Here is a 57,671-nt window from a genome sequence, read left to right on the forward strand (position 1 = left end):
GTGCATCGCGACAAGCAAGTCGCTTAACCGAACAGCCCTAGATAAAAAAGAGTCCGAACTATTGACTTAGGAGCAGTCATTATGAAGTTGGTAACTAGTATTAAAAAATAATATGTAAGTTGCGAATATAACATACTACGCAGTTAGTACTTGGTAACAAATAATAAGGTGGTAATTTAATGAATGAATTTGAAATAACTATACCAAATGATAGATCACTGATTATTGATGTGACAGATAAGGCCCTTTATAGTTATGATTTTGATAGTTACTCATTAGCGCCATTGCAAAAAGCAGCAAGTATAACAATTGGAAAAAATATCAAACAATATTTACTTGAAAATGTTTCTAAAGCCGAGTTACTTCAAAAATCAGTATCAAAAAATAATATAGAATATGTTGCTAATTTTACTAGCGAAGCTAGAGAAAAATTAAAAACTGGAGAATGGGCATTAGGTGTTAAAAAGAAAACAGGTGATCTGTTTGGTATTATTAAGGATAATAAAACTGGTAAAAATAAAAGCATTGTAACTTTAGATTCTAAAATTGTTGATAAGTTAGGAAATTTACCTGAACTTTCCGCAATACAGGGACAGCTAGCTGAAATAACTGAGCAAATTGAAGGGTTGAATCGATTAATTGAACGGATTGAACAAGGACAATATAATGATCGCTTTGCAGGTTTTTTCAGTGCGCGACAGTTAGTTGTTGAAGCATTGGCCAGTAATAATAAGGATCTTAAAAAAGATTTATTAATATCAGCCGTTAAATCGAATAATGATACAATTGCAAAGTTAATGTTTGCTATACGAGAAGATGCAGATGCCTTTACTGATATGAAAACAAAAGCCAAAGATGCAAAGCGTATTGATAATTTTCTTCAAAATTCCATTGGTTATTTGAATGCTTCAGTACAATTAAATTTGGTTGCCTATACTGCGATGGGTGAAAAAATGCCAGTAATAGCAACATTGGTGAATTACCAATCTTTTATTGAACAAATACTGTTAAAGCAAATTGGTGATTCAGACAAATCAGTTTCATGGAAAATTGATAATATACGTCAAGGTACAGAGGGAAAGTTCAATGAAATTTCTCAGAATATATCTAATAAAATTACTAGTTTGGTAAATAGCATGGAAAATCTTAAAATTGGAGCATCAACTAATGACGATATCGCATGAAAAAGTATGTAAAGTTCCCGGATGTAGCAAGGAGGTATATAGCAAAACATCATTTTTTTGTGGTGAGCATAAAAGAAGTATAAAAGAAAATAGCAAGAAGGCATTCCAAACAACTGTTGCATTAGCTGCGGCTGCTGGCGTAGTTTCAGTGAACATTAAAAAGTTTCTAAAAAAATAGAAAGGTCAGTTCACAGTGTTACCGGACTCCTTTAAAATTTGTGTAAAGAATAGATTTTAAAATATAGCTGAGTGTCTTCAAAAAACTGTAAATATTTTATGATATCAATTCATTAATGTTCTATCATCTAATCCCTACTTGATGCACATACTGGAAAAACCATCCAATAGTTATTTAAATAAAAAAGCACCCATAGGCACTTCAATCTTGATCACCAAACAACAATGAGATATCCTGTCGAGTAGACAAGATATTCAAGACAAAAACTGTTTTTGAAAATTTATCTAAATAGACAAACGCAAGATAGTTTTTTTATGGCGCTTGATATTGTAAAATAGCATAACGTTTGTCGATAGTTAACAAATGATTTTTAAGCCATGGTGCACTTTCAGCACTATACGTCAACTTTGATAACCCTGTTAGAAGTTTAGTCTGCACATTCTTTGCATTGAGTGGGCTATGCAAATGATCACGTATGTAACTGTCAATTTTTGTTAAGTCGGATTGTGCGCTATCTAACATCACCACTTGATAATCAGTCAAGACGATACTCTGCAACTTGTGCTAGTGGTTTTGCTTGATCACGATGATGTTCTAGGTCATACAGCCCACGATCGAGTTCTGTTTGCAAAAAAGCTAACTGCTTGTCATAAGTTTCCGGCACAGTTGTATCAAAAGGCAATTTATTCTGAGCAACAAGTTGCTTAGATGCCATGACCACAAAGGTATTAAAGTTCAAGCCAAGCGCCTCTAGTTTGGCTTGAACTTGTTGTTTTAAATCGTCATCCATGCGGATACTGGTTGCTGATGTAGTCATAATGATACCTCCTGTAGTTTTATATCTATATTTTAACATAAAAATAATGAAGTGCCAATAAAGGCCTAACGAAATGTTATTCGTTAGGCCTTTAATTTTACCCATGATAACGCCCATACCAAGCTTTAATTTCAGGGACAAGTTCTAATAAATACAACCCCTTATACGTAAAATGATAGGCGATTTATGGTGATTAGTCGGTAAGTGGTCTCTTGTGATGATACAGTTTTTTGCTTATAATTCAACTAGGTTGTAAAATATAACGTAACAATTATAAAAATTTTTAGAGGAACTGATGTAATTATTTGCGTATCATTGAATTTAATTAATTTTCATGCACAGGGGGCTATATGGAAAGCAATAAACAACGTGTCAATATTATTAAGGCATTACAGCTGATCGACCAGATAGGGGAGTCGTTATTACCTAAAAATATTGATTTTAATCAAACATCGCCATTGGATCTTACTGCAATTGAAGTTGTAAACTCATCATTCTTTGAGACATTGTTTCCTAATGAAATTGCTAAAATAGTAACAAAAAATAAAAAAGAAAATAAACATGAAAAAACTGAAGATTTGATTTTTCCAGTCTTCTTTGGGATATATCAAGGGCAAAAACTTCGAGATGCTATCAAGTCAGATGATTTATCCGAGGTAGTGGAAGTAGATAAAAATAAGAATTTTGCGGCAATGATGATATTTAATAAAGATTTTGAAATTGTATCAGGTGCAACTTTTGTGCCTGTTAATACGATTTTATTGAGTGACATTAATGACGTATCTGAAAAAACGAAAAATTTTGAACAAAAGCTTGAAACGGTATACCAAGATTTTATTGATGATGATTTAAGTTTTGCTGAGAAATTGCAGAAAATCAATCAGTTCATCCGTTTCAATTTTGCAGTGGCATCTGATGAAATTGATTACGTCATGCCAGTTCATAAAAACAAAGTGACGAATTTACATTCTTTTTTTACCAATGATATTGAGTCGATTTTAGCAGGTGGTAGTGAACATTATGGCAATGTTAAGCGGTATATTGATGGTTTTGATGCACAAAAACGAGTTGATCTGGAAGGTGAAGACAAATCAATTTATAGTGATATCTTGAATCCCGCTAAATTTCCTGATAGTCGATGGCCTTCTAATCCAAGCCATGCCTTATCACTTATGCAACAAGTTGCAGTGAACTTGGCAATTAATGATAAAAATAATATTAGATCTGTGAATGGGCCACCAGGAACAGGGAAGACAACGCTATTAAAAGACATTTTTGCAGATATGATGGTCAAGCAATCTGAGCAATTGGCCAATTTAACTGACCCTAAAAGTGCAATCGTTAAAGGTGAGCACTTTGCATGGGATCAAGAAAACCCGAAATTTCATATTGATTATCATTTAGCACCTGAATTGATGGGTTATGGCATTGTTGTTGCTAGTTCGAATAATGCAGCCGTAGAAAACATTTCAAAAGAATTACCTCAATTACCCGATTTAGACACTAATGAATATGCCATCGATTATTTCAAAGAAGCTTATTCAAAACAATATGATAAACCAACACCTGACAAAACATGGGGATTTTTTTCAGCGCCTGGTGGGAACACAAAAAATCGAGATAATTTAATGTCTGGATTACAAGCTATTATTACTTCTGCGGCTGAAGCGGAAGCTATTGGCGATTGGCAGAGCACACGCGAACAATTTTTAGCCACGTTGCAAGAGGTACGAGATATTAAACAGCGTACTGCAGAATACTTTATGGACATTCAAGCATATGAGAAAGCCAGAGATTCAATGGTTACTGATAGTGATGCGAGTGAATTAACTGCTTTAGAAAAAGAATTAGTTTTGTCTCGGAAAGATGTCATTCAGGGTGAGCAAGAATCAGAAGCGTTTGACAATAAAATTAACACATTAAATGGTCAAATTAAGAACGAAATTGCAGCAAAACCTACGGGATTTTTAATGTCTAAGAAACGACGAGGGCAGGCTAAAGAAATTAAGGCATATATTAGTAAGTTGAATGATAGTATTCGTGATTTAATTGTTAAGCAAGATCTAGCGGATGAAAAAAAGAAGCAGGCAAGTAGGTATGCTAACCAAATTGAACAGAAAATAAAATTATTAGCAGAGAAAGTAGCACACAGCAAAGCGACATTATTAAAACTAAAAATAGCATATGACAAAGCAATGGCATATTTTAAAAATCTAAAAAACGTTAAGGTTTTGGATAGTGAATTTTGGTATAACGAAACAAATGAACAAATTCAACTGTCAACTTTATGGTTTGATGACAGGTTTCGTGAATTACAAGCTCGCACATTCGTAGAAGCAATGAAAGTTCGCAAATTGGCAATTATTCACATTGTTCAAGATAAGAAGAACAATCCTTTTGTGCATGTATTGAATCAAACATGGCCTAAAAAAAATTTAATTGCGGCGCAAAATCCTAAGGTAATTAATCATTCCTGGGGTGTTATACAATTTCTAGTACCCGTTATCAGTTCGACGTTTGCCTCGTTTGGTTCGTTTTTTGGATCTATGGGTGAAGGCAGTATCGATAATTTGTTTATTGATGAAGCAGGACAAGCTCTGCCTGTCCAAGCGCTTGGCGCTTTTTGGCGGTCAAAGCGTGTCATGGCTGTCGGTGATCCATCGCAAATTGCACCTGTGCAATTGACTGAAGAATCTATGTTAAACCAAATTAAGAATTACTATGGTATTAAAACGAATATTTTTACAAATCCAGAGGCTTCAATTCAAGTTCTTGCTGATCGTGCAAGCCAGTTTGGTGGTAATTTAGAAAGTGGCTGGGTTGGTATACCATTATGGGTGCACCGCCGTTGTTTAGATCCGATGTTTTCAATTGCGAACCGCATTTCCTATCATAATAAAATGGTTCAAGGCAGTGACCATGAGGTTGGATCAGCGTATTGGTTTGATGTTCAAGGAAATGCGACAAACCAACAATTTGTTCCAGATCATAAGAAATGGCTGGAAGCAGCAATTCAACAAAGACTGGCGATTTCGCAAGAAGGTGACCTTGAAAACAACGAAGCTGTTAAAAAAGCAACGTCAATAACGCTTGCTGATATTTATGTTATTTCGCCATTTCAGATTGTTGCAGAAAAAATGTCAGAGATAAACAAACCAATTGGCATAACGGAAAAAGACTTTAAGCTGTGGAGAAAAAATAATGTCGGGACTACGCACAAGTTTCAAGGTAAAGAAGCTAAAGTTGTATTTTTCATACTTGGTGCGGACGAAAACAGTGCAGGATCGATAACGTGGGCAACTCGCGAACCTAATTTGTTAAACGTAGCTATTACAAGAGCCCAAAAAGAATTTTATCTCATTGGCGATAAGACAGCTTTTGGTACGTTTAAAAATTTAGATGTTACGGCAGAATGTATGTCACGTAAAGCAAGTCCTGTATGGCAAATGATTCAATCAAGGATGGCGAATACTAAATTATCAAACTCTGAGATTACCAATTCCTATTTTAGTGAAAAATAAGCGTGTTGATGGCAATAAAGGCCTAACGAATAAAATTTCGTTAGGCCTTTAATCTGTTCTAAAATAATTCAATCATTACTCATGATAACGCCCATACCAATTCTTAATTTCAGGGACAAGTTCTAATAAATACAGCCCCTTATCCGTAAAATGATAGGCAATTTGTGGTGGATTAGTAGGTAAATTCTCGCGCGTAATGATACCAGTTGCTTCGAGATCTTTTATTCGAGTCGATAGAATTCTAGGATTGATGCTGGGAATATGACTTTTCATCATGCCATAGTGATTATGTCCGTCGTGGATAGCCTGTAAAATGTCAACGGTGAACTTTCCTTTGACAACGTCGATTGTAGATTGGACAGGGCAATTAGCTGTTGGCATAGTATACTTTTTTTCCCTTCTTGTGAAAAATTAGTAATCGTTTATTATATTAAATATATCACAAGGGAGGCAATAAGCCAATGTCAAAAAGCAATATCATTAAAGTACAGCAGTTATCCAAGCACTATGAGAATCATAAGATTTTAGAAAATATTGATTTAGATATTTTCGAGTCGGATTTTACTGTCATTATGGGACCTTCAGGCGCTGGGAAATCAACGCTACTACAAAATATATCAACGATGGATAAACCTACTAGTGGCAAAGTTATATTTAACCAACAAGATCTCACACAATTCACGGATAAAAAATTATCACAGTTTAGAAAAAAAGATATTGGTTTTATTTTCCAGTCATTTAATCTCATTGAACACTTGAGTGTTTTGGAAAATGTTTGTTTGCCGGGCTTATTACTAAAATCAGAGTCTAAACAACAGGTGATCCAACGCGCTAAGCAACTGCTTACCGGATTAGGACTGGATGGTCATATGGACCAAGCTATTACACACTTATCCGGTGGTCAAAAACAACGTGTGGCCATTGCTAGAAGTCTGATTAATCAACCTAAAATTTTGTTCGCTGATGAACCAACAGGCGCCCTAGATTCGACTGCTGGTATTGAGGTGCTTGATAGTCTCACGTTGAATAATCAAAATGGTCAAACAATTGTTATGGTGACACATGATTTAAAAGCTGCCCTTCGTGCTGATCGTATTTTGTTTATTAAAGACGGTAAAATTTTTGGGGACAGAAACTTTACGCCTTATGATGCTAGTCAAATTAAAGCAAGACGAACAGAAATTGAATCTTGGTTACAAGAAATGGGGTGGTAATATGCGAAAAATTATTAAATCACTCATTATGGGGCAAAAAACCTTTATGGTAACTATCGCCTTATTAACTTTTGTATCGGCACTGACAAGTATGACAATTTTAACTGCTTATCGCGCTAACATTTCCCAATATCGATCAGCTTATCGTACGGATCAACTACCCGATGTACTTGTTAAAATGGACAATGATAACGATATAACAACTGGTATAAAATCGCTTAAAAACGTTAAAAATGTCACTTCTAAAGTAGGTATTGTGTCACAAGTCATGGCCAAAAATGACGAAAATGTTGCGTTATTTATTTCAAATGATGTCTCAAATCTTAATTTAAAAGTACCAGATAATCATAAGATTATATTATCTTCTTATCTTAAATCAAGTGATAATTTTAAAGTTGGTGACACTTTTAAAATTGGGCAACAACAATTAACAGTTCAAGGATTTTATGATGATCACTTACTTGGCAGCCCATTGTTTAAATATAAGCAAGGCATTGTCTCTAAAGAAACAATGCAAATCTTACAGTCACAAAAGGGACAACAAAAAAGTCAATTAGCGTTTGTTAATGCTGTGAAAAAAGCTGAAAACAGCAGTAACTTATTATCAGATTATCCAGACAGATTACAAGCGGATTTGATTTATGACAAAGGCTACATTCAAAAAGCCTATACAATGTTACCAACAATTGTGGCACTTGTCATTATTCTAGCTGCGGTATTTTTATTTGGTATTTGTTTATTTGTCATGCGTTTTGCGCTTTTGTCTGGTATTGATAAAGATCGCCAGAAGATTGCAACCTTTAAGACGCTAGGAATGACTAATCGACAAGTTAATTTGGCATATGTGATGTCTTATTTAGGCAGTAATCTGGTTGGGTTATTTGGCGCCGTGGTGGCTAGTTTTTGGACAAGTAACCTAGCTTTCAAATTTTTCTGGCAGTTAAATGGTTTGACAAGTGCGCAACACGTGCCGATTAATATAATCATTGTGTCAATCATTACACTGATTATGGTCGGTTTTTCTACAATCATTATTTTATTATCACTTAGGCCAGTTGGATCAATTTCACCAGCAGCAGCTTTTCAAGGTAGTCAGAGTAAAGTCATCTCAAGTAGCGGGCATTTAAAATTAACCAAAAGCAAGATGCCACTTCAAATTGCCTTAGCATTTAAAGATTATAGGCAAAAGATTGGTCATTATATGACTTTCACTTTAGTGATTAGCTTGTTTGTATTTTTGAGTTTAATGATTATGACTCTAAATCAGGGCTTTAAAGGAAAAATTAATGGTTTGTTTGGTTTACCAAGCGTTGACCTGATCATGCAAACACCAAATGATACACTGCGTCATGAATCATTACAAAAAATCAATACGATAACACCAATTAAATCGAGTGGTTATAACCAAGAGACGAAAATTCTTCTAAGTAAAGACGTGATACCAGTACATCGATATAGTCAAATACCGCATGAAATAAAGGTATTATCAGGACATCAACCGAAACAGTCAAAAGACCTCTTGCTATCAAGTAATCTCATGAAAACGTTGCATCTGAGTGTCGGCCAAACGGTTCGCGTCAAAACAGTAACAAATGACAGTTGTTGGTACGTATCAAACAATTAACAATTTGGGAAAAGAAGCCTATAGTCTTATTGATACAAAGTTACCCATGACAACGATCTATATTAATTTAAAAAAGACAACTAACAAGAATAACTTGTTAACGCGCCTTTCACACGAGAATGTACAATTAATCGATACAAGTGCCAGCTCCAAAAATTTAACTATGAGTATTCAACGTGCGGTTAAGGCGTTAGCTAATATCATTTTACTGTTAACACTTATTATTTCTGGTTTGTTTGTTTATCTTGTCAGTTATCTGACGATTGAAACAGAAAAGAGGCAAATAGCGTTGAAAAAAATGTTAGGTTTTACCAATCAAGCATTAAGAATTCAGTATTTACTCCGAGCAGGATTTGCATTGATATTAGGTATTGTCATCAGTTTGATACTTAACAAATTCATTGGATCTGTTTTAATCAATAGTTTAGTGAGCTTGGGTGGATTAACCAAGCTGAGTGTGGCATTACCATTATCATATGATGTGTTCATCATCGCGTTACTGGTTTGTGAAAGTAGTTTGATTGTTTTAGTTGCAAGTCAACGAATAACAAAAATTAAAATTGGAGACTTTTTATGAAATTTGTGCATAGTATTTTTTTGAAAATTGCGCTTAGTATGGGAATCGTGATGTACATGGCCTATGCTATTCCAACGCGTCAATATACTAACCTTTATTTAATTGGTATTAGCGTATTTACAGCGTTATTTTTACCCATATTTACAATCGTTAGCACTTACTTGGAACAACAAACATTCAGATTAACGGCTTCGATGTTTGCTAGTAAGTTTGCTAAATTTGTGTGGCAGAGTCTTTATAACCTTTTTGCGCTAGGGCTACTCGTCAAAGGGCATGTAATCGATACGACTAATCTTCGAATGGTCGGTGGATTGGTAGGCGCAATTTGTTTAACTTCTTTGGCTTCACAAGGATTACAGTACCTTGCCATTATGCTGAGTAACCATGGGAAAGGCAATCGATTTGCTAATGTTTTTTTAGCCTTGAGTTTTAATGTGATTATTAGTGCTTTGGCTGCAATAGGTTATAAAAAAATCCAAGTGATTTTCATCATATTGGGCTTAGTGCTTGGAATTATTGGTATATTTATAAGTTTAGTAACAGATATTTGGGGTATAGTACCTTCTAAAGGTGGGGTTGGGTTGTTTCTTGGCACTTTTAATCCCGTGCATAAATCACATATTGCTATATTAAAAAAGTTTATTGATGAACGTCATTTGGACAAAGTATACATTCATCCAACAATTATTCCAAAAATGCATCAGTATCTTTTAGATAAAGGGATGATTGAAATCGTCAAAGAAGATGCGGGTAAGCGATATTATGAAAAATCTGCTTTAGCAGATCCGCTTGTCAACTCTTTTCCTACTGGTAAAGTATTTTACGAAGCTGAAAATCGTTTATTTATGTTAAAAACCGCAATCAAAGAAGCTGGTTTGGAGAACAAAGTAGAGATTTTATTTGATACAAAACGTTATCAAGAAGATGGTTTTTATGCTATTATCAAAGCTATTCGAAAGAAACATCCTCATACACAATTGCATGGGCTTTTAGGGACAGACGAAGGCGGTATGTTGCTTCATGATATTTACGATGAAACACGTGTTAAACCGTATGTTGTCTTACGGCGAGACAATATATCAGGTACTGCGATACGAAGAGGAGAAAAAGGCATGACAACGCCTAAAGTAACTGAAGTATTAAACTTTTTGTCTGATGTCAAAGAGGGTCAAAGTGGCATGTTGTTTGGTAAAACAGCACACGTTGTTAATAATCGTTTGGAGGTTATTGATGAGTGAGTCGAATACTAAATTTTTGATCACAACATAAAAAGCCGCAACCGAAGTTGCGACTTGATATAGCTCGTGAGAGAATCGAACTCTCGATTCCGCCGTGAAAGGGCAGCGTCTTAGCCGCTTGACCAACGAGCCATGGTCAGTGATGTCTAATATTTATCAGACAACTATAATATCATAACAAGTTTTTTATCACGCGTCAACATGTTCGACGTTTTTTTAAGTCACTATCAGCGTTTATCATCAATTTTTTACGCACTTATGTTACTTAGTGATGATTTCTCATAAAACGTTTTAAAGTTATGTAACGTATTCATACATAACCTTGTTATCTTGGCATATCAATGCTAAAATATTCTATGTAAATTTAGCTGATATAGTATCGAATAATGGTCGATTGTTTCTAGCCAGCACCTATGCTGGAACTATCATAAACGTTTGATTAAATTGATAGCCGTTTGTGCGTCAATTTTTTATTTGCCATAATATTCATCTAATAAGCTGTAACATGACATAGGAGAATGAGATGGAAAAATTATTTCAATTAAAAGAAAATAAAACAACAGTTCGTCGTGAAATTGTTGCGGGAATTACGACCTTTGTATCAATGGCGTATATTTTCTTTTTAAATCCTCAAATACTGGGGCAGACAGGTATACCAACGCAAGCTGTTTTTTTAGCCGCTATTTTAGTGGCGGTTTTTGGTACCTTATTTATGGGACTTTTTGCTAACGTGCCATTTGCCTTAGCGCCAGGTATTGGTATGCAAGCTTACTTTACGTATACCATCGTGTTTGGTTTTGGATTTACTTGGCAACAAGCATTAGCCATTGTCTTTTTGGTTGGTGTCGTTGATATTGTTATTACCTTGACGCATGGTCGTCGAGCCATTGTAAAGGGTATTCCAGCTGAATTAAAAGCTGCTATTGGTGGCGGAATTGGTCTATTCGTCACATATATCGGCTTAAAAAATGCTGGTTTCATCAACTTTATTGTTGATCCAGGAAACATTATCACACTAAATGGTAAACCTTTTACTGGTACAGTACACGGTGCAGTGAATAGTATTTTGGCCGGTGGTGGGGTCACACCAGAATTAACTAAGTTCAATACAGCAAGTCCGCTGTTGGCGTTGATTGGTTTTATTATTTTGGTGGTGCTTGTTTTACGCCGCGTACCAGGTGCCTTCCTTATTTCATTGATCGTGACAACATTAATTGGTATTCCAATGGGTGTTACGAATACACATATCGGCGCTGGCACTTCTGTTGGTCATGCATTTGGTGAATTAGGTCAGGTCTTTGGGCAGTCATTAGGCGCTCAAGGTATTGGGAGCTTGTTTAGTGATTGGCACCATGCCTCATTAGCATTAGTGACTATTTTTGCGATGGGATTGAGTGGTCTGTTTGATGCGATTGGGACACTGGTTGGTATTGGTAACCAAACAGGTATCTTTTCAAAGCAAGACCAACAGTCATTTAACGATAGCACTGGTTTTAATTCAAAAATGGACCGCGCTTTAATTGTTGATACCTTTACAACTGCTTTTGCAGGAATTGTTGGTACGTCAAATACGACAACCTTTATTGAATCAGCGTCAGGTGTTGCTGCCGGTGCTCGTACTGGATTAGCAAATATTGTCACAGCCGCTGGGTTTGCGTTGATGATTTTATTTGCACCATTTGTTGGCGTTGTGCCCACAGCAGCGACCTCCCCATTGCTTATTTTAGTCGGAATCATGATGATGGGCGAATTTAAAAAGATTTCATGGGAGTCATTGGAATTTGCGTTACCAGCCTTCTTTACTTCGGTATTTATGGCGCTGAGTTATTCAATTTCTTATGGTATCGCTGCTGGGTTTATTTTCTTCATTATTGTCAAGTTTACGTTGGGTAAATTCAAAGAAGTTTCACCAGTATTATTGATTGTATCAGCATTCTTCTTGATTAATTTTATAGCACTTGCTTTCATTTAATTCAAATAATACTATTTTATCAGACATAATCAACCGCTTATCACAAAAGCGGTTTTTTTAGTGCCTAAAATTGCTAAGATAACAGCATGAACGAGAGATAGGAGGGATGACACATGTTAAAGTGATTTATGATCAGGTTGTTACATTTGATAGCACAATCATAGTTATGGGAGCAGAAATATGGAAATAAAAATCACAGTTGACGAGTCAATTGATGGTGTTGAAGTTGCCATAACAGGCAATGATATTGAGCAAATGACCGCTATTGCTAAGCAATTACAAAATAAAAAAGTTGAAACAAATAAGTTAGTGGTTAAAACAGGTGACGGTATTCAGGTGGTGACACAATCAGATATTTTGTTTGTTGAAAGTTTTGGCAACGAGCTATCATTAACCTGCAATAATAAACAAACATTAGTGACGAGAAAAACATTAAAACAGTTTTTAGCTGGCGACACGGCGCAATTATTTGTTCAAATATCCAAATCAATGGCAATTAATATGAATGCTTTAACACGTATGGAATCAGCCTTTTCTGGTAATTACTACGCTTTTTTGACGGACCAAACACGAGTCACCGTGTCAAGACGGTTTATTAAAGATATTTTAACGCGGTTAGAAGGGAGTACGGCAGATGAAGTATTTTAAAGCAGGCATAATCCATGTATTTGCTGGTATTGGTATCGGCTCTTTTATTTCGTTACTATCATTTACATTGCATCAAGGGACACCTTCGATCAAACAATTTCTGTTATTAATGACTATGAGTGCGATAATGGGGTTACTGTCTTTGATATTTGAGTTTGAGAACATCACATTCGTCACGCAGTTGATTGCTAATTTTATTTTAGAAATGCTGACATATGGTTTCTTCATATGGTTAACTTTTGGCGGTGCTGTTATTGCATTGACAAATATACCAACATTTCTTATCAGTTATGTGATTGTTTTCATTATTTTTAGAAAACAAGGACAAGCTAATGCACGTCGTATTAATGCTAAATTAGCTGATAAGAAACGAGAATAGTTGATAATAAAAAGCGATGCAATAGGGTTATACCCTATTGCATCGCTTATTAGTAATTATCGCGTTAAAATGCTTAATTGGTCCTTTTATGATCTTTAACCATGTAAAATAGACCAAGCATAATAAACGCAACCGGAAACATAAAAAAGTTAGGAATCGCTGAATTTAAAAACCCATATAGCAATAAACCGATACCTACTAATGTGACAACATAGCCACGATAGGGTTTAATTGCAAGTGCAAATTTTGAGTTGCGGTAAACGGATGTTGAAAAAAGTGCGATAAAAATTAGTACAATGATGAGTGTTGTTGGCATGAGATATCCTTTTATTAATAGTTATATTAACAAGTATACATGAGTCAACAGCAACGTACAACTTACCCGAACATGCCCGTAATCTGTTAAAATTAAGAGAGATAATTCAAGAAAGATATGACAACATAACTTATGCCTAACTACCTTATTTTAACTGAAAAGCCATCAGCGGCAGCCAATTTTGTCAAAGCATTAGGCGGCAAAACAGGCACATTTAACAATTTCACCTACAAAATTACCAATCTTCGCGGACACGTGATGACACTCAAAGATCCCGAAGAAATGGTTGCAGAAGACTTGAAAAAACAATATAAATCTTGGTTAGTCAAGCATTTACCATGGGATTTAAATGATTTCTCTTGGGAACGAACGTATATTCGTCAGCGTAACATGCGTACTGGTAAAACTGAATCAACTAAAAAATTAATTGATGAGCTTAAAAAAGAAGCCAAGACAGGTTATGATGCCATTGTGATTGCGACTGACACGGATCCATCAGGTGAAGGCGAATTATTGGCATGGGAGGCATTAGACGCGATTAAATGGCGTTGTCAAGTGCTACGAGTCAATTTCATGGATGAGTCCGCAACAGGCATTAAAACAGCCATGATGAATTTGCGTGACGTCTCAGACAAGCAGCAAGACGGCGAGTATATTAAAGGCGAGAGTCGTAACCGTTGGGATTTTGCATCAATGCAACTCACGCGAATTGCGACAACTGCTGCCAAAAAACAGGGGTTTAAAGTTGTTGCGCGTGAAGGTCGTTTAAAGTCAGTCATTGTTTGGCAAATATATGCCCAACTACTAGCTATTAAAAATTATGTGAAGAAACCTTACTTTGAAGTCAAATTTAAGGACCCAGCTGGGCATACTTTTGGTCGCGTGACACCAGATGGTGATGTCATACCTTGGCGTTTTTCAACAAAAGCTGATGCGCAAAAGGATATGGCGCAATATCATGAGAGTGCAGTTGCTAATGAAAAACACCAAACACGTACGCAGGCGCCGGGAAAATTGCTTGATTTGGCAGGCCTAGCTTCTATTTTAGCGCCACGTGGCTTTTCATCAAAGGAAGTTTTGGGCACTTATCAAAAAATGTACGAGGCACAGGTTGTGTCATATCCACGTACAGAAGATAAAACTGTGACGCCAGAACAATTTAACGACTTACTACCTAAAATTGACCAGATTGCACAGCTCGTTCATGTTGATACCAGTTTGTTAACGCACCGCCAACCACGTCCAACACACGTTAAAAAGCAAGGTGCTCACGGTGCTAACCGACCTGGCGAAAACCTACCAACTAGCTTAGCAAGTTTAACCAAATTTGGACCGAGTGCACAAGCAATTTATGATATTTTAGCTAAAAACTATCTAGCAATGCTCGCTGAAGACTATGTTTATGATCATGTGACAGCCGATTTGGAAGATTATCCACTGTTCAAAACAGCTTTTAATATACCAATTGAAATGAATTTCAAAGCGGTTTACGATTCTCAGCGGGCGATTAAGGTTGAAGAAGACAGCGAAGATGATAATACTGGGCAGTTAGGACCAATTGCGCAACCTTATTTGTATGAAGGGGCGAACAAAAAGCCACAAACACCGACCACTAAATGGATTATGGCATTCCTAGAAAAGCACCATGTCGGGACTGGTGCCACACGAGTATCAACGTTATCTGACATGAGTCGCGGCACAAAATCGATGATCAAAGAAACACGTGGCAAGTTAACGTTAACTGAAACAGGGAATGTGTCGGCAGTAATGGTTAAAGATACATGGATTGCGTCACCCAAAATTACCAAGCGTTTATTTGAAATGATGGACCAGGTCGGCCAATTTGAAATCACGATGCCCAAATTACTCGATTCGATCACACAGGTTGTTGAACATGATATGCCAATTATGTTGTCAAATGCTGATGACCTCGAATCCTTATTAGGCAAGCCAAAACCTGCGCCAAAAAGACAAGTTACCGAAAAAACGACGGGTATATTTAAAGGTGAAGAAATTAGCTTTGCCAAATCCTGGAGTGGGCATATTTTTACAGCTGATGAACTGGTCAAGCTATTAAATGGGGATGATATCAGTTTTGATGCAAAATCAAAACACGGTAAGGCCTATACTGCGAGTGGTAAAATGTCAAAGCAAACATTTAAAGGCAGTGTGTTTTATGGGTTTAAGTTGAATCCAAAGTGATGAACTGTTATGGTATTTATAAGGGGGGAAGTAAGACATGGCATTTTTTAAAAAGCAACAGGATCTACTATCATATTTAGAAGCAATTCATTTAGACACTAGTGTAGAGCAAGTGTTGGTTGACCGTGCAATTGTACAATTAAAAAAGAAGACCTATGAGCGTAGAGTGATTGTTGATCTTGCATCTGGGTTCCGGCAGTTAGCGTTAGAACAAAAAATTTCTAAAGCAGGTTTGGCGTTATATACTAAGTTGCAAAAGCCAAATATTGGCGATGGTGTTGGTTTAACTGCGGGATTGTGGTTTTAAAACATAAATAATTTGAGAGCGTGGGCTTTATCTTAACTTAGAAAGGTTAGATAAAGGACATTGCCTTTATATTCAAAAAGAGATATAGTTTCTATATGGAAACTATATCTCTTTTTGAAAGGATTTATTAATGACTGAACAATTACAAGTAACACTCTCACAGTTACAATGCGAATTAGTTGCGGAACGTAACCTCGTTAATCCTGATGGCATTTCTTGGTTACAATATGATATTTTAAGTCTGTTAAAGTCAGAAGCTAAATTGCCGAAACAATTAAGTCAACATCTTGGTATTACCAAAACAAAACTATCAAAAAATTTAACCAAATTGCATGAATTAAACTATATTATTCAAATACCAGCTCAGATAGATCGTAGAGAAATGGTGACAGACTTAACCATAAAGGGCCGACAATTTTTATCTCAAACAGATAATAAGCATCAAGAATTATCAAATGAAGCACAAACTTGCTTTACTCATGATGAACAAGAACAGTTTATAAAACTCAGTCAAAAACTAGTTATGACATTACGAGAAAGCAGGTTATCGAGTGAGCAATAGTGATATTATCATAAAAGGTGCCAGAACTAACAATCTAAAAAATATTAATGTGCAAATTCCTAAACATAAAATAACAGTTTTAACTGGTGTATCTGGGGCAGGAAAATCATCATTAGCTTTTTCAACGCTTGCATCGGAAAGTCAGAGAGAAATCAATAAAAATTATAGTGCTTATGTGCAACAACTTTTGCCTAATTATTCAAAACCTGAAGTTGATAGCATCAAAAACTTACCTTTTTCGGTCGTTGTAACACAAAAAAAGTTAAGCGGTAATGCGCGGTCCACAGTAGGAACATATACTGATATTTATACAACATTACGCTTATTGTTTTCACGAAAAGCGGTACCATTTATTGGTTATTCAATGGTTTATTCTTTTAATAACCCTGCGGGTATGTGCCTAAGGTGTGAGGGCTTAGGGTATATTCAAGACATTAGCAGTGAACAAATTTTAGATAAAAATCTGTCGTTAAATCAGGGGGCGATAAAGTTACCAACGTTTCAACCTGGGGGTTGGCGATTAACAAGATATACCGATTCAGGTTTTTTTGATAATGATTTACCATTGTTAAATTGGGACAATGAAACCTTAAATTTATTTTTATACGGTGCAGAACAAGTACCGAAAAACCCATTGCCCAAGTGGCATAAAACAGCTAAATATGTGGGGCTTATGCCACGTATAAAGAAAGCTTTTTTTAATCAAGAAAATAATAAATATGATCAACAATTAAAAGCTATTATTCAAAAAAGTATCTGTCCTGATTGCCAAGGATTACGTTTAAATCAAGCAGCTCGAAGTGCGAAATTAGCGGGTAAAAGCATTGCAGAATGTTGCATGCTTTCTATTGATGAATTGGAAAAATGGTTAAGTAGCGTCAAAAGTGACGGCATTGAGACGCTTGTTAATGACTTGTTTACAAAAATTTCAAACTTGATGATGGTTGGATTATCCTATCTAAGTCTTAATCGCGGTACGAGTAACCTGTCAGGTGGTGAAGCACAGCGTATAAAGCTTGCTAGCCACCTCAATAGCGCCTTAACAGATGTTTTGTATATTTTTGATGAACCGAGTGTTGGCTTACATCCACATGATTTAATCGGTATTATTGATATTTTTAAGTTACTCAAAGAAAAAGGAAACACGTTAGTTATTGTGGATCATGATCCAGATATTATTCAAATAGCTGATCATATCATTAATCTAGGCGAGTTAGCAGGAGAGAGTGGTGGTTATGTTACCTTCAATGGTAGTTATAGTCAATTACTTCAGAGCAATACACTCACCGCAGAAGCACTTAATAATCCAGGAACAGTTAATCTACCGCAACCATTAAAGTTTGAATTTTTTAAATTAAAACATTTAAAATTACATAACTTATTAGATATAAATGTTGATATTCCAAAAAAAGCGCTAACAGTTATTTCTGGTCCAGCAGGATCTGGTAAAAGTTCTTTAGTTCGTTCTTTTATTAAGCAACAAGATAATATAACAATTTTAAATCAAAACCCAATTCATGCCAATTCGCGATCAAATATTTTGACTTATTTAGGCGTATTTGATCTACTGAGAAAACAATTCGCACATGCTACTAAAAAACCATTGTCACTGTTTTCTTTCAATGGCAAGGGAGCCTGTCCTGTATGTAAAGGACTCGGTGTGATCAAACTTGACTTGGCTTATCTTGGTGATGCGACTTCAATTTGTGAGGCTTGTCAGGGATCCAGATATTCAGATGAGGTACTTCAGGCTAGCGTCAATGGCTATAATATTCATCAAGTTTTGAATCTGACTGCTAGTAAAATAGCGACATTATTTCCTGTGTTAAAGTCTACCATGTCGGTATTACAAGATTGTAAATTAGACTATTTGAAAGTTGGTCAGTCTTTAAACACACTTTCAGGTGGTGAACTACAACGTTTGAAATTAACTAAATGTTTACTGTCAAAGCAAAGTCAAATTATCGTGCTTGATGAACCAACAAGTGGCTTACACGAAGCGAACATTCAAGAATTGATTGATTTGTTAAAAAATATTATTTTACATCGACAATTAACCATTCTTGTAGTAGAACATAATTTACGTTTTATCGGTCAAGCCGATTGGGACATAGATATGGGACCAGGAGCAGGCGACAATGGTGGGAAAGTTCTTTTTCAAGGAACGCCATACGAATTAATCAAAGTTGGTAATACCTACACTGCTGATGCTCTAAAACAATATTTTGCAAACTAAATGCAATATATTGAGAGAGTAAATAAGTAAGCAATAGTTAATGAATGAAGTGACTAATTTATTCAAATAAATTGACAAAAAAACTGATATCGTGTTTTGGGATTAATTATCCTCAAAGCATGTCTATCAGTTTTTTTACATAATGTTAAAAGTCAAACTGCCATTGTGTCTGCTTCCAAGCAGCTTCCCAGAAACGCCACTCCATTTCTAAACTTTTCAAAAAAGTTTGAGCGACATGTTCTTTTTGGCTATCATTAAGATTAGCAACAGCACGATTTAAGGCGTCAAAACGCCAAGCATTGTAATCGATGGTATCATCTTCTTGTGGTGCATAGAGTTCGATCCATTCTTTCAATGGATTGGCCTCGTTATTGGCACCTTGCGACACAAGTTTACTGCCAATAACACCATAACTCCAAGCACATGGTAATAAAACAGCGATTGCATCAGCATAAGTACCATGGTAGGCGGAAGTGTACATGTGGTCCGTATACAGTTGTGTATCAGGACTACGGCGCCAATTTTCAACGTGATGACCAGTAATAGCTAACATCACTTCATGGGCTTTGGATTCGTTACTGACGAATTGTGCTGTTTCTAAGAGGCGCGCAATATCGTCTGCATCAGTTGTTTTTGTGACTGTCAGTGCAGTAACTTGCAAATAGTCTTTTAAATAATGTTCATCTTGTTCCACGTAATAATTTAAAACGGCATCAGGGACAGTCCCAGCTGCAATACCTTGAACAAACGGATGCACCATGATGGCGGCCATCATTGGCTGTGCACGTTTTAATACATCTTCTGAAAAAGTCATAAAGTTATCCTCTCAGTACCAGTTAGGTAGTAATAATAGTTGAAAAGCAATTAAAATAATGACCAATAAGAACCAATCGCGTCGTTTAATGGTAACGACTTGTAAGTGTGTTCGGGTCGCACCCTCAGTAAAGCCATGGCTAACCATACCTTCAGCCAAATTTTGTGACCAACGAATGGCCGCTAAAATGGCTTTAAAGTAAAGCTGCGGTTGCCAAATATGCAGTGTCTGACCGCGCATTTGTGACGCAACGCGAATGGTCTTCATTTCTTGGCTAACTGCGGGCATAAAATTCAAAACACCAACTAATGCGTAAACAAATGTTGCGCTGAGTTTAGCTTTTTGCTCCAAAGTGGCTAAGAAAATATCACGTTCATCATTAAGCTTTAAGGTGAATAGGCCACCTAGCCATAAATAGGCGAAGACACGAGATAACATGACCCAAGCCATATGCTCATGATCCCCAGTACCAAAATACATCAATGAAAACCAAGAGCCTAGTCCAGGTAATAACGGCAATATAAATAACCATAACCATTGCCGCCAATTGAGTTTAAGAAATAAATATAAAAAGGCACTAACGCCAATGATAATAATATTGAGTGTCACGCTTTTTATAAAAGTAAGTTCCAAAGCAATAACCATAACGGTTGCAAATTTTATCAATGGATTCATAAGGCATCACCAACGTAATTGAGTTCTTGATTATCGAATTGTAGATGGTAATCAAACCAATCGGTTACTGCATGTAACTGATGACTAATCATGATCACTGTTTGATGTTGCCGTGTTGTCAAATCGGCAATGATATCAAGTAAATGTTGCTGTGAGATGCTATCAAGTCCTGCTAAAGGTTCATCAAACAATAACGTTTGGGTGCCAATGATTAACATTAATAACACCTGTAACTTTTTCTGTTGACCGCCAGACAATTGATAAACAATATGGTCACGAAGGCCATGCAGATTTAATTGTGTTAAGACACGTGTGATTGCATCGTCAGACCAAAACTCTGGGAAATGACTTAACGTCTGCGCTTGCGTAAGTTCTTCTTGAACTGTCATGGCAACAAATTGTTGCTCAGCATTTTGAAAAACAAGTGCAATATCCTGTACATGTTTGGCTATCTTACGCTTAGCAATATTTTCTTTATGATAGGTAATTGTACCGCCATAGGGATATAACTTAACAAGGGCAGATAACAGCGTTGATTTACCCACACCATTTGGGCCAGTGATGAGAATTCGTTTTTCTTCTGGTAATAGTCGAGTTGTGGCCGACAACAATGTGCGCGCACCACTGTTTAAAGTCACAGAGTCAAGTGTAATAATACCTTCTTTTTCGTCCGGTAGGCTGGTATGGATAGCTGGTTGATTTGGTAACTTAGCCAAAATCTGTTCACGTTCGTCCGTTAAGGCGTTGTGTAAATGACCAGAATCCATTACAAAGATATCATCAATGGCGTCCGTATAACCACTCCAATCGTGATCTGTAATTAAGATAGTTTTGCCTTGATTTTGATAAGCTTTGATCACGTCGATTAGTTGTAATCTGGCAATGGGATCAACGTTTGCAAACGGTTCATCTAACAATAAATACTCACTATCTGCAGCTAAAACAGTCGCTAGTGCCACTTTTTGTTTTTCGCCACCAGATAAGTGCAATAAATCATGATGCATATAAGCTGTCATACCAACACTTTCCATAGCATCAGTGATCCGCTTTTCAATATCTTCAGGCTTAACCTGTAAATTTTCTAGGCTAAATCGTAATTCTTCAAAAGGTGTTCTCATGACAAATTGCCGTGTTGGATTTTGAAATAAGTAACCAATATGTGCGACACGTTGATAAGGCACAATGTCATGAATGTCATAATCATCAAGAGTTAACTTACCAGTCAATGACCCATCACTAAATGTTGGATAGAGACCGGATAGTAATTTAAGCAGCGTAGATTTACCACTACCACTTGGGCCAACGAGTAAATTAAAACTGTTAGGTCGTAATTTGAGTGAAATATCGGTTAACACTGGTGTTTCGCGATAAGCAAAATTCACATGGTCAACCACTAAATCAGTCACGATGCAAGACACCAGCCTTTTCAATTAGTTTTTGGATAGCAACAACCAAGACGCCACCAAAGAACAAAAGTGAGATAAAACGTGTGATGAATAAGGCGATTAACAATCCGATATGATAAGAACTGTAACCATCACGGAATGCAGACCAGATAAATGTCACAATTGTTCCAGTAATTGCTGACGAAAAGATACCACGCCAACCCCAGTTTTTGTATCCTAAGACAGCAAATCCTGCTTCACTGCCGATACCTTGTACAAGGCCAGACAACAAAGTTGCGACACCCCATTGACCGCCGAGTAACATTTCAACGGCAGCAGCAAAGAATTCACCCAAAACACCAGCACCTGCTTGACGGATTAAAATACTGGCAAGTGGCGCAGCCATCATCCAGCCACCAATTAGAAGTTCATTGGCAAAAGGAGCTAAGCCCAATGGTGTTAAAGCAGCTGATAATAAATTATAAATTGGGCCAAGTACCCAAAAAATAAAACCGATAAAAACAGCGACGAATGCCAGTAACAACACATCACGGAGTGCCCAACGTGTTGATTTTGACTTTGAAATAGTTTGCATAAGATTATGCCTCCAATAATTTTTTTGTAGTTATTATTTTATGTCTGGTATACAAATGCTTTAAAATTTCAATCTTTCTTTATATGATGTTTTCTAGGCAAATAAAAAACTCTTGGTTCATTTATGAGCCAAGAGTTTGCCTAAGTACAACATCAAAAAAGCAATTCTCCCTTCGCTGGTATTAACCAGATCAGGTTCAATGGGTGTTTCTCAGCCAATGGCACCCCAGATTGTTAAATATTAAACTACAAGTTAAATTTAACATAATTTTTTTGATTGTGCAACTATGTTAAAATAAGTATTAAAGATTAGTAAATAGTATCCAAAAAAGAAAGGTATGGTGTTTATGCGTCAAGTCGTTTTTTACGGTGCTATAAGTTTGGATGGCTTTTTATCTGATGAAAATGATGATTTACAGTGGTTACTTGATACCAACTTAAATGGTCAATCCACCTATGAATCATTTGAAAAACAGATTAGTACCTTTGTAATGGGGCGAAAAACATTTGAAGTGGCACAGCAACTGAGTGGTGAAGAAACGCTTTATGCAGGTAAAGAAAAAGTCGTTTTTTCGCGTGGTAATCATGCGAATCAAAAAGATACCACTTATGTTTCAGGAGACATTGTAGAGATTATTAAAGATTATCAAACAAAAGCGGGGGAAAATATTTGGATTATTGGCGGTGGTAGTATTCTAAAGCCGTTGCTTGAGGCTAATATGATTGACGAATTCTGGATACAGATCGTACCTGTTTTACTTGGGCGGGGGAAGCGATTGTTTGAACCTGGAAATTATCGATACCGTTTGCAGGCAGTTGCGACCACACAACTTGGTGAGATGACAGAAATTCACCTTAAAAGAGTTGATTAGAATGTTATTAAATTTGCGTACACGATGAATTTTTTAGGCCAACTCAGTACGCAAAATACCATACTTGACGGAATCATAATAAGTACCTTGCCAGTAGCGTACCTGTCGAATCGTTCCTTCATGTAAAAGTCCAATTTTTTCACTAGCACGCATCATGCCGGTATTACCAGACCAAGTTGTTAAGCCAATGTGTGGTAGTTCTGTATGTTGTGAAAATAGTTCTGCAATCCAAATTTTTACAGAGGCGGTGGCAATACCTTTACCCCAATCACTTTTTTGATAGATGACAATACCAATTTCTAACCAGCGTTGAAGAGGGCCATCAGCCCAATGTGCAGAAACTTCACCGACAATTCGCTGGTTATACCAAATTAAACGATGGTGTGCATGATCAATTAGTCCATCTGCGTGTTGTTGAAATTCAGGCCATGTTGGGATAGGGTCTTGAAAATAGGGGCCATTAAAGGCCATCCAAGTGCGATCCGCTAAATTACCATATTCAACGTCGTAAACGTATTGCACATCTGATTTTGAAAAAGGTTCAAGGTTAATAGTCATAGCGTCTCCTAATTATGCGCGCCAGCCGTAAAGCTGGAAAAAGTGAACATAAACATTCCTCCTGATAAAGGTTATTATACGCGTATATTATCAGAAAAAGGGAACAAAAAAAGCGATCACATTGATCGCTTAGTTATTGCCCCTGCTGGATTCGAACCAACGATAGTGGCACCAGAAGCCACCGCCTTACCGCTTGGCCAAGGGGCAATTACTCTAACTATTTTACAGAAGTTTAGTCATTTTTGCAAGTCTAAAAATGACCTTTGTTAAATATTCTTTTTTTGGATATACTAGATGAAACAGTAGGGGGAAAATTTATGCAATATGCAACTTATGAAAACACAGTTGAAAAACTAAACAGGCACCATATTACGCTTCATGAAATTGCCATAATTGGCTATGACAGCGAACAATCTTATCTACCAGGATTGACAATTGAACAAGTTGAGGAAGCTGTCATTAGTATCTTACATAAACGCGTCGTTCAGCATCAAATCTGGGTTGCTTTGGAATTAGATCGTTTGGCGGAAGCGCACTTGTTAGAATCACCATTACAGGATTTGGTTGAAAACGATGACACGTTATTTGGCGTGGACGAAACATTAGGGACAGCGATTGCAATGTCTTTTGATACAATTGGCGTTACCAACTATGGCTATATTGATAAAATAAAAGTCGGGTTAGTTGGTGAATTGGATCGTAAGGGAAAGACAACAGAAGCGGTGACCACATTTGCAGATGATATAGTTGGTGCTTTAGCTGCAGCCGCGGCTTCAAAGGTTGCTCATAAATATGCGTCTGGTACTAAGCATGCAGATAGTAACTTAGGTGAATAATAAGTGCTAATAGTTTGATGAAGATTAAATTTGCATAATCGGTCTATACCAATTATAATGAGGTTAAGAATAAATAGGAGGAATGGTAACCACTGTTTTGTTACTCACGATGAGTGGCACGTGATTGCTAATATTTATATCATGGCTAAATTATTAAAAAATATTGATCTTTACACAGGTTCAAAACATATGGCAGATGCGTATATACGCTTCACAGATGTGATTCATGATGTTGGCTACATGGTTGATTTTACGCCACAAGACGATGACGAATTGATTGCAGAAGCAACAGGAAAACTTGTTGTGCCTGGTTTTATTGATGTTCATAAACATGGTGGATATGGTCTGGATACCATGGATGGTGATGCTGAAAAGCTCAATGATATGGTCAACAAAATGGTTACTGAAGGGATTACATCGTTATTTCCAACAACAATGACGCAATCGCCTGAAAACATCGAACGGGCTTTGGTGACTATCAACGAAGTAGCTAAATTTAATCCGGTGATTCAGGGTATTCATTTGGAAGGGCCATTTATCAATAAAGTATTTATGGGTGCACAACCAGAAGAATATATTATTGATCCTAACACGGAATTGCTTAAAAAGTGGTATGCATTATCTGGTGAGCGCATTCGATTAGTGACTTATGCACCGGAAAATGGTGGGATACCAGACTTTGAAGAATTTATGCTAAAGCACCATATTATTCCCTCGATTGGTCATTCAAATGCCACGCGTGCACAATTACTACATTCACGAGCAACACATATAACGCATCTATACAATGCACAAAGACCACTACATCATCGCGAACCAGGAGTAACTGGACATGGTATGCTGGAAGAGTCAATAACGGGTGAGTTAATCGCTGATGGTTTTCATATTGTGCCTGACATGTTGGAAATTGCTTTTCGTCTAAAGGGTGCACATCAGCTAGAACTCGTAACAGATTCTATGCGTGCCGAAGGTTTAGGCAACGGCGTGTCAGAACTTGGTGGACAAAAAGTGGTGGTTCAGGATAAACAGGCACGTCTTGAAAACGGCCATTTAGCTGGTTCAGTTTTAGCGTATGATGATGCATTTCGTAATATACAACAGTTTACATCGGCTGACATTCATGATGCTGTGCAAATGACTTCAGTCAATCAGGCACGTGAGTTTGGATTAACGCAAAAAGGCGATTTATCCACTGGTAAAGATGCCGACTTTAATATTTTTAATAAGGAAGATATGCAATTACAGGCGACTTATTCATTTGGACGTCGCTTTGCACGGAAAAATTAATGACAAAACCTGCAATACCACGTTACATTCAAATTCATAATCAAATAAAAGAGCGCATTGAAGCCGGAGAGTGGCAATCTCAGAAGCGTTTACCTGCTGAACGTGAGTTGTCAGAAACTTTTAATGTGTCGCGTATGACGTTACGACAAGCTATTCAAACACTTGTTGATGAGGGCTTATTAGAACGAAAAATTGGTTCTGGGACTTATGTTGCGGAGAAAAAAGTATCTGAACGTGCATTAGGCATGACAAGTTTTACAGAACTAATGGCTAATACAGGGCGCATTTCAAAAACGCAGACAGTCAGTTATAAAATAACATCGCCATCTGCCTCTGAAATTACGCACTTGCAATTAGCAGATGATGATGATGTTTTGATTATGGAACGTTTACGGATGGGTGACAATGAACCTATCTTACTTGAGAGAACAACATTGCCGGCAAGACTAATTAGTGACTTTTCACGCCATGATTTAACAGAATCTTTGTATGTGACATTAGAAAAAGCAGGTATTCAACCAGGGCGTGCAGAACAGACAATTTCAGCTACGTTGGCGAATGAACGTTTGTCAGAACTTTTGCAAATTAGACGTGGGGATGCTATTTTGAATGTGCGCCAAGTATCATTTGACCAAAATGAACGGCCATTTGAATATGTGCGATCATATTATGTTGGTGAACGTTTTGAATTTACATTAGAACGGTAAACTCATATGCTATTGTGTTTGTATTGAAAAGGTGAATAATTAATTATTTAGCTTAAATAAATAACTCGAAAATCTAACATAATAGATTTTCGAGTTATTTTTATTTATAAAAGATGGGATTGGCTATTTATGACTGAGTTTCTTGGCCAAATAATCACCAATAAGTTGAACAACAAGGACAAAAATTAAAACGAGTAATGTTGCCACAAGTGTTGTATCTGTGGCAAAGCGATTGTAACCATAAGCAATTGCCATGTTACCTAGTCCACCAGCCCCTATAGCACCAGCCATGGCCGTCAACCCGATTAAGCTAATCAAAGTAACGGTTGACACGCGGGCAATCTCAGAACGGCCTTCACGTAAATAAACGCCAAAGACAATATCCCAAAATGAGGCACCTACCGACTGAGCAGCCTCAACAATACCACTGTCAACTTCAGCTAACGCAACTTGTATTTGACGCGCGTAAAACGGGAAGACACCAAGAGCTAGAGGAACCAAAGCTGCGGTTGTTCCAATTTGAGTGCCAACAATTAATTTCGTAAAAGGTGCGATGAACGCTAATAAAATGATGAAGGGTACTGCACGAAAAACTGACACAATTTTATCAAAGAACCAGAATAACAGTTTATTTGGTGCAATACCATTTGGGGCTGTAATAATTAAACCAATACCAAAGACTAAACCAAGAATGCCACCAAAAATGGCAGACCAAAAAGTCATATAAAATGTCTGAACAATAGAAGTCCACCAGCCTGTATCACCAGTCCAGCCTTGATAAACGACGTTTGGGAATGTATCTGAAAACCATTTTGTCATAATTATTTACCGCCTTTTAATATTTCAATTTCAACATGATGATCGGCTAAAGTTGATGTTGCTGCCTTAATTTGCTCATCTGTACCCGATAGAATAACAAGTAATGAACCAACGGGCGTATTTTGTAAAATTTCAACATTGCCATATAAAATATTAGCCGTGACTTGGAAATCACGAAATAAGCCAGCAATTAAAGGCTCATCTGTTGTAGCGCCGACATAAGACAAACGGATAAATAGTTCGTTATCATTAAGATTTTGTACCAAGGGTTGAGAAGAAATCGTTGCAATAGCTTTATCAATATTTGTTGCGGTTTCGATAAATTCTTTGGTTAGCTGTTGCGTTGGCTGAGCAAAGATATCTAGCAATGAGCCACGTTCAATAATTTCACCATCTTGCATGACAGCAACTTTATTGGCAATTTCTTTAACGGCTTGCATTTCATGTGTGATTAAAACAATTGTTAAGCCAAGTTCTTCATTGAGTTTTTTTAATAAACTTAGAATTTGGTTGGTTGTTTTAGGATCTAATGCAGAAGTTGCTTCGTCAGAAATTAAAATCTCAGGATCATTTGCTAGTGCACGCGCAATGGCAACACGTTGCTTTTGACCACCTGATAGTTGTGACGGAAATTGTTCAGCACGGTCTGTTAAATCAACTAATTTTAGTAGTTCTGTGACCTTGACCTTTTTTTGATCTGGAGTTAACTTACTATGTTGTAAAGCAAAAGCTACGTTTTCAGTTACCGTGCGTTCATTTAATAAATTAAAATGTTGAAAAATCATACCAATTTTACGACGACGATTACGTAGATCAGTTGTTTTAATGCGTATTTTTTTATTTGTTTCTTTATCGGCCTGAAAAAAAGTTTCATCATTAACCACAACAGAACCATTAGTCGGTTCTTGTAATAAGTTAATGACACGTACTAATGTTGACTTACCGGCACCGGAATAACCAACAATACCGTAAACATCGCCACGATTGATTGTGATGGAAACGTCTTTGACAGCTTCAATGGTACGCTTTTTTTGATAAAAAGTGACATCGATATGATTTAGTGAAATTATGGGGTTACTCATTTATTGACTCCTTCTTTAAACCAATAGATGTGATAGTTGACTATGGCTCATAACTTTTGATAAGCGCCTTTATCACATCAATGTGTTGGTTATAATCCGATAAGCGGATGTTTTCGTTAGGTGCATGATCTTTTGTATCGGCATAACCAACGCCAAAACTTGCAATGGGCGCTTGTAGCGCGTGGTGAATAATCGCCATAGGACCTGTACCAGGTGATGTGGGAATAACTACTGGTGAGACATGATAATAAGTAGCGGCGACAGTTATCACACGTAATATTTCGGGATCAGACATGTCACTACGATAGCCAGGTTGACCGAGTGTTTTGGTAATCACAATATCAGATAAACCAACCGTCTTTAAGTGATCAGCTATACGTTGTAAGGTTAAGTCTGGCGACATATTAGGCACTAAACGTGATTCTAGTTTAGCAGTAGCTTTGGCAGGTAACACTGTTTTAACACCATTACCATTATAACCTGATGTGATACCCTCAATGTTAATTGTTGGTTTAAAATATAATGTTTCTTTAAGATCGTTGCCATTGCGATCAGAATAGAGTGGTGCGGTTAAACCATGCTGTGCAATGAGTGATTCTCTGGTTAATGGTAATGCCTGCACAAGTGCTTTTTCGCGATCATTTGGTGCCACAACATCATCGTAAAAGTTTGGCACAGTAATGTTTCCAAGTGAATCGAATAAACTAGCAATGGCACGAGATAAACGCATTGGTGCAGAATCTACAACTGCAGCCAGAGATGAGTGCAAATCGTTGGCTGCAGTTGTGACAGACAAATCAAAAGTAACGATACCTTTGTTGCCACCAAATATTTCAATAATGTCATCTGCATTTTTACCACCTGACTCCCAAATAACGAGGTCGGCTTGTAACTGATCTTTGTGCTTAGCAAGATATTCTGTTAAATAACGTGAGGCAGTTTCTTCTGAGCCTTCGACAATAAAAGTGATATTTATAGGTAATTCTTGGTTATTTTCAGCTAAATATTCTGCTATAGCCGCTAACCTTGCAGTGAGATTACCCTTATCATCATTAACACCACGTCCATACAGTTTGCCATCATGCGCAGTCAAAGTCCAAGGGTTAGATTGCCATAAATTCAATGGTTCAGCTGGTTGAACATCATAATGATTATAAATAACGAGCGTTTTGGCATTGGAATTATGGCTTGAGAACTTAGCGACAACAAAAGGTGCAAAGTAAGTATCGTCATAAATCACTTGCGCGCCGAGTTTACGAAATTCATTTGCAATAATAGTTGCAGTTTCTGGCAAATTTGTCTCGAGTGCCGAGACACTAGGTATTGCAACAAGTTGTTCCAGGAGTGTCATATATTGTTGACGAATATTCATCGCATTTTCTCCTATAAAACGTTATGTACCTGCAAAGTAACTTGCAGATTGATCGTTCATGTTGTTATTTTTTATAATCCCAAACAGTAATTTGGGCGGTGCCATAAAACTTTTTAACAAGTGATTTAGTTTTGTCAGTTTGTAATGATTTGACAACATCCTTATAAACTTGCTTATCTTTGTCTTTTTTGTTAGCTGCAATAAAGTTAAAGTATTGTTGAGACTCTTTATTTAACTTCTCAATGTAAATGGCTGAGTCAACATCTAGTTTAGCTGATTTTGCAAAGTTGGTGTTGATAACAGATGCGCCAATAGTTGGGTCTTTGAGAGAAGATGCAGTTTGTGAACCATCAACTGGCGTTATCTTTAGATTTTTTGGATTTTCAGTAATATCTTTTGGTGTTGCTTTTGTTGTATCTTTAACTTTAATTAAGCCAGCTTCGGCCAAGAGATGTAGACCACGATTTTCGTTAGTCGGGTCATTAGCAATTGTGATTTTATTACCTGATTTGATATCTGAAACATTTTTATATTTGTCTGAATAAATTCGAAGTGGTGTCGTCCATGTATCGCCAATAGCGACAATATTTGTTTTATATTGGTCATTCCAATTAGCTAGATAGGGATAGTTTTGGAAGGCATTCAAATCAATATCACCAGCAGAAAGGGCTTTGTTTGGTTGAAGATAGTCAGTAAACTTTTTTGTTTTTAAGGTAATGCCATACTTATCTTTAGCAGTTTTACTAACAGATTTCCAAATTTCATCTTCATTTTTATCACCAGCCATAACACCAATGGTCACAGTTTTTTCAGAAGATTTACTACTTTGGTGACCAAAAGTTAGATAGGCGCCAGCAGCAATAACAACGACGGCGATACCGCCGATAATCCAATTTGTTTTTTTACTCATAATTAGTCTCCATTTTAATGTGTAGGTAGGGTACGATTATTTACTAAAATCGGTGTCCCAAGCAGCAAGTTCAACACCATCATAGGCCTTGTTTATAGCATCTTTAGTTGTTTGTGTATGATATGACTTAACAACATCTTTCAAAACTTGCTTATTTTTGTCAGAGTTTTTAGCCGCTATAATATTAACCCATTGATGAGAATTTTTATTAATTGGTTCAACAAATATTGCTTTTTTATAGTCTAAGCCAGCAGTATCTGCGTACGTGCCGTTAACGACTGCCCCCTGCACATCTGATAATGATCGTGCAGTTTGATCAGCAGCTAATTCTTTAATTTTTAATGCTTTTGGATTTTTGGTAATATCTTTAACCGTTGCTGTAGTTAAACCAGATTTCAAGTCAATCAGTCCAGCAGCCTTCAAAACATACAATGATCGACTTTCATTTGACGTGTCATTTGGCACGACAATAGTGTCGCCCGTTTTATATTCTGATACTTTCTTGTAGGTGTTTGAATATAAACGAATAGGTGAGATAACGGTATCGCCTATTGAAACAATCTTATCGCCAGTTGATTTGTTTGATGCGTCTAAGAAAGCATAGTGTTGGAAGGCATTAATGTCAATATCACCAGCAGCTAAGGCTTTATTTGGTTGATTATAGTCTGAGAACTGTTTGAATTTTAGGGTAATGCCATACTTATTTTTGGCTGTTTTAGATACTGAATCCCAGATGGCAGTATCTTGTTTTGAACCTGACATAATACCGACTGTGACGGTTTTGTTATCTGATTTTGTAGCAGATTTGTGGCCAAAGGTAGCATAGGCGATGCCACCAATGACGACGACAGCTACGCCACCAATAACCCAATTTTTTAGCTTACTCATAATTTTTCTCCCAAATATTTTTTGCAATGATACACTATGGATTTTAAAAATAAACAAGTCACATACAGTAGTGTGGCACAAAAAAAGCCGCTACTGTACACTTAAATACAGAAGCGGCTAAAAAAGCGCGTTACCATTCTGAGTTGTCAGCTAATATTACTAGAAGCTTGCTCACTAACCATCGGGCATCGGGAGATGATCCTAGCCGAATGGTGTGCCCAGTAACGTGGGCCAAACCGTTGTCAACTAAATGGTAAACCAATTCGTTAACACCAATCACAGGTCATTTTCACAATTGCACGCACGCTAATTTACATCAACCATTAGCTTTCTAAGGTTTGCTTAATTGTTACTTTTCTGTTCAACTTGTTTATTTCTAAAATCGTTAAACTCTATAATACTCATAAGCTTGAGATTTGTCAACTACTTTTTTGAATAATCAAAAAGTAAACCGAAAATAGTGATTAAAATAACACTCGAACCAAGTAATGTGAAGTGATTAAGATAAGTTGACATTAGCGCTGATACAAAGGCGCCAAATAAAAATGCTAGAATAATTAATGAAAATAAATTAGCATTGTGTAAATTTGTTCTATTTTTTGTATAAAAATAAGTGATTAGATTAGCACCGACATTACGTAAATTACCTGTTGACATGACACTAGTAAACGGTAAACCTTTCACTTTTGGAAAGGCATCTAGTTGCATAGCTAAGAAAAAAGATAATAAGGTAATGAATGTGGTACTAGATATCTGTGTCCGAATAAAGACAACGAGGCTAATACCAATTATTTCTATAATCAAACTATGCTGTTGTGTGGATAATCTTTTGGCTTTGACTATGTGTTTTAGAACATTGTTAAAGGCTGCCCCTAACAAGAAAAACAAAATTGGCATGAGAAAACTTGTAGAATAACTAAATTGGCCTCTGGCGAGTGAGATACCTGCTTGAATAATATTACCCGTCTGCAGGCTGGCAAAGCGTTCGCCGTGATACTGAAAAGTATAGGCATCAACGAAACCAGAATTGGTAGCCAGTAGTAAGGCAATTGGCAGACGTTCTTGAATCGGATGTGTGCTGATTTCAGACATGATAAAAAGTGTAAACAAAATCATCATTGATGATTTTGTTGTTCCTTTCAAATAAATTTTACTATCTTATTTTACGCTATTTTGATTAGTGGCGTAGCTTTTTTTGGGTAAGTGACATTTTTTAAAATAAAGCAATCGTTAGGCAGGTAATTTAATTGGTTTGAAAGATGGTTTTTGTTATAATATGAGCAATAGGGGGATAATATGAAGACATTTATTAAATTTATAATTGCCGCAGTACTGACAGTATTAATCGGCTTGGAAACCGTGCAAGCCGATTATCGCGTGACAAATTATGAACAAGATGTTCACATCGCAGAAAATGGTACGGCGACGATTGATAAGACTGTGACCTACAAGTTTGATGATGATATGAATGGCGTATATCTAAAAGAAAGTTTAAACAGGCCTATAAATGGTAATAAACCATACCAATGGGGTGGATTACAAACAATTACTGTTGCTCGTAATGGTGCAAAAGCGCAAGCAATTGCGCCGCGAGTTGGCAACGCAAATATTGGGTACGTGACGTCAAAAACAAACGCAAGTGTGCAAGAAAAGGTCTACTATCCAATTAAAGCAGACGACGATATAACGGTCAAATATACCTATCAGCTACAAAATATGATCATAAATTGGGACGATGTCTCTGAACTCAATTGGCGAATTATTTCAAATTGGGATCAAACATTAGAAAATGTCAAGATTACTGTGTTCCTGCCTAATCAACCGGCAAAAACACTCAAGGGTTGGGTACATGGCAGTTCGATTGGTCACCTGACTGTCAATAAAAATCGCGCACAATTACGTGTGACAACAGCGCGCGTTAAAGCAAATCAGATACTAGAATTACATACTTATTTTGATAAGTCGCAAACACCCTTGAATACAAATATTCAATCAGGTCAGCGCGCAAAAATTATATCACAAACAGAGGCAGAACGAACAATTAAGCATAATAAGGCACTGCAATTGATTGCTATTTTTGGCTTTATTGTGCTACCGCTTGTTTTCATAGCTACGGTTATAGTAACTATTTGGTACAAATTTCGAATTCGTCATCATTTATTACAAGCACAGCAAAAGAGTGGTATAAATATGAACACTGTTCACATTTATGACATACCAAATGACATAGGCCCAGCATTAATTAATGCCCGTATTAGACAACAAGCTGATGTATCTAAAGTTATAGTAGCTACTCTGATGGACTTGATTGCTCGTAAAAAAGTGACGATCACTTATCAAAATGTTAGTGATGTAGACAATGCCGTTTATCGTGTAGTCGATGAGAGTGGCTTACGTCAATTTGAAAGTTTGTTGATTGATATGATTTTTGGCAAAAAAAGAACGATTGTTTATCAACATGAATTTCAAGAACAAGAATCACGTGTGTCAAAACGCATTCATAAAGGTATTGATGCCTTTCAACGCGAAATTAGTGCTGCTGAAGCTAAAAACAGTATAATTGATTCAGTGATGACAAATAAAATAACGCGTATTAAAATTTTGATGATGGCGTTACTAAGCATTGTTAGTGGCAGTGCCATCATCGGGTTGCTGTTTATGGCTAACTATAGTGATATTTGGCAATTATGGTTAGTGGCGGGCAGTATGTTTATCATAGGACTTGTAGGATTGCTGATTATAGGGCAACAATCAACGACATTCTTCACTGTGCCCGATGGTGTCACTGAAAAATGGCAGTGGACAGGTTTTGCAGCGATGTTACACGATATTGCAAATCTTGATGACAAAACAGTACTTGATGTACAGTTATGGGACAAATTACTTGCTTATGCCGTTATTTTTGGTGAAGCAAATCAGGTAGCAAAAACACTCAAACTTTGGGCTGAAAATGAGAATGTGTCAGTAATTAATTTGCCAGTATATATGATATATAGTAGTTTTGGTGCCAATTGGTCAGTGAAGTTGGCGAATAACATTCAAACAAATGCTAGTTTTGAAAGCAATGTTTCTGGTAATGGCGGTAGTTTTTCTGGTGGCTATTCTGGCGGTGGCGGCGGTGGCGGTGGTGGCGCTTTTTGAGACTGATCAGCTATATGATCAGAATAGCGATCGTTCAAAACTTGCGTCGAACTGTGTGTTTTGGTACAATGGGCTTATAATAAATTCCTGAGGGAGTAACTGGCGGATTTTCCGCGATAATACCGTCAAAGCGAGCAACTTTTTGTTGCTTATATCGAACAATTAGTTCCGGTACTATCTTAAATGGTGAGACTCATGTAAATGGCTGGCACAAATTTGTTCAGCTACATTTGCAAGAGTTTTTTTATTTGAAGTAACCCACAGAGTATAGGGCGCAGTGTGCGTAGGAGGAAGTTATGGCAGAACAGCCATTATATAATCAAGAGGTCACGAAAGTACTGTCTGATTTACGAACAGATGAAAAAAGGGGTTTGACACAGGCCGAGGCCACCAAACGCTTTCTTGCTGATGGTCCTAATCAACTGAAAGAAGCCGTTTCAACCACACTTTTCCAAAAATTCATTAATCAATTTAAAGATTTTATGATTGCAATTTTATTAGTAGCAGCTGTTGTAGCGGCATTTACTGGTGAATTAGTGGATGCCATCTTTATTTTAGCGATTGTGATTATCAATGCTGTTTTTGGTGTCTTTCAAGAAGCAAAGGCAGAAGATGCGATTAATGCCTTAAAAGAAATGTCCACGCCTAATGCTAATGTGATTCGTGATGGCAAAGAAATGTCTGTCAAATCAACAGAATTAGTAACAGGGGATGTGGTCCGTTTAGAAGCTGGTGACATTGTACCTGCTGATATTCGTATTATCGAATCTGCCTCATTACAAATAGAAGAAGCGTCATTAACAGGCGAATCTGTCCCAGTTGACAAAGTGGCGACGACTTTATCAGATACTGATTTGCCATTGGGAGATCGTACAAATCTTGGCTTTATGAATACAAATGTCACTTATGGCCGTGGTATTGGAGTTGTTGTTGGCGTAGGTATGGCAACGGAAATGGGTCATATTGCAGGCATGTTGGAATCTGCAGATGAAACTAAGACACCATTACAAGAAAACCTGATTAAATTAGGTCGTATATTGACTTACTTGATTTTGGTCATTGCTGCCATTACCTTCGTTGTTGGCTTAGCACGTGGTCGAGAGACAATTATTGATATGCTGTTGACATCGATTTCATTAGCTGTGGCAGCTATTCCTGAAGGATTACCTGCTATTGTGACAATTACATTAGCACTTGGCACAACTCGTATGGCAGCACGTAATGCTTTGATACGTAAACTACCTGCTGTTGAAACATTAGGTTCCACTGATATTATTGGTTCTGACAAAACAGGGACATTAACCCAGAACAAAATGACAGTTGAAAAGATTGTTGTTAATGCCGAGATATCCGATGCGGCTACAACTGAACCTCTAACAGGTACATTTGGCCGTTTGGCAGATATTTTAGCTTTAAATAATGATACGAAACGTACGGAAAATGGTTATATTGGTGATCCTACAGAAACAGCTTTAATCGCCTTCAATGAAAACCATCGTCGTGACATTGATACATTATTTAGTGAAATGCCACGTTTGGCAGAGATACCGTTTGATTCAGAGCGTAAGTTAATGTCCACAGTTCACCCGGCGCCAAATGGTTATATTATAACTGTTAAAGGTGCACCAGATGAACTATTGAAGCGGGCCACAAAGATTGAAATGGCTGGCAATATTGTGCCCCTTTCAGATGATATTCGCGCTAAATTATTATCAATTAATTCAGAATTAGCAACCCAAGCTTTACGAGTATTAGGATTTGCTTACAAATTGTCTGATGCATTACCAGAAGAGATGACATCAGAAACAGTCGAAAATGACTTAGTCTTTACTGGATTTACTGGTTTGATTGATCCAGAACGTCCAGAAGTTGCACAAGCTGTGGCTGAGGCTAAAAAAGCAGGCATTCGCTCAATGATGATCACAGGTGATCATCGTGATACGGCTGCCGCCATTGCGATTCGTCTTGGTATATTGGATGAAAAAGATAAAGAAACGGCTGTCATTTCCGGTTCTGACTTAGACAATATGACAGAAGACGAGTTCGCGGCAAATGTTCATAAGTATAGTGTCTATGCACGTGTTGCACCAGAGCATAAGGTTAAAATTGTCAGTGCTTGGCAAAAGAAGGGCAAAGTTGTAGCCATGACTGGTGATGGTGTCAATGATGCACCCGCACTGAAAACAGCAGACATTGGTATTGCCATGGGTATCACAGGTACAGAAGTATCAAAGGGTGCTTCAGACATGGTTTTGGCTGATGATAACTTTGCAACAATTGTCCATGCTGTTGAAGAAGGACGAAAAGTTTTTGCTAACATACAAAAGGCACTACAGTATCTGTTAGCATCAAATTTGGCTGAAGTCATTTCAATCTTTGTGATGACGCTGTTGGGTTGGAATATTTTAGCACCAATCATGATATTATGGATTAATTTAGTTACAGACACCTTGCCTGCTATTGCTTTAGGCGTTGAGCCGGCACAAAAAGATGTGATGACACAAAAACCACGAGGACGCAGCGCAAGCTTCCTGTCAGGTGGTGTTGGGGCAGCAATTGTCTGGCAAGGTATCCTACAAGCAGTGATTGTATTATCAGTTTACGGTTTTGCATTAGCCTACCCAGTGCATCTAGCTGACGCAGAAGCACATCGCGATGCATTGACAATGTCATTTATGACATTAGGTTTAATGCAGATGTTTAATGCTATTAACGTCAAATCAGTTTATGGTTCAATGCTTGGAAAACAGGCATTCCAAAACAAACTATTTAATTGGGCATTACTTGGGTCACTGGTTGTTATGGCGGCAGTCGTGGTTATTCCAGCACTAAATCCAGTATTCCATGTTTCTCATTTAGATAGTTATCAATGGGCAATCGTGCTATTTGCGGGAATAAGTATTATAATTATTGTCGAGATAGTAAAACTCATACAACGAAAAATTTTTAATAAGGGATAATTAGGACATTGGCAAAATTCAATCCAAAACAAGCACAAATATACATTCAGACGTTACAAAACGTGCTAACGAATACTGAAGAAACGGCAACGCATGTGACACCATTCTTTACAAAGTTAGACGATGCGAAACAAGCTGATAGAATTGCAGAAATACCAACGGCAGAGTTCGCTGAAATTAAGGCGGAGTTTGAAGATACGGTAGAAAATTATAAACATAATGCAACACAGCTTACTACTGCATCAGCACCTATTCGTTTACTTGGCGTGCACAAATCATTAACATCAGCCTACGTGAAATATGCTGAGGCCACACAATTAATGGCTGATGCTGTGATCGTTGCTGATCAAACAATTGATGCACAAAAATACGAAAAATCAGAACAAGATCAATCAGTATATCTTGAAAAAATTCATACAGCAGTCGCTAAAATTATGAACTCAGGTATGTAAATTTGAGTGCATTTTGAAAATGAGTTATGTTGTATTAAGAATAACGATAAAAACGTCAACAGACTTTAAGTTTGTTGACGTTTTTTATGTGATTGCTATTATTTTGCTTGATCGGGATCAACACCGTAAATTTCAATATGAAATCCAGTAATGTTTAATCCACTGACTTGACGGGCAGCTTCAAAAAGTGGCGCGACATCGAAATTATCTGCGTCGATAATTTCGTTTGTGTTGCTGTTGATAATATGATAATGTGGCTCACCATAGTAATCATAATGTCGTTTATCATCTTTAAGTGTATCAATCACAATAATAATGCCAACATCGACTAATTTATCAAGTGTGTTATATATGGTTGCTAGACTAATGTCACTAAGATCATCATGAATCATCTCTGCTGTTGGATGTGTTTCATGTGTCATTAGGTATTCTAAAATTGACAATCGTTGAAAAGTTGATTTTAAACCGTGAGCCTGTAGTATGTCACGTAGCGTTTTGTCTGCCATAATATAACCTCCTATATTATAAAATATTATACCACGTAATATAGAATGTTTCTAATTAACTTGATTTTTTCTCTAAAATTTGGTATAACTAAATTAGAATAATTCTAAAAGAGGGAAATGATGGATAAACAAAGTTTAATGCAACGTAACAATTTAATTAGAGCTGCAGTTATGGGTGCAAACGATGGTATTTTATCAGTGTCTGGTATTGTTTTAGGTGTAGCTGGGGCTACAAGCCATACTGATACGATTTTACTAGCAGGATTTGCGGGGATGCTAGCAGGCACGGTATCGATGGCAATGGGTGAGTATGTGTCAGTCAGCTCACAGCATGATGCACAAGAGAAGGTAAGACGGGTTCAAACTGACGCGCTTGCAACAGATTATAATGGCGAATTTTCTTATGTAACCAAAAAATATGTGGCTGATGGTATTTCACCACATTTAGCGCAACAGGCTACTGAAGAAATGATGACAAAAGATGCTTTAACAACCACGGTACGTGAACGTTATGGATTTTCACTAGATCATGAATTAAGTGCAGGTGGTGCAGCGTTAGCGTCGTTAATTAGCTTTCCAATTGGTTCTATTTTGCCAATGGTAGCCATTTCATTAACACCAAAGAATATGCGTGAAGTAGCAACTTTTATTGCAGTCATTATTGCATTAGCCATAACAGGATATGCAGCAGCATCTCTAAATGGTGCGAATAAAAAACGTGTGGCATTAAGAAACGTTGTCGCTGGTGTATTTACAATGATTGTTACTTATGCAATTGGGTCATTATTTAGATGAGAGGAGGGTGCTTATAGTTAATTGAAAAATTATAAGCACAGTTAAAACATGGATATAAAGCTTAAAAAAGAACATGTCAAAAAAGAACAAGCGACAATGGATGAACGGTTGAATGCTATTCGTGCAGGCGTTTTAGGTTCAAATGATGGCATTTTAACGGTTGTTGGTGTTCTATTTTCAGTTGCGGCTGCAACGACAAATAATTTTGCTATTTTCATTGCAGGTTTAGCTGATTTAATGGCCTGTGCCTTATCAATGGCTTCTGGTGAATATGCTTCGGTGAGTTCACAGTCAGACAGCGAAAAGGTTGTCGTTGAACAAGAGCGTGAACTATTAAAAACAGATTTTGCTGGACAACATCAGTCAGTTGAAAATTTTTATGTTGACCGTGGGGTAACACGTACAACGGCGCAATCCATTGCAGATGAATTATTGAGTAAAAAGCCACTGGAAACAATGTTGAGTACTAAATACGACATTACTTTAGGTCATTATATGAATCCTTGGTCTGCAGCTTGGGCATCATTATTTAGTGCAGCAATTGGTGGTGTGTTTCCATTAGCAGCATTGATTTTGTCACCTGTACGGTATCAATTTATTGCAACAATAGCAGCTACGGTAGTTGCTGTTGGTTTAACCGGTTTGTTGAGTGCCAAATTGTCTAATGGTTTGGTTAAGCGTGCAATGATTCGTAATATTATTATTGGTTTGCTTACGATTGCAATACATTATGGCATTGGAAAACTATTCTAAAATAATTTTGTAATACGCGCATCGTAAAAATTTGGCATAATAGAGTTATGTTAAATCAATTGAAACAAGTTTGGCAAAAATTGGATAAAAAGTTAAAATTATCAACTTTAGGAACGTTGTTTTTACGTGCGCAAGTTGGTTATGTTGGCCCAACTTTTGCCTATTTTGCGTTATTAACTGTTTTTCCTATGCTGATAGCCACTGCAATCATTATCTCAATGACGAATGTCAGTCAAACAAATATCATATCATTGATACAAAATATGTTACCAAGAGATATTGAAAAAATTGTCTTACCAATTTTACAGTCAGTGCTATCTTCTAAGAGCACCTCGTTACTCTCTTTTTCTGTACTATTTACTTTGTGGACAGTGTCAAGAGTGATTGCAGTTTTTCGAATATCATTTAATCGTATTGCTGATGTCGAAGATCGTATTAGTAATTTGTTGTCTCGATTCTGGTCGTTTGTTTGGTTGTTAATTACTATTGCTGCCTTTGGTGTGTTAATGATTGGTAGTAATATATTGACAATTGTCTTACAACAAATACCGAATAACCAATGGACGTCTTTTTTACAGCATCAAACAAGATGGCTGATTTGGCTTGGTATGTGGTTAGCGTTGATCATGATGAATTATTTATTACCAACAAAAGAAGGACGTGCGCCACTGAGATTTGTTGCTATTGGCAGTTTTATAGAAGTTGTTGCGCTAAACGTTTTGAATATTGGTTTTACATGGTACACTAATTTGGCTGTCAAACAGTATGATTTCTATCAATCAATGAGTGCTATTATTGTGCTACTCATTTGGTTAAATTTAATTGCAACCATCTTAGTGATTGGTTATGTTTTAATTCAATGGTTGACCGTGCTAAAGCAAGTCAGTGTCAGCAAGATTTAGAAAGTTTTAAGGTATAAATAATGTTTAAAGATAGTGATTTTGAGATATTTGATGTGGCATCGTTAACTGATAGAATGACACTTATTAGGACTATTATTGATCCAAAATTTGAACAGTCAGCTGAAATAATTTTACCAATATTAAATACAAATGGGCAACAATGGTATGCACATATTGCCAAACATTTGCGTCGCACAACGAATGCACCGGACAACACATGGGTAGCTTTTGCACCAAATAAACGTGGGTATAAAATGATGCCACACCTTGAACTTGGTATTTGGGCGGATCATGTCTATCTTTATCTTGCAGTAGAGGAGAACATGAAGCCAAAGGAGACAGCAACGATTGTTTCTAAAATGATGTCTACTAGAGAAATGATTGCAAAATTAGCTAATAATTTTGTGTTAAGTACAGACCATATGGTCAATCATTCAACTGCATTGACTTTGACAACGTATGATGCCGCTGTGCAGCGTTTTGCTAATATAAAGCATAGTGAGGTATTAGTCGGTATTAAGTTGTTACGCGGCGACAAACAGTTTAAAGACGACACAGACTTATCTCAAATAACAGAGGCCATATCATTATTGTTACCGCTGTATAATAAGCTAAAATAAAAGTTCGCTACATTGTGTAGCGAACTTTTTTAATGATAGATTAATAGCATTGACAATGCCATTAAAAGCACATAACCCATATGCTGCCAATTGCCAATTTTTGCTTTGACAAATTGTAAAATGAAAGCAATTAAGCTGAAAATAATAATAAATACTGTGCTGATGCCAACGTTATGGCTCAGTATTGCAACCCAGAACAGGCCTAATGTTAAAATACTTAATTTACGACCATCGGGGTTTGGCATTAAAATCGGGGTGAAGTAGAAGCCAAATCCAAACAACATTGGCAAAAGTTGCCATATAAAACGGTGAGTTAAAAAATTATTTGTGATATAGAAAATGCTAATCGGAATCGCAAAAGTTGCTAAAATACTTAACAATAGTAATCCTAGAAAATTTTGTAGACCTAACCAAGTTTGTTGTATGGCAATAAAGAAAATACTAAGCAAGAGGAGTAAGGTAAATATTTCATGCCGTGTTTGAATCAGCGAGCTAAATGTAAACAGGATACTCAATACTAAGAATAAATAGCTTGAAATACTACGAAAATTTTGGGTCATCATCAGTGCCATCGCAATCGCAATTGTAACGGTATAACCAAATAACGGGATCAGTTGCCAAGTAATGCCAGCACCTGATAATGCTTTTGTATGTAGTAACGGTTGACGCCACCAAATAATATTTAAACTGATAACAATAACGGCTAATGGTATCCAGCGGCGCCAATCAAAAAAACCAGCTGGGGTGAAATTTTCGTAGTGCCGTTTTTCTTGCGGGTTAGTTGTGATACGTCGGGGAATTGGTCGACCATCAGGTAGAAGATGTGATTGTTGTTGGTTAGTATGACTGTCCATAATTAATATTGTACCCTAAATTTACGTTATTGCGTACTGTTTTTATTAAGATAAGATCATTGATTATAGCTTTTAAACTGTTTGTTTTGTAGGAGATGCTGGTTGACTAAAAAAATAATGAGTCCATAATTTGATTTGCATTTTGTCTATACGTCTGCTATTCTAGAGATACAATTTAAAACAGCTATCAAGAGTAGGCGAGTGATACAGCACGATAACCCTACACCAACCGGTCAAATATGAAACCATATTTCAGCACGGTGGTCCATCTGTACAGATAGTCGTCACGTTAGCGCGTACCGACTAATCGTTGGTGCGCGCTTTTTCATTTGCGACCAGTAGCTTTTTATTTTGAAATTTTAAGGAGGTCATGTTTCACATGACAAAGTATTTCACATCAGAATCAGTTTCCGCAGGACATCCTGACAAAATAGCCGATCAAATAGCCGATGCTATTTTGGATGCAGTGCTTGAGCAAGACCCACATGCACGCTCAGCCGTCGAAGTAACAACGTCAACTGGTGATGTATCTATTTTTGGTGAATTATCAACATCAGCATATGTTAACGTACGACAAATTGCAACGGATACAATTCGCGAGATTGGTTATAATAAAGCTGAACTCGGTTTCACAGCTAATTCTGTTAACGTTTCAAATAAAATTGTTGAACAATCAGACGACATTTCGCAAGCAGTTGACAACGCTGATGATGATCCTGAACAATTGGGTGCTGGTGATCAAGGTATGGTTTTTGGTTATGCAACAAATGAAACTGATAGCTATATTCCATTAACATTAGCTTTGTCACACCGTTTGATGCGAAAAATTCGCGATGTACGTGAGGCAGGCACAGTGTCTTATCTACGTCCGGATGCTAAAGCTGAAGTGAGTGTTGAATTGGATGATAATGATAAGGTTATACGTATTGCTGCAGTTGTTTTGTCAACACAACATGATGAAGAGGTAACGCTTGATCAATTACGAGCAGATGTTCGTCGATTGGTTATTGATGCCGTTTTGCCACAAGATTTAGTTGATGACAATACAATCTATTATATTAATCCTTCTGGGCGTTTTGTACTTGGCGGACCACAGGCTGATTCTGGTTTAACTGGCAGAAAAATAATTGTTGACACATATGGTGGTGCTGCGCATCATGGTGGTGGCGCATTTTCAGGTAAAGATGCAACCAAGGTTGACCGTTCAGCTGCATATTTTGCACGATATGTCGCTAAAAATCTAGTTGCAGCTGGTGTGGCTGATAAATTAGAATTACAAGTTGCGTACGCTATTGGTGTCGCACAACCAGTGTCATTAAATATCGACACTTTTGGTACGTCAAAAATTTCTGAATCAAAAATTCGCGATATTACATCACAATTATTTGATTTCCGACCATTAGCAATTATCAACCATTTAAACTTACGTCGACCAATATATAAGCAAACAGCTGCGTTTGGTCATTTTGGTCGAACAGATATCGATTTGCCTTGGGAAGCATTAGACAAAATTGATGAAATTAAGGCGCTATTGTAATTTTTAAAATAGCGTGTATGTTAAAATAAGATATGGTAAAAAAGCAATCAACAATACAACTTTTAATGTTTGGTATGGCAATAGGTGAAAGTATGACGCAACTGTCTAGCAGCCAGCAGGATGAGTTATTACAAGCACCGGTTCAATTTACTAATGAGTTAAGCTGGGGATCACAAACGAGCCTTTCTTTAACAACAATTGCCAGTTTGTCACGTGGCTATCAGTTAACTGATGTCATGAATCATTTTCAAAATTGGTATAAGAGGCGTCAGTTTGTACCGGAAAATACAGTACAACATGTTGACGCAGTCACGAAACAGGCAATGGACAACTACACTAAAAACAGAGATACACTAGCCTCTGGCGTTCTTGAAGATATAGCAGATAGTGAAAATATATTGGTTCGAATGTTACCAGTGGCACTGTATTTACATCACGAATATGGTGTATCATTTATTAATGATGAAACAGCCATGTTGACATTGCATCGCATTGCTGGCTTGACCCATAATGATGAAGGATCATTGGTCAGTGTGGGCATGCTTAGTCTCATTATTAGTCAAATACTAGACGGGCAAAATCTACGTGATGCTGTAGAAAATGGTTTGGCCTTTGGTTTTGAATATTATTCGCGGCATAAGGTATTTGAATCAGAATTAGTGGCATTTGAAGAATTAAACTTACCTGATTTTGCTAATATTCCAGTTAATCACATTAAATTAGACGGTCGCAGTGCAAGTACTTTGGAAGCAATTATTTGGTCATTACTTAATAGTGATAGTTACATGCAAGCCATGGAAAATGCTTTTTTACATGGTCATGCCAATAGTGTTATTCCAACAGCAGTGAGTGCTATTGCAGCCGTTTTTTATGATGATGAGTTAGTTTTACAGGCTAGTCAGCATTTAATTTCGCGAAAGTTGATTGTGAGTGTTACGCATCAAGCAGAAAGATTAGGACGTTTTAATTGAAAAAGGGTTTAGCCATCAGCTATTGCATGATGACTAAACCTTTTTTATTGTTATAACCAAAATGGATAAGTTTGATAATCAATGTTAAACGAAAATGTGCCATTCCCTAATTCTTCGCCATCTATTTGACCAGGTTGGATGTCACGAACGTGAATTTTGGCACCGCGAGCCAAGGGTATTTTATGGACAGATTTGAATTGTAAATGACCACCATCTTTTTTTAGGGCGGCAAACATTAATAAAAACTGAATGAATGACATTTTTTCAGCAACCACCATATCAAGTTCATTTTGATGAACATCTGCACCTGGTAAAATAGCAATACCACCACCAAAGTAGGCTTGATTTGTTAATGTTACAAGAAATGCGTGAGGTATTTGAATATAATCTTCACCATTCATCATTGTCATTTGAAAATCATGCTGTTTGAAAAAAACGTTTAAGACAGACAGCAGATAACTGAGTGAACCAAGTCCTAATTTGTTTAAACGATGTTTTAAAGTTGTTTGATTTGTCTGCGCAACAACTGCAGCATCAAATCCGATGCCAATACTGTTAATAAAGTATTTAGTTGTGCGATGTGGTGCATCACCATCAATTTTGCCGATGGTAAGCATTTGAGAGTGAGTGACGTTTTTAAGGTGATTAGACGCTTGTTCAGCTGTTCCAAGATTCACACCACGAGCAAAGTCATTACCTGAACCTGTTGGTATATAGGCAATAGGTAGCTTAGCATCACGCTTAAATTGCAGTAACCCATTTAGTACGTCGTTTAACGTGCCATCACCACCGATAACGAGAACAACTGCTTTTGGATCATCAATGGTTTTGGCTAGTTTTTTGGCTAAATATATCGCATGTCCAGCATAATTGGTATCATGCCATGCTACAATATTTAACGTGCTTTTGATGTTGGTGACAATATTTGAGTGAACGCCATTACCAGCGGTAGGGTTGTTAATGACAAAATAATTAGGCATGGTTTGTGGTTTCTTTCAAAAAACAAATTAGTTTCATTGTATCAAAAAAAGCCCCTAAGGGCTATGAACAATATGATATTAACCTAAGAAGTGTCTGAGTTGTGCCATGCGATTAATTAAAGCTGTGGTAGCAACTGGTGAGCCATCTTTGATTTGAACGACTTGCAACGCAATTTCTGCGTGTTGTTGTTGTTCACGATTATGAGGCCCAATTTCAAGATTAAAAATGGCTTTGAGTGTCATAATGTCTTGCTCTACCTCTGCCCAAGCGGGGCTTTGAGTTTTAAGGATTTCCAAAGCATCTAAATTAATATAACCTGATAGTTCACGGAAATCTTTTTTCATGCTGGGATAATTTCGGACGAACACTGACAAATGATCAGCATTTAAATTGGCTAATGCGCGACCGAAACCAATAAATTCAGGCGGTACACCGATTGAATAAAATGACCCTGTAAAGTTAATAGCGCGTGGAAGTTCGATGCCATCAACTGATCGTGAATAACCAAGAACACCGACGTGCTGGCGGCGGTCACGTCGCTTAGGAAATGCCTTGAAGATGGGCTGCATGTCTGGAATTAATTGATCCAGTGTGTTCGCATAAAACTTAGCAGACTCTTCAGCTACTTCTGCCAGAATTTTTTGATCATCAGCAGAAATTTTTAATGGCTCGGCATTTGGCAGCTTTTCTTTTAACTCTGTGATAGCTTGTTGTACATCTTCTAACGGGAAATCATAACGGAAAGCGGACTGTACAGTCGCAGTGCGTACACCAGGAAATTCTGTGACGTAACGGTCAATGCGATGTGGTGATAAACCACCACGAAAAATAGCTGAGCCCGTACCAGAGATAGGATAAATATCGATATTTTCCTCTTTTGCAAATTCATGTAATCTTGCAATAGCCAGTTTATTACCTGTGATTGAACTCATAAATCCGGCGGTTAAGGCAGAGTCAGATCCTGCTAGGAATACACGCAGGTATTTTGGTCGAAAACCAAAGTGTTCCTCATGCAACTTGAGATATTCTTTTAAAATTTCAGGTGCATGTAACTGGGTATTAAAATCCTCAAACAGAGGAATCATTTCAATATAGGGTGTGTTTTTATCATTTTTTGTAAATTCAATTGATTTAAAGTTAGCTAACTTTTCAAACAAGATTTGCATTTCAAGCAATTGATCTGCACGTTGTGCCATTGGTAATATTGCTTCAAACAAAGGCCGTTGATCAAAACCAAGGTCATGGGAAAAATCCTCTGAACTTAAAATAGCGGTCATTGCTTGCATTAAGCTGTAGCCTTTTTCTTCCCAAATGTTTGGGAAGCGGAAAGTTAGAAATTTATCGCGACCAATTTGATTTGTTTTGAAGTAATCATATTCGGTACTAAATAGGCGATCGATGACGGCTGCATCGGCATGTTTACCTTCCCAGTCCCACATATACTCATCAACGTTTAATTCGCTAAAATTTTCGAAAGCTTCGTTCATTTCGCTATAAGCGCTGATAAATGGTTGCTGTGAGGCATCCCAAAATGGTGCATGTGCATTATCAGGATGTTGCGTACCCATAATAGTGGGAATTTTTCGTTGTGTCATGACGGCTCCTTTGTTTTGTACTTATACCATTTTAGCATACTGATAGGTGTTTAAAAATTTTGATTTTGATTTTTATATAGTAAAATACGAAAAAATAGAAAGAATGTTCGGAAATCAGAAGATAACTTGCTTTACAGTTAGAAAATCAGGTGTCGCATTGAATAAAATATATACAAAAAAAGCCAAGCAAAAATGAAGCGTGCTTGGCATCTTATTTAAATCATAATTAGCATCGGTAAGACCATAGGTTTACGAGCAGTTTCTTTGTATAGAAATCTAGAAAGATCATCAATAACAGCTTGACGAATATCTGCTTCGCTGACATTGGGATTATTCATCACACGACGCATTGTTCCGAAAATAATACGACGGCCTTCATTAATTAAATCACCAGACTCACGCATGTAAACGAATCCGCGAGATAAAATATCTGGGCCAGACAAAATTTCTTTTTCTTTTAAATCAATTGTTGCAGTAACGACAACTAAGCCATCCTGAGACAATTTTTGACGATCATGTAATACAACTGAGCCGATATCTCCGATACCAGAGCCATCAATGTAGGTGTCGTCGCCAGGAAAATGACCAGCGACACGAGCATTTTCACCATCTAAAGCTAAAACATCACCATTCTCTAAAATGAAAGTGTGATCTTTAGGGACATCTAGTTCTTGCGCTAGTGAAGCATGAACCTTAAGCATACGATACTCACCATGGACTGGCATGAAGAATTTTGGCTTCATTAAGGCAATCATGAGTTTTTCTTCTTCTTGACCACCGTGACCAGATGTGTGGATGTTGTTGACTTTACCATAAATAACATTGGCGCCGCCTTCTTCTAACTTATTGATTACCTGATTGACAGAAGCTGTGTTACCAGGGATAGGTGAAGAAGAGAAAATAACATTATCTTTAGGTTTTAGGCGAATTTGCTTATGAGTACCTTCAGCGATTCGTGCTAAAGCTGCCATTGGTTCACCTTGAGAGCCAGTTGATAAAATTAATAACTCATCATCTGGAATATGTTTAATTTCAGACTGCTCAACAAGCATATTGTCTGGAATATTTAAGTAACCTAGGGCGCGTCCATTAGTTACAGCCGATTCCATTGAACGACCAAACACAGCAATTTTACGACCATGGGCGATAGCAGCATCTGTTGCCATGCGAACACGATTCATATTAGAAGCGAACGTTGCAAAAATGATACGTCCGTGTTCGATTTTATCAAAAATGCGGTTAACGGATTTGGCGACCCAAGCTTCTGATTTTGTCCATTCAGGACGTTCAGCGTTAGTTGAATCACTCATCATGAGTAAGACACCATTTTCGCCAATACGAGCCATTGACCAGAGGTTTGGTGGCTGCTTAGTTGTGGGTGTCAGATCAAACTTAAAGTCACCAGTTTCAACAATTGTACCAACGGGCGTGTGAACAGCGACACCAAATACATCAGGTATTGAGTGTGTTGTTCGGAAAAATTCAACGCTTAATTTGTCAAACTCTAGTACTGAGCCATCTGTAATTTCGTGTAATTCAACACGATTTAACATTTGTTTTTCTTCAAGTTTATTCTTGATTAAAGCCATGGCTAAGGGGCCAGCATAGACTGGCACGTTAACTGATTGTAAAAAATAGGAGATGGCACCGATATGGTCTTCGTGTCCGTGCGTAATAACCAATGCCTTGACGCGATCGATGTTGTCAACTAAATAAGTATAGTCAGGAATAACATAATCGATGCCGAGTAAATCGTCTTCCGGGAACTTAATACCCGCGTCGACGACAATGATTTCATTTTGATACTCAATACCGTATGTATTCTTACCGATCTCGCCTAATCCACCTAGCGCATATACTGCGACTTCATTAGGTTTAATATCTACAGAATATGTCATAATTAGAACGTTGTAATTTCGAAGTTAGGGTTGGCTTTTTCATAAGTCAATGCCTTATCTGTTAATTCTTCGATAGCTTCCACATTATAAGTTGTGTTTTCTTCAATAATTTCCCGTGCTTGTGGCAAGCTGTCTGCCGTCAAGTAGAGTGAAACTGTTGTTTCACGCTTGGGATTGCGTTCCGGATGTTCTTGGTAATAAACTTTGTAAATCATAATGCCTCCAAAATATAGTAGTTTAATTTAATTTTTCACGAACGAAAACCTATATAATAGTGTACCACATAGCGTATAGAAACGGGGGAATTGTCAAAATTATTGCTTGATTATTGTGTATAATATTGTTAGATTTATAGAAAGGAATAATCAAATGACAGTTCAATCAATTGCCGTGTTCATGGGCGCACAATTTGGAAATGATCCAAAATATACTGAAATAGCAGAGAAACTTGGCCAAATAATTGCCGAAAAAAAACTGAAATTAGTTTATGGCGGTGGTAGAGATGGCTTAATGGGGGCGACAGCACTGAGTACAATGGCTCACGGTGGGGAAGTTATTGGTATAACCCCCGATAATCTGGCTGAAGATGCTGTTTCGCCAGAGCAAGTGACGCGATTAATTGAGGTTGATAATATGTCAGAGCGTAAAGATCTCATGATGCGCTATGCTGATGCTTTCATTGTGCTTCCTGGCGGTTTTGGTACTTTAGAAGAACTGGCACAAGTCCTTAGTTGGGCAAAGATAGGATTACATGACAAACCACTGATTCTATTAAATATCAATGGTTTTTATGATAATTTGTGGGATTGGTTAAAAGAGACTGTGACCAACGGTTTTGTAGCTGAACATGAATTGCAACACGTACAGCTGTTTGATAATATTGACGATACGTTCACTTATATTAATCAGTTTGACATAGCAAGTCATGAGACAAATGGTCATTAATCGTGTGTATGATTAGGAGGAAAAATGACAAATTCTGATTTGATGACTGAGTTTATTCATGTCTATATGTCATCATTAAAACATTTGGAGAAGTTGATTTCACAACCGACAAGTCAGTTTGGCCTATCATTTGAACAGTGGTTAATCATGACTGCAGTGGTGAAAAATAATCAAAATGAGCCACTAACGTTGACAAAAATTGCCGCTGAACGTGGTGTGACAAAGGGCGCAATTGCTCGCCAACTTAAACCACTATTTGAACAAGGCTATTTGAATCAAGTAAAAGATGATCAGGATCATAGACGCATTTTATTAAATTTAACATCCGAAGGTCAGCGAGTGGAATCAATTATTACACAACGTGTGAACAGTCGTTTTGATGGTTGGCTAGAGACTTACGGTCTAGCTGAAGGGAAAACATTATTAAACACGTTGCGCCGATTGGACACGTTGATTGTGCAACCAGAATTAAATAAAGGGAAACATTGATATAACAACATATTTGTGGTAAAATTCTATCTTGTGTGAAGACTGCAAATATAGTGGTTTTCTGTTATAATAAACTATATTATTAATAAAAGAGGATATTAATCATGGCTATTGGCATGAATGATTTGAAAAATGGTTTAACAATTGAGTACACGAATGGACTATGGCGTGTTTTGGATTTCCAACACGTGAAGCCTGGTAAAGGTGGTGCTTTTGTTCGCTCAAAGTTGAAGAACTTGCGAACTGGTGCTGTTAACGAAGTAACATTCCGTCCTGGAGATAAGTTTGAACAGGCTGACATTACAACACGTCCAATGTCATATTTGTATGCTGAAAATGATGGTCGTGTTTTCATGGATGTTGAAACATATGAACAAGTCAATTTGCCAGACGATAAAATTGCGTCAGCCTTAAAGTTTTTGCTTGAAGGCATGGAAGTTAAGATAACTATGTATGGTAATGAAATTCTTGGTGCTGAATTACCATCAACAGTACCTTTGAAAATCACTGAAACACAACCTGGTATTAAAGGTGCGACAGCAACCGGTTCAGGCAAGCCAGCAACTTTGGAAACTGGGGCAACGATAACAGTGCCTGATTTTATTAACGAAGGCGAAACAATCATCGTTAATACAGAAGACGGTTCATATAAAGGTCGTGCTTAATCAAACAAGCATGACATTAATATGTCGTGTGTTTTAATTTTACAGTATGAGTGTTTGAGTAATAGGGAACACGTTTCAAAAAGTTCCCCCTGTGGAACTTTTTATTTTAAAGAATATTTTCGAGGATTAAATAATGGCCAGAGAAATTAAGCGTAATAAACAGACTACAAAAAACATTATATTGGCAACTGAAAATTCAGCTGTTGGTGGTACGACACAAGTCACGCCAGAAGTCATTGAAGTGGTTGCTCAAATTGCCACGCAAGAGGTGCATGGTGTTTATTCAATGCGAGGCACATTGTCAGATCGTTTTACGAACGCATTTGGATCTAACGCACGTGGAAAAGGTGTAGAGTTATCACATACTGAGGAAGGCTTGGTAATTGATGCTTATGTCTTTTTGCAGTATGGGGTTGTTGTGCCAAAAGTTGCGCTTGAAATCCAACACGCAATTCAATCTCAGATTTCATCAATGACGGACTTACAGGTGACACAAATAAATGTTCACGTGACTGGTATTGTGCCAGAAAAAATTTCTAGTAGCATTGATCCTGATAATCTATTTGGTGAATCTGGTACAACTGAGGTAGTTAAGTAATGTCTAATTTGACACGGCACGAATCACGCCAAGCAGCTTTTCAAGTGTTGTTTGCGTTAGAAAAAGATCCAAAAAGCAATAACATTGATAAATTGTATGATATTGTTTTGGAAGGCAAAGATTATGATGATTATTTGCCACGATTAGTTAATGGCGTTTTGGGTACAAAAGCAGAATTAGACGAACAAATTTCTGCTCATTTAGCGAATGGCTGGGCAATTAATCGTATTAATAAAGCTGATCTTATTATTTTACGATTGGCGATATATGAGTTATTAAATAACTTGGTACCTTATAAGGTGTCCATTGATGAAGCTTTGATATTAACTAAGACTTTCTCAGATGAAGAAAGTCGCAAGTTTGTTAATGGTATGTTAAAAAACTTTACGCCAGCGGCTGCACCGAAAGTAGAATAAGTCATTGTAAGTCGCGTCGCGGCTTTTTTTCTTAATGACAGTCATTTATCGCATGATTTATTGATTGCACCCTAAATATCTAAAAAATGGAGGAATAGTGCAGAGTACTGTTTGCCAGACGTTGTGTAACAATAGTAATATTTTTTTATGAAAAACGTTGACGCATAAGATGCTTTGCACATTTTAAAATATGGCAATTTACGATTTAACAAAAACACCTGCAGATAGTTATGATACACATACGCATCTAAACGATGATAAATTATTTCATGATGTACCAGCTTATATTGGTCGAGCACATGAGTTTCGCGTGATGGAAATGAATATTGTCGGGTATGATGCACAAGGCAATGAACGAGCTTTGGAAATTGCACAAGCACATGATAATATTTATGCAGTATTGGGATTTCAGCCAGAAGACACTGGCGATTTTGATGCTGTTGCCGCTGAAAAGCTTGAGAAGCAGCTGCAACAAGCTAAAGTCGTTGGTGTCGGTGAAACAGGTTTAGATTATTATTGGGAAACGACAGCACACGATGTTCAAAAAAAAGCGTTTCAAACACATCTAGCATTAGCTAAAAAATACGATTTACCAGTTATTATTCATAATCGTGATGCGTTTGAAGATGTGTATGCGATGTTGAAAGATAGTGGTGTTACTAAAGGTGTCATGCATAGTTTTTCCGGTACGCCAGAACAAGCAGCAGCCTTTGTTGCGTTAGGCATGCATATCTCGTTTAGTGGTGTAGTCACATTTAAAAAAGCTGAGGATGTCCGTGAAGCGGCCAAATCTGTACCATTAAATCGCTTATTAGTTGAAACTGACGCACCATATTTAGCACCAACACCATTTAGAGGCAAAGATAATGAACCGGCACTTGTCAAGTATATCGTTGATTCGTTGGCGGATACATTGAATATGACACCGGAAGAACTATCAGCTATCACACGGCAAAATGCCCATCGCCTTTTCTTAAATCATGACTGAACGTCCACAAATTAATGAAATGATTGTTGTTGAAGGTAAATCTGATACACAAAATTTAGCGCGTGCAGTGGTTGCTGACACAATTGAGACAGGTGGTAGTGCTGTTAATAATAATGCTATCAAGCGTGCGCAATATGCAGCCGAAACACGAGGTATTATTATTTTAACGGATCCTGATTTTAATGGTCAACGAATTCGTCAAATTATGACAGCAGCTGTACCTTCAGCCAAGCAAGCATATATTACGCAAAGCGAAGGCCGCGCGCAAAAAGATAATTGGCATAAATCTCTTGGTGTCGAGCATGCGGAACCCGATATATTACGACAGGCATTAGCAGCAGTTATGACACCTAAAATTGATACAGTGACGGATGTAGATCAGCAATTTTTGTTGCAAAATGGTTTATTAAATGATCAAGATGCTCGCAAGCGTCGTGAAATAGTAGGTGAATCATTACACATTGGTTATACAAATGGCAAGCAGCTGTTAAAGCGTGTGCAACAATTCGGCATCACACAGGCACAAATATTGGCAGTATTGAAAGGTAAATGACTAAATGGCAGAGAAAATAGATATTGCAGATCCAACACGCACACAGGCAATTTTAAACGCATATGGTTTGCATGCTAAGAAGAAGTTCGGACAAAATTTTTTAACTGATTTAGATGTGTTACACGGTATCGTTGATACTGCAAATATCACAAATGAAGATTATGTTATCGAAATTGGGCCAGGTATTGGTTCTTTAACAGAACAAATAGCGCGTGCAGCAAAAAAAGTCCTAGCTTTTGAAATTGATACACAAATGGTCAAAGTGTTAGGGGAAACATTACAAGATTATGATAATGTTAAGGTTATTGCCGGTGACATTTTAGAGATGAACTTGCCTCAAATTATTGCCGAAGAATTTGGTGACAATGCTCATGTCAAAGTAGTGGCCAACTTACCTTACTACATAACGACACCGATTTTGATGCAATTGCTACGAACTAACATTACTTGGGACAATATCGTGGTCATGATGCAACGTGAAGTCGCTGATCGATTGAATGCTGATGTGGGCACAAAAGCTTATGGTGTGTTAACGCTAACGATTCAATATTTTGCAAATGCCCAGTTGGCCATAGAAGTACCGGCAACAGCATTTAATCCAGCGCCTAAGGTTGAGTCGGCGGTAGTCAAACTGACACCATTAGTTCCTCAAATCGTGGTTGACCAACCTGAGCGATTGTTTGGTGTTATTAAAGGTAGCTTTTCACACCGACGCAAAAGTCTTTGGAATAACATGTTGCAAACTTATGGCAAAGATATGGATGTTAAGGAAAAAATAACAGCCGCGCTCAAACAAGCTGATATTGACCCTTCTATACGTGCAGAACGCTTAGATTTAACACAACTCACAACATTATACTTGGCTTTACGCGAGCAAAAGTTGACGCAGTAACTGTATATTTTTTCATGATTTAGTTTTATTATACAGTCTGATTTGCAATTAAAGCTTATTTGTGTTATAATTAAATAAGTTTTTCACGAAAGGTGGTATAAAAATGCCAAGTAGTTTGCAAGACATTAAGATTAAACTCGACGCCCATGTTGGCGAAGCCGTTACAGTGGTTGCACAAGCCGGTCGCAAAAAGATTACAGAACGAACTGGTGTGTTGCGTTCAACATTTCCTTCTTTGTTTGTTGTTGAACTGGATGAAGAAGCTAAGTTTGAGCGTGCGTCATACAGTTATACCGACATTTTAACGAATAATATTGATATTACTTTTGCTGAATAACTAAATTGCCCTATTGGGCTTTTTTTGTAGTTGTGAGATAATTTAGATTATGAAAAAACAAGTGTTTTATGCTATTTTAACGATTTCTCTGATACCAATTGGTATTTTTTTAATTGGCATGAAAATGACAGTTACAACTCGTCCGTCATATCATGTACCTGTTCAAATCGTGACAGATAATGTTGCTTATCAACAAATAGCACAAGCGGTAGTGACTACCAGCGGGCATGTATCATTATTGTCAGGTGGTTTAACACAAAATAATGAAAAAACAATTTTTAAAAACGCAGAAGTACTCGTTACGGATAGCCACCAAAGCCAATTATTAACACAACGTCGTAATTTAAAGTTGCATTCTAAATTATTAGTGGCCAGTGATGTGGTTAAAAATCAAGCTTATGCAAATTATTGGTTAAGTCCAGAAATTATTTTGAAGACAATTGCACGATTGTCTGACTTGTTAAGCGATTTAGACCCTAGAAATCGTAATAATTATATAAATAATAGTCAAAAATTAACCGATCAAACTAAAACACTATCTGATGGTATTGAAACTTTAAAACAAGAAAAAAATGTGCATTATATTGCGACAAATAATGCGCAACAAGTGTTCATGACACAGCTAAACTATACGTCGGATATATCTAATATTGAATCTATTTCAAATGAAGATTTTGATAAATTGACTGAGCGAATACATAACAACAAGATTCGCTTTGTATTGACTGCAAGTCAGGATCAATCTGATCGAGATCGACATTTGGTGGCATTAGCAAAAAATGCGAACATACCAGTAATTACCTTTAATCAGGTGCTACCATCAAATCAAAAAGTATGGCAATGGCAGTTGACGCTTGTTGAACAACTGCAGGCAGTTTTTAAACCAGTAGAAAGTGGTAAATAATGGGCATCATACAAACAAAAGACTTTGGCATTCACTATGGTGAGAAAAGCATACTAGCTCACGCTAATATTGATATGCCAGCGGGGCGATTTTTTGCGTTATTAGGTGAGAATGGTGCTGGGAAAACAAGTTTTGTTAAAGCACTGATTGGGCAAAATCAGCAAACTGACGGTGAATTAAAATTAAATACAAATCGTGTTGGCTTTGTACCACAATTTCGTGATATCACACGTGACTTTCCTTTAAGCATAGCTGAATTTGTGGCCTTAAATTATAATAAAGGGTGGCGGTTGTGGCTGAATAAGCGTGAAAAATCAGCGGTAAAATCAGCATTAAAATTAATGGATTTGGCAGATATGAGCGACAAACGTTTAGGATTAGCATCTGGTGGACAAAAGCAACGTGCATTTGTGGCGCAAGCGTTAGTGCAGCAACCTGATTTGTTAATATTAGATGAATCTACAGCAAGCTTAGACCATGAGCATAAAGTGACATTATTACAGACTGTTAAGCGGTTACAAGAAACACAACAGTTAACCGTTTTATTTATTACACATGAATTAGAATTAGTGACCCAGTTTGCCGATGGCTACTTATTTTTTGAAAATGGTCAGGTGACTCAAGGGGAAATGGCTGAATTACAGTCTCTAACAACGCAAATGACGCATATTCATGCAGAAGATGAGGTACATCATGTTTAGTTATGAATTTATGCAAAATGCTTTTATGGCAGGAACGATTGTCAGTATTGTTGCGGGAATTGTTGGCACATTTGCGGTCGCACGTAATTATACTTTCTTAACACATACTTTAAGTGAGATTGGATTTGCTGGTGCGGCTTTTGGTTTATTTGCTGGTTGGCCTGCATTGCTTGGCATGATGATTGCAACAAGCGGGGCTTCATTAGCGATTGGGGCATTAGAATCAAGTTATACAAAACGGGATAATGTTACGAGCGCAATCTCTGCATTGGCTATTGGATTAGGAATTTTATTTTTAGCACTTGGACATACGAGTACAACAGCAGCTACTGGCATTTTATTTGGGTCCGTGTTAGGGATTAGTCGAGAAAATTTGTTATTGTTAATCGTGTTAGCAATTTTTGTTATTGTAACGTTGCTAATCAATTATCGTTCATTGCGACA

60 protein-coding genes, 2 tRNA genes, 1 riboswitch and 1 other annotated feature (1 of these 64 running past the window's edge) are annotated in these 57,671 nt (G+C 37.1%); of the genes, 39 read left to right on the plus strand and 23 right to left on the minus strand.

Annotated elements, in window-relative coordinates; all coding sequences use genetic code 11:
- The first annotated feature begins 179 nt into the window (after positions 1–179).
- Positions 180–1,184, plus strand: a complete 1,005-nt coding sequence (locus K5Q14_RS06365) for a hypothetical protein (RefSeq protein ID WP_220734998.1) — start codon at positions 180–182, stop codon at positions 1,182–1,184.
- Positions 1,168–1,362 carry a hypothetical protein gene (locus tag K5Q14_RS06370; RefSeq protein WP_220734999.1) on the plus strand — a complete coding sequence of 65 codons (195 nt, stop codon included), beginning with the start codon at positions 1,168–1,170 and terminating at the stop codon, positions 1,360–1,362. The genes K5Q14_RS06365 and K5Q14_RS06370 overlap by 17 nt, the downstream gene beginning before the upstream one ends.
- Before the next feature lie 312 nt (positions 1,363–1,674).
- Here the strand turns inward: K5Q14_RS06370 and K5Q14_RS06375 are convergent, their stop codons facing one another.
- Positions 1,675–1,905 (minus strand): hypothetical protein, encoded by a 231-nt coding sequence (locus K5Q14_RS06375; RefSeq protein WP_220735000.1) that lies wholly within the window; start codon positions 1,903–1,905, stop codon positions 1,675–1,677.
- Positions 1,898–2,179 (minus strand): type II toxin-antitoxin system RelB/DinJ family antitoxin, encoded by a 282-nt coding sequence (locus tag K5Q14_RS06380; RefSeq protein ID WP_220735001.1) that lies wholly within the window; start codon positions 2,177–2,179, stop codon positions 1,898–1,900. The genes K5Q14_RS06375 and K5Q14_RS06380 overlap by 8 nt, the downstream gene beginning before the upstream one ends.
- 350 nt (positions 2,180–2,529) lie before the next feature.
- Here K5Q14_RS06380 and K5Q14_RS09775 point away from each other — a divergent pair, with 350 nt between their 5' ends.
- On the plus strand, positions 2,530–5,700 hold the full coding sequence (locus tag K5Q14_RS09775; protein WP_246587593.1) for a DEAD/DEAH box helicase: 3,171 nt from the start codon (positions 2,530–2,532) through the stop codon (positions 5,698–5,700).
- 75 nt (positions 5,701–5,775) lie between these two features.
- Here the strand turns inward: K5Q14_RS09775 and K5Q14_RS06390 are convergent, their stop codons facing one another.
- Positions 5,776–6,081, minus strand: coding sequence for a winged helix-turn-helix transcriptional regulator (locus K5Q14_RS06390; protein WP_220735002.1), 306 nt, complete (start codon positions 6,079–6,081; stop codon positions 5,776–5,778).
- An 80-nt stretch (positions 6,082–6,161) separates the two neighbouring features.
- On the opposite strand from K5Q14_RS06390, the gene K5Q14_RS06395 reads away from it, so the two are divergent.
- From K5Q14_RS06395 to K5Q14_RS06405, 4 genes are read left to right on the plus strand one after another with little or no spacing between them, the layout of a single operon-like run.
- On the plus strand, positions 6,162–6,914 hold the full coding sequence (locus K5Q14_RS06395) for an ABC transporter ATP-binding protein (RefSeq protein ID WP_220735003.1): 753 nt from the start codon (positions 6,162–6,164) through the stop codon (positions 6,912–6,914).
- A 1-nt stretch (position 6,915) separates the two neighbouring features.
- Complete coding sequence (locus tag K5Q14_RS06400; protein WP_246587595.1) at positions 6,916–8,538, plus strand: FtsX-like permease family protein; 1,623 nt, start codon at positions 6,916–6,918, stop codon at positions 8,536–8,538.
- On the plus strand, positions 8,507–9,115 hold the full coding sequence (locus K5Q14_RS09780; RefSeq protein ID WP_246587596.1) for an FtsX-like permease family protein: 609 nt from the start codon (positions 8,507–8,509) through the stop codon (positions 9,113–9,115). The genes K5Q14_RS06400 and K5Q14_RS09780 overlap by 32 nt, the downstream gene beginning before the upstream one ends.
- Positions 9,112–10,353, plus strand: coding sequence for a nucleotidyl transferase family protein (locus tag K5Q14_RS06405; RefSeq protein ID WP_220735004.1), 1,242 nt, complete (start codon positions 9,112–9,114; stop codon positions 10,351–10,353). The genes K5Q14_RS09780 and K5Q14_RS06405 overlap by 4 nt, the downstream gene beginning before the upstream one ends.
- 60 nt (positions 10,354–10,413) lie before the next feature.
- On the opposite strand, the gene K5Q14_RS06410 is transcribed toward K5Q14_RS06405, so the two are convergent.
- A tRNA-Glu gene (locus tag K5Q14_RS06410) sits at positions 10,414–10,485 on the minus strand.
- A 391-nt stretch (positions 10,486–10,876) separates the two neighbouring features.
- On the opposite strand from K5Q14_RS06410, the gene K5Q14_RS06415 reads away from it, so the two are divergent.
- From K5Q14_RS06415 to K5Q14_RS06425, 3 genes are all read left to right on the plus strand, one after another.
- The gene (locus K5Q14_RS06415) at positions 10,877–12,325 is read left to right on the plus strand and encodes an NCS2 family permease (RefSeq protein ID WP_220735005.1); all 1,449 of its coding nucleotides are present in this window, start codon (positions 10,877–10,879) and stop codon (positions 12,323–12,325) included.
- A gap of 180 nt (positions 12,326–12,505) precedes the next feature.
- Complete coding sequence (locus K5Q14_RS06420; protein WP_220735006.1) at positions 12,506–12,973, plus strand: LytTR family DNA-binding domain-containing protein; 468 nt, start codon at positions 12,506–12,508, stop codon at positions 12,971–12,973.
- Positions 12,960–13,352 carry a DUF3021 family protein gene (locus tag K5Q14_RS06425; protein WP_220735007.1) on the plus strand — a complete coding sequence of 131 codons (393 nt, stop codon included), beginning with the start codon at positions 12,960–12,962 and terminating at the stop codon, positions 13,350–13,352. The genes K5Q14_RS06420 and K5Q14_RS06425 overlap by 14 nt, the downstream gene beginning before the upstream one ends.
- Before the next feature lie 73 nt (positions 13,353–13,425).
- On the opposite strand, the gene K5Q14_RS06430 is transcribed toward K5Q14_RS06425, so the two are convergent.
- Positions 13,426–13,668 (minus strand): hypothetical protein, encoded by a 243-nt coding sequence (locus K5Q14_RS06430; RefSeq protein WP_220735008.1) that lies wholly within the window; start codon positions 13,666–13,668, stop codon positions 13,426–13,428.
- A 132-nt stretch (positions 13,669–13,800) separates the two neighbouring features.
- On the opposite strand from K5Q14_RS06430, the gene K5Q14_RS06435 reads away from it, so the two are divergent.
- From K5Q14_RS06435 to K5Q14_RS06450, 4 genes are all read left to right on the plus strand, one after another.
- A complete protein-coding gene (locus K5Q14_RS06435; protein ID WP_220735009.1) occupies positions 13,801–15,870 on the plus strand; it encodes a DNA topoisomerase in 2,070 nt (689 codons plus the stop codon).
- A 37-nt stretch (positions 15,871–15,907) separates the two neighbouring features.
- Positions 15,908–16,177, plus strand: a complete 270-nt coding sequence (locus tag K5Q14_RS06440; protein ID WP_220735010.1) for a hypothetical protein — start codon at positions 15,908–15,910, stop codon at positions 16,175–16,177.
- Positions 16,178–16,307: 130 nt separating this feature from the next.
- A complete protein-coding gene (locus K5Q14_RS06445) occupies positions 16,308–16,739 on the plus strand; it encodes a MarR family winged helix-turn-helix transcriptional regulator (RefSeq protein WP_220735011.1) in 432 nt (143 codons plus the stop codon).
- Positions 16,729–18,975, plus strand: coding sequence for an ATP-binding cassette domain-containing protein (locus K5Q14_RS06450; protein WP_220735012.1), 2,247 nt, complete (start codon positions 16,729–16,731; stop codon positions 18,973–18,975). The genes K5Q14_RS06445 and K5Q14_RS06450 overlap by 11 nt, the downstream gene beginning before the upstream one ends.
- A 145-nt stretch (positions 18,976–19,120) precedes the next feature.
- Here the strand turns inward: K5Q14_RS06450 and tenA are convergent, their stop codons facing one another.
- The 4 genes from tenA to K5Q14_RS06470 are packed head-to-tail and all read right to left on the minus strand — an operon-like array spanning position 19,121 to position 22,444.
- Complete coding sequence (gene tenA / locus K5Q14_RS06455) at positions 19,121–19,789, minus strand: thiaminase II (protein WP_220735013.1); 669 nt, start codon at positions 19,787–19,789, stop codon at positions 19,121–19,123.
- Positions 19,790–19,801: 12 nt separating this feature from the next.
- A complete protein-coding gene (locus K5Q14_RS06460; protein WP_220735014.1) occupies positions 19,802–20,464 on the minus strand; it encodes an energy-coupling factor transporter transmembrane component T family protein in 663 nt (220 codons plus the stop codon).
- Positions 20,461–21,870, minus strand: coding sequence for an ABC transporter ATP-binding protein (locus K5Q14_RS06465; protein ID WP_220735015.1), 1,410 nt, complete (start codon positions 21,868–21,870; stop codon positions 20,461–20,463). The genes K5Q14_RS06460 and K5Q14_RS06465 overlap by 4 nt, the downstream gene beginning before the upstream one ends.
- Positions 21,863–22,444 (minus strand): ECF transporter S component, encoded by a 582-nt coding sequence (locus K5Q14_RS06470; protein ID WP_220735016.1) that lies wholly within the window; start codon positions 22,442–22,444, stop codon positions 21,863–21,865. Before K5Q14_RS06470 ends, K5Q14_RS06465 begins: the two co-directional genes overlap by 8 nt.
- A gap of 149 nt (positions 22,445–22,593) precedes the next feature.
- A riboswitch (TPP riboswitch) is annotated at positions 22,594–22,682 on the minus strand.
- Positions 22,683–22,790: 108 nt separating this feature from the next.
- On the opposite strand from K5Q14_RS06470, the gene K5Q14_RS06475 reads away from it, so the two are divergent.
- Entirely contained in the window at positions 22,791–23,315 is a 525-nt protein-coding gene (locus K5Q14_RS06475; RefSeq protein ID WP_220735017.1) for a dihydrofolate reductase family protein, read from the plus strand.
- A gap of 33 nt (positions 23,316–23,348) precedes the next feature.
- On the opposite strand, the gene K5Q14_RS06480 is transcribed toward K5Q14_RS06475, so the two are convergent.
- Together K5Q14_RS06480 and K5Q14_RS06485 are read right to left on the minus strand one after the other, a co-directional pair.
- Positions 23,349–23,873, minus strand: coding sequence for a GNAT family N-acetyltransferase (locus K5Q14_RS06480; protein WP_220735018.1), 525 nt, complete (start codon positions 23,871–23,873; stop codon positions 23,349–23,351).
- A 136-nt stretch (positions 23,874–24,009) separates the two neighbouring features.
- Positions 24,010–24,080, minus strand: a tRNA-Gln gene (locus tag K5Q14_RS06485).
- 110 nt (positions 24,081–24,190) lie between these two features.
- Here K5Q14_RS06485 and K5Q14_RS06490 point away from each other — a divergent pair.
- The 3 genes from K5Q14_RS06490 to K5Q14_RS06500 all read left to right on the plus strand — a co-directional run bounded on the left by K5Q14_RS06490 (position 24,191) and on the right by K5Q14_RS06500 (position 26,703).
- Positions 24,191–24,709, plus strand: coding sequence for a phosphatidylglycerophosphatase A family protein (locus K5Q14_RS06490; RefSeq protein WP_220735019.1), 519 nt, complete (start codon positions 24,191–24,193; stop codon positions 24,707–24,709).
- A 141-nt stretch (positions 24,710–24,850) separates the two neighbouring features.
- Positions 24,851–25,996: an N-acetylglucosamine-6-phosphate deacetylase gene (gene nagA / locus K5Q14_RS06495; protein WP_220735020.1), complete on the plus strand. Its 1,146-nt coding sequence runs from the start codon at positions 24,851–24,853 to the stop codon at positions 25,994–25,996.
- Positions 25,996–26,703, plus strand: a complete 708-nt coding sequence (locus tag K5Q14_RS06500) for a GntR family transcriptional regulator (protein ID WP_220735021.1) — start codon at positions 25,996–25,998, stop codon at positions 26,701–26,703. Before nagA ends, K5Q14_RS06500 begins: the two co-directional genes overlap by 1 nt.
- 123 nt (positions 26,704–26,826) lie before the next feature.
- Here the strand turns inward: K5Q14_RS06500 and K5Q14_RS06505 are convergent, their stop codons facing one another.
- The 6 genes from K5Q14_RS06505 to K5Q14_RS06530 form a co-directional block, all read right to left on the minus strand.
- Positions 26,827–27,522, minus strand: a complete 696-nt coding sequence (locus K5Q14_RS06505) for a methionine ABC transporter permease (protein ID WP_220735022.1) — start codon at positions 27,520–27,522, stop codon at positions 26,827–26,829.
- Positions 27,523–27,524: 2 nt separating this feature from the next.
- Complete coding sequence (locus K5Q14_RS06510) at positions 27,525–28,604, minus strand: methionine ABC transporter ATP-binding protein (protein WP_220735023.1); 1,080 nt, start codon at positions 28,602–28,604, stop codon at positions 27,525–27,527.
- A gap of 40 nt (positions 28,605–28,644) precedes the next feature.
- Positions 28,645–29,976, minus strand: a complete 1,332-nt coding sequence (locus tag K5Q14_RS06515; RefSeq protein WP_220735024.1) for a M20/M25/M40 family metallo-hydrolase — start codon at positions 29,974–29,976, stop codon at positions 28,645–28,647.
- Positions 29,977–30,040: 64 nt separating this feature from the next.
- Complete coding sequence (locus K5Q14_RS06520; RefSeq protein ID WP_220735025.1) at positions 30,041–30,886, minus strand: MetQ/NlpA family ABC transporter substrate-binding protein; 846 nt, start codon at positions 30,884–30,886, stop codon at positions 30,041–30,043.
- 36 nt (positions 30,887–30,922) lie between these two features.
- Entirely contained in the window at positions 30,923–31,774 is an 852-nt protein-coding gene (locus tag K5Q14_RS06525; RefSeq protein WP_220735026.1) for a MetQ/NlpA family ABC transporter substrate-binding protein, read from the minus strand.
- Positions 31,775–31,880: 106 nt separating this feature from the next.
- Positions 31,881–32,148: a binding site (T-box leader), on the minus strand.
- A gap of 49 nt (positions 32,149–32,197) precedes the next feature.
- Positions 32,198–32,866 (minus strand): YoaK family protein, encoded by a 669-nt coding sequence (locus tag K5Q14_RS06530; protein WP_220735079.1) that lies wholly within the window; start codon positions 32,864–32,866, stop codon positions 32,198–32,200.
- Between the two features lie 204 nt (positions 32,867–33,070).
- On the opposite strand from K5Q14_RS06530, the gene K5Q14_RS06535 reads away from it, so the two are divergent.
- The 3 genes from K5Q14_RS06535 to K5Q14_RS06545 all read left to right on the plus strand — a co-directional run bounded on the left by K5Q14_RS06535 (position 33,071) and on the right by K5Q14_RS06545 (position 38,327).
- Entirely contained in the window at positions 33,071–34,915 is a 1,845-nt protein-coding gene (locus K5Q14_RS06535) for a DUF2207 domain-containing protein (protein WP_220735027.1), read from the plus strand.
- Between the two features lie 296 nt (positions 34,916–35,211).
- Positions 35,212–37,875: a cation-translocating P-type ATPase gene (locus K5Q14_RS06540; protein WP_220735028.1), complete on the plus strand. Its 2,664-nt coding sequence runs from the start codon at positions 35,212–35,214 to the stop codon at positions 37,873–37,875.
- An 8-nt stretch (positions 37,876–37,883) separates the two neighbouring features.
- The gene (locus tag K5Q14_RS06545) at positions 37,884–38,327 is read left to right on the plus strand and encodes a chemotaxis protein (protein WP_220735029.1); all 444 of its coding nucleotides are present in this window, start codon (positions 37,884–37,886) and stop codon (positions 38,325–38,327) included.
- A gap of 98 nt (positions 38,328–38,425) precedes the next feature.
- Here K5Q14_RS06545 and K5Q14_RS06550 read toward each other — a convergent pair whose 3' ends face one another.
- Complete coding sequence (locus K5Q14_RS06550; protein WP_220735030.1) at positions 38,426–38,833, minus strand: Fur family transcriptional regulator; 408 nt, start codon at positions 38,831–38,833, stop codon at positions 38,426–38,428.
- A 120-nt stretch (positions 38,834–38,953) separates the two neighbouring features.
- Between K5Q14_RS06550 and K5Q14_RS06555 the strand changes: the two genes are divergently transcribed.
- The 4 genes from K5Q14_RS06555 to K5Q14_RS06570 are packed head-to-tail and all read left to right on the plus strand — an operon-like array spanning position 38,954 to position 41,903.
- Positions 38,954–39,628, plus strand: a complete 675-nt coding sequence (locus tag K5Q14_RS06555; RefSeq protein ID WP_220735080.1) for a VIT1/CCC1 transporter family protein — start codon at positions 38,954–38,956, stop codon at positions 39,626–39,628.
- 48 nt (positions 39,629–39,676) lie between these two features.
- Entirely contained in the window at positions 39,677–40,381 is a 705-nt protein-coding gene (locus tag K5Q14_RS06560) for a VIT1/CCC1 transporter family protein (protein WP_220735031.1), read from the plus strand.
- A 47-nt stretch (positions 40,382–40,428) separates the two neighbouring features.
- Positions 40,429–41,283 (plus strand): YihY/virulence factor BrkB family protein, encoded by an 855-nt coding sequence (locus tag K5Q14_RS06565; RefSeq protein ID WP_220735032.1) that lies wholly within the window; start codon positions 40,429–40,431, stop codon positions 41,281–41,283.
- A 20-nt stretch (positions 41,284–41,303) separates the two neighbouring features.
- Positions 41,304–41,903 carry a DUF1054 family protein gene (locus K5Q14_RS06570; protein ID WP_220735033.1) on the plus strand — a complete coding sequence of 200 codons (600 nt, stop codon included), beginning with the start codon at positions 41,304–41,306 and terminating at the stop codon, positions 41,901–41,903.
- Between the two features lie 29 nt (positions 41,904–41,932).
- On the opposite strand, the gene K5Q14_RS06575 is transcribed toward K5Q14_RS06570, so the two are convergent.
- Positions 41,933–42,757: a hypothetical protein gene (locus K5Q14_RS06575; protein WP_220735034.1), complete on the minus strand. Its 825-nt coding sequence runs from the start codon at positions 42,755–42,757 to the stop codon at positions 41,933–41,935.
- Between the two features lie 379 nt (positions 42,758–43,136).
- Between K5Q14_RS06575 and metK the strand changes: the two genes are divergently transcribed.
- Complete coding sequence (gene metK / locus K5Q14_RS06580; protein ID WP_220735035.1) at positions 43,137–44,294, plus strand: methionine adenosyltransferase; 1,158 nt, start codon at positions 43,137–43,139, stop codon at positions 44,292–44,294.
- A gap of 32 nt (positions 44,295–44,326) precedes the next feature.
- Positions 44,327–45,265 carry an ADP-ribosylglycohydrolase family protein gene (locus K5Q14_RS06585; protein WP_220735036.1) on the plus strand — a complete coding sequence of 313 codons (939 nt, stop codon included), beginning with the start codon at positions 44,327–44,329 and terminating at the stop codon, positions 45,263–45,265.
- A 50-nt stretch (positions 45,266–45,315) separates the two neighbouring features.
- Here the strand turns inward: K5Q14_RS06585 and K5Q14_RS06590 are convergent, their stop codons facing one another.
- From K5Q14_RS06590 to K5Q14_RS06605, 4 genes are all read right to left on the minus strand, one after another.
- Positions 45,316–46,245 (minus strand): diacylglycerol/lipid kinase family protein, encoded by a 930-nt coding sequence (locus K5Q14_RS06590; protein ID WP_220735037.1) that lies wholly within the window; start codon positions 46,243–46,245, stop codon positions 45,316–45,318.
- A 78-nt stretch (positions 46,246–46,323) separates the two neighbouring features.
- On the minus strand, positions 46,324–47,841 hold the full coding sequence (ppcA, locus tag K5Q14_RS06595; protein ID WP_220735038.1) for a phosphoenolpyruvate carboxylase: 1,518 nt from the start codon (positions 47,839–47,841) through the stop codon (positions 46,324–46,326).
- 215 nt (positions 47,842–48,056) lie between these two features.
- Complete coding sequence (rnjA, locus tag K5Q14_RS06600; RefSeq protein ID WP_220735039.1) at positions 48,057–49,739, minus strand: ribonuclease J1; 1,683 nt, start codon at positions 49,737–49,739, stop codon at positions 48,057–48,059.
- 2 nt (positions 49,740–49,741) lie between these two features.
- Positions 49,742–49,954: a DNA-dependent RNA polymerase subunit epsilon gene (locus tag K5Q14_RS06605; RefSeq protein WP_220735040.1), complete on the minus strand. Its 213-nt coding sequence runs from the start codon at positions 49,952–49,954 to the stop codon at positions 49,742–49,744.
- 154 nt (positions 49,955–50,108) lie between these two features.
- On the opposite strand from K5Q14_RS06605, the gene K5Q14_RS06610 reads away from it, so the two are divergent.
- The 12 genes from K5Q14_RS06610 to K5Q14_RS06665 form a co-directional block, all read left to right on the plus strand.
- Entirely contained in the window at positions 50,109–50,684 is a 576-nt protein-coding gene (locus tag K5Q14_RS06610; RefSeq protein ID WP_220735041.1) for an LOG family protein, read from the plus strand.
- A 24-nt stretch (positions 50,685–50,708) separates the two neighbouring features.
- Positions 50,709–51,173 carry a MarR family winged helix-turn-helix transcriptional regulator gene (locus K5Q14_RS06615; RefSeq protein WP_220735042.1) on the plus strand — a complete coding sequence of 155 codons (465 nt, stop codon included), beginning with the start codon at positions 50,709–50,711 and terminating at the stop codon, positions 51,171–51,173.
- A gap of 104 nt (positions 51,174–51,277) precedes the next feature.
- A complete protein-coding gene (gene efp / locus K5Q14_RS06620; RefSeq protein ID WP_010016134.1) occupies positions 51,278–51,838 on the plus strand; it encodes an elongation factor P in 561 nt (186 codons plus the stop codon).
- Between the two features lie 133 nt (positions 51,839–51,971).
- On the plus strand, positions 51,972–52,436 hold the full coding sequence (locus K5Q14_RS06625; RefSeq protein ID WP_220735043.1) for an Asp23/Gls24 family envelope stress response protein: 465 nt from the start codon (positions 51,972–51,974) through the stop codon (positions 52,434–52,436).
- The gene (gene nusB / locus K5Q14_RS06630; RefSeq protein WP_220735044.1) at positions 52,436–52,852 is read left to right on the plus strand and encodes a transcription antitermination factor NusB; all 417 of its coding nucleotides are present in this window, start codon (positions 52,436–52,438) and stop codon (positions 52,850–52,852) included. Before K5Q14_RS06625 ends, nusB begins: the two co-directional genes overlap by 1 nt.
- 190 nt (positions 52,853–53,042) lie before the next feature.
- Complete coding sequence (locus tag K5Q14_RS06635; RefSeq protein ID WP_220735045.1) at positions 53,043–53,840, plus strand: TatD family hydrolase; 798 nt, start codon at positions 53,043–53,045, stop codon at positions 53,838–53,840.
- Complete coding sequence (rnmV, locus tag K5Q14_RS06640; protein ID WP_220735046.1) at positions 53,833–54,393, plus strand: ribonuclease M5; 561 nt, start codon at positions 53,833–53,835, stop codon at positions 54,391–54,393. Before K5Q14_RS06635 ends, rnmV begins: the two co-directional genes overlap by 8 nt.
- A gap of 4 nt (positions 54,394–54,397) precedes the next feature.
- The gene (gene rsmA, locus K5Q14_RS06645; RefSeq protein ID WP_220735047.1) at positions 54,398–55,285 is read left to right on the plus strand and encodes a 16S rRNA (adenine(1518)-N(6)/adenine(1519)-N(6))-dimethyltransferase RsmA; all 888 of its coding nucleotides are present in this window, start codon (positions 54,398–54,400) and stop codon (positions 55,283–55,285) included.
- 103 nt (positions 55,286–55,388) lie between these two features.
- On the plus strand, positions 55,389–55,622 hold the full coding sequence (locus K5Q14_RS06650; RefSeq protein ID WP_010016125.1) for a Veg family protein: 234 nt from the start codon (positions 55,389–55,391) through the stop codon (positions 55,620–55,622).
- Between the two features lie 49 nt (positions 55,623–55,671).
- On the plus strand, positions 55,672–56,526 hold the full coding sequence (locus tag K5Q14_RS06655) for a metal ABC transporter solute-binding protein, Zn/Mn family (RefSeq protein WP_220735048.1): 855 nt from the start codon (positions 55,672–55,674) through the stop codon (positions 56,524–56,526).
- Positions 56,526–57,227 carry a metal ABC transporter ATP-binding protein gene (locus K5Q14_RS06660; protein ID WP_220735049.1) on the plus strand — a complete coding sequence of 234 codons (702 nt, stop codon included), beginning with the start codon at positions 56,526–56,528 and terminating at the stop codon, positions 57,225–57,227. The genes K5Q14_RS06655 and K5Q14_RS06660 overlap by 1 nt, the downstream gene beginning before the upstream one ends.
- Positions 57,220–57,671: the 5' portion of a metal ABC transporter permease gene (locus tag K5Q14_RS06665; protein WP_220735050.1), read on the plus strand. It continues 340 nt past the right edge of the window; the window shows 452 of its 792 coding nt (coding positions 1–452); the start codon lies at positions 57,220–57,222; the stop codon falls past the right edge of the window. The genes K5Q14_RS06660 and K5Q14_RS06665 overlap by 8 nt, the downstream gene beginning before the upstream one ends.

The organism is Leuconostoc inhae (assembly GCF_019656015.1).
Lineage (GTDB): Bacteria > Bacillota > Bacilli > Lactobacillales > Lactobacillaceae > Leuconostoc > Leuconostoc inhae_A.

Bases quoted from the DNA above. Each gene is read 5' to 3' on its own strand.
- K5Q14_RS06430 (WP_220735008.1), bottom strand. From the start codon at position 13,668: ATGCCAACAACACTCATCATTGTACTAATTTTTATCGCACTTTTTTCA.
- K5Q14_RS06575 (WP_220735034.1), bottom strand. From the start codon at position 42,757: ATGGACAGTCATACTAACCAACAACAATCACATCTTCTACCTGATGGT.
- K5Q14_RS06425 (WP_220735007.1), top strand. From the start codon at position 12,960: ATGAAGTATTTTAAAGCAGGCATAATCCATGTATTTGCTGGTATTGGT.
- K5Q14_RS06470 (WP_220735016.1), bottom strand. From the start codon at position 22,444: ATGCAAACTATTTCAAAGTCAAAATCAACACGTTGGGCACTCCGTGAT.
- K5Q14_RS06440 (WP_220735010.1), top strand. From the start codon at position 15,908: ATGGCATTTTTTAAAAAGCAACAGGATCTACTATCATATTTAGAAGCA.
- K5Q14_RS06570 (WP_220735033.1), top strand. From the start codon at position 41,304: ATGTTTAAAGATAGTGATTTTGAGATATTTGATGTGGCATCGTTAACT.
- K5Q14_RS06530 (WP_220735079.1), bottom strand. From the start codon at position 32,866: ATGTCTGAAATCAGCACACATCCGATTCAAGAACGTCTGCCAATTGCC.
- rnmV (WP_220735046.1), top strand. From the start codon at position 53,833: ATGACTGAACGTCCACAAATTAATGAAATGATTGTTGTTGAAGGTAAA.
- K5Q14_RS06585 (WP_220735036.1), top strand. From the start codon at position 44,327: ATGGTAAAAAAGCAATCAACAATACAACTTTTAATGTTTGGTATGGCA.
- K5Q14_RS06505 (WP_220735022.1), bottom strand. From the start codon at position 27,522: ATGACAAAATGGTTTTCAGATACATTCCCAAACGTCGTTTATCAAGGC.
- K5Q14_RS06655 (WP_220735048.1), top strand. From the start codon at position 55,672: ATGAAAAAACAAGTGTTTTATGCTATTTTAACGATTTCTCTGATACCA.
- efp (WP_010016134.1), top strand. From the start codon at position 51,278: ATGGCTATTGGCATGAATGATTTGAAAAATGGTTTAACAATTGAGTAC.
- K5Q14_RS06415 (WP_220735005.1), top strand. From the start codon at position 10,877: ATGGAAAAATTATTTCAATTAAAAGAAAATAAAACAACAGTTCGTCGT.
- K5Q14_RS06395 (WP_220735003.1), top strand. From the start codon at position 6,162: ATGTCAAAAAGCAATATCATTAAAGTACAGCAGTTATCCAAGCACTAT.
- K5Q14_RS06560 (WP_220735031.1), top strand. From the start codon at position 39,677: ATGGATATAAAGCTTAAAAAAGAACATGTCAAAAAAGAACAAGCGACA.
- K5Q14_RS06540 (WP_220735028.1), top strand. From the start codon at position 35,212: ATGGCAGAACAGCCATTATATAATCAAGAGGTCACGAAAGTACTGTCT.
- K5Q14_RS06370 (WP_220734999.1), top strand. From the start codon at position 1,168: ATGACGATATCGCATGAAAAAGTATGTAAAGTTCCCGGATGTAGCAAG.
- metK (WP_220735035.1), top strand. From the start codon at position 43,137: ATGACAAAGTATTTCACATCAGAATCAGTTTCCGCAGGACATCCTGAC.
- K5Q14_RS06555 (WP_220735080.1), top strand. From the start codon at position 38,954: ATGGATAAACAAAGTTTAATGCAACGTAACAATTTAATTAGAGCTGCA.
- K5Q14_RS06520 (WP_220735025.1), bottom strand. From the start codon at position 30,886: ATGAGTAAAAAAACAAATTGGATTATCGGCGGTATCGCCGTCGTTGTT.
- K5Q14_RS06605 (WP_220735040.1), bottom strand. From the start codon at position 49,954: ATGATTTACAAAGTTTATTACCAAGAACATCCGGAACGCAATCCCAAG.
- K5Q14_RS06390 (WP_220735002.1), bottom strand. From the start codon at position 6,081: ATGCCAACAGCTAATTGCCCTGTCCAATCTACAATCGACGTTGTCAAA.
- rnjA (WP_220735039.1), bottom strand. From the start codon at position 49,739: ATGACATATTCTGTAGATATTAAACCTAATGAAGTCGCAGTATATGCG.
- K5Q14_RS06405 (WP_220735004.1), top strand. From the start codon at position 9,112: ATGAAATTTGTGCATAGTATTTTTTTGAAAATTGCGCTTAGTATGGGA.
- K5Q14_RS06365 (WP_220734998.1), top strand. From the start codon at position 180: ATGAATGAATTTGAAATAACTATACCAAATGATAGATCACTGATTATT.
- K5Q14_RS06650 (WP_010016125.1), top strand. From the start codon at position 55,389: ATGCCAAGTAGTTTGCAAGACATTAAGATTAAACTCGACGCCCATGTT.
- K5Q14_RS06490 (WP_220735019.1), top strand. From the start codon at position 24,191: ATGCAATATGCAACTTATGAAAACACAGTTGAAAAACTAAACAGGCAC.
- K5Q14_RS06460 (WP_220735014.1), bottom strand. From the start codon at position 20,464: ATGAATCCATTGATAAAATTTGCAACCGTTATGGTTATTGCTTTGGAA.
- tenA (WP_220735013.1), bottom strand. From the start codon at position 19,789: ATGACTTTTTCAGAAGATGTATTAAAACGTGCACAGCCAATGATGGCC.
- K5Q14_RS06510 (WP_220735023.1), bottom strand. From the start codon at position 28,604: ATGAGTAACCCCATAATTTCACTAAATCATATCGATGTCACTTTTTAT.
- K5Q14_RS06500 (WP_220735021.1), top strand. From the start codon at position 25,996: ATGACAAAACCTGCAATACCACGTTACATTCAAATTCATAATCAAATA.
- K5Q14_RS06380 (WP_220735001.1), bottom strand. From the start codon at position 2,179: ATGACTACATCAGCAACCAGTATCCGCATGGATGACGATTTAAAACAA.
- K5Q14_RS09780 (WP_246587596.1), top strand. From the start codon at position 8,507: ATGACAGTTGTTGGTACGTATCAAACAATTAACAATTTGGGAAAAGAA.
- K5Q14_RS06480 (WP_220735018.1), bottom strand. From the start codon at position 23,873: ATGACTATTAACCTTGAACCTTTTTCAAAATCAGATGTGCAATACGTT.
- K5Q14_RS06565 (WP_220735032.1), top strand. From the start codon at position 40,429: ATGTTAAATCAATTGAAACAAGTTTGGCAAAAATTGGATAAAAAGTTA.
- K5Q14_RS06525 (WP_220735026.1), bottom strand. From the start codon at position 31,774: ATGAGTAAGCTAAAAAATTGGGTTATTGGTGGCGTAGCTGTCGTCGTC.
- K5Q14_RS06420 (WP_220735006.1), top strand. From the start codon at position 12,506: ATGGAAATAAAAATCACAGTTGACGAGTCAATTGATGGTGTTGAAGTT.
- K5Q14_RS06445 (WP_220735011.1), top strand. From the start codon at position 16,308: ATGACTGAACAATTACAAGTAACACTCTCACAGTTACAATGCGAATTA.
- K5Q14_RS06435 (WP_220735009.1), top strand. From the start codon at position 13,801: ATGCCTAACTACCTTATTTTAACTGAAAAGCCATCAGCGGCAGCCAAT.
- K5Q14_RS06550 (WP_220735030.1), bottom strand. From the start codon at position 38,833: ATGGCAGACAAAACGCTACGTGACATACTACAGGCTCACGGTTTAAAA.
- K5Q14_RS09775 (WP_246587593.1), top strand. From the start codon at position 2,530: ATGGAAAGCAATAAACAACGTGTCAATATTATTAAGGCATTACAGCTG.
- nagA (WP_220735020.1), top strand. From the start codon at position 24,851: ATGGCTAAATTATTAAAAAATATTGATCTTTACACAGGTTCAAAACAT.
- K5Q14_RS06625 (WP_220735043.1), top strand. From the start codon at position 51,972: ATGGCCAGAGAAATTAAGCGTAATAAACAGACTACAAAAAACATTATA.
- K5Q14_RS06615 (WP_220735042.1), top strand. From the start codon at position 50,709: ATGACAAATTCTGATTTGATGACTGAGTTTATTCATGTCTATATGTCA.
- K5Q14_RS06590 (WP_220735037.1), bottom strand. From the start codon at position 46,245: ATGCCTAATTATTTTGTCATTAACAACCCTACCGCTGGTAATGGCGTT.
- K5Q14_RS06610 (WP_220735041.1), top strand. From the start codon at position 50,109: ATGACAGTTCAATCAATTGCCGTGTTCATGGGCGCACAATTTGGAAAT.
- K5Q14_RS06635 (WP_220735045.1), top strand. From the start codon at position 53,043: ATGGCAATTTACGATTTAACAAAAACACCTGCAGATAGTTATGATACA.
- K5Q14_RS06515 (WP_220735024.1), bottom strand. From the start codon at position 29,976: ATGAATATTCGTCAACAATATATGACACTCCTGGAACAACTTGTTGCA.
- K5Q14_RS06535 (WP_220735027.1), top strand. From the start codon at position 33,071: ATGAAGACATTTATTAAATTTATAATTGCCGCAGTACTGACAGTATTA.
- rsmA (WP_220735047.1), top strand. From the start codon at position 54,398: ATGGCAGAGAAAATAGATATTGCAGATCCAACACGCACACAGGCAATT.
- ppcA (WP_220735038.1), bottom strand. From the start codon at position 47,841: ATGACACAACGAAAAATTCCCACTATTATGGGTACGCAACATCCTGAT.
- nusB (WP_220735044.1), top strand. From the start codon at position 52,436: ATGTCTAATTTGACACGGCACGAATCACGCCAAGCAGCTTTTCAAGTG.
- K5Q14_RS06660 (WP_220735049.1), top strand. From the start codon at position 56,526: ATGGGCATCATACAAACAAAAGACTTTGGCATTCACTATGGTGAGAAA.
- K5Q14_RS06400 (WP_246587595.1), top strand. From the start codon at position 6,916: ATGCGAAAAATTATTAAATCACTCATTATGGGGCAAAAAACCTTTATG.
- K5Q14_RS06475 (WP_220735017.1), top strand. From the start codon at position 22,791: ATGCGTCAAGTCGTTTTTTACGGTGCTATAAGTTTGGATGGCTTTTTA.